Annotated in this window: 50 protein-coding genes and 1 pseudogene; 31 read left to right on the forward strand and 20 right to left on the reverse strand. The window is 63.7% G+C overall.

Features of this window, described 5'->3' with window-relative positions; genetic code table 11:
- Window positions 1-408 precede the first annotated feature (408 nt).
- Window positions 409-2,049, forward strand: a complete 1,641-nt coding sequence (locus tag FJV80_RS28325; protein ID WP_142878014.1) for an ABC transporter substrate-binding protein — start codon at window positions 409-411, stop codon at window positions 2,047-2,049.
- 395 nt (window positions 2,050-2,444) lie between these two features.
- On the opposite strand, the gene FJV80_RS28335 is transcribed toward FJV80_RS28325, so the two are convergent.
- Complete coding sequence (locus tag FJV80_RS28335) at window positions 2,445-2,957, reverse strand: hypothetical protein (protein WP_142878015.1); 513 nt, start codon at window positions 2,955-2,957, stop codon at window positions 2,445-2,447.
- A 542-nt stretch (window positions 2,958-3,499) separates the two neighbouring features.
- Between FJV80_RS28335 and FJV80_RS28340 the strand changes: the two genes are divergently transcribed.
- A complete protein-coding gene (locus FJV80_RS28340; protein ID WP_281408793.1) occupies window positions 3,500-5,671 on the forward strand; it encodes an SIR2 family protein in 2,172 nt (723 codons plus the stop codon).
- Between the two features lie 23 nt (window positions 5,672-5,694).
- On the opposite strand, the gene lepA is transcribed toward FJV80_RS28340, so the two are convergent.
- Complete coding sequence (gene lepA / locus FJV80_RS28345; protein ID WP_142878017.1) at window positions 5,695-7,500, reverse strand: translation elongation factor 4; 1,806 nt, start codon at window positions 7,498-7,500, stop codon at window positions 5,695-5,697.
- A gap of 197 nt (window positions 7,501-7,697) precedes the next feature.
- Here lepA and FJV80_RS28350 point away from each other — a divergent pair, with 197 nt between their 5' ends.
- The 6 genes and pseudogenes from FJV80_RS28350 to msrA all read left to right on the forward strand — a co-directional run bounded on the left by FJV80_RS28350 (window position 7,698) and on the right by msrA (window position 11,977).
- The gene (locus FJV80_RS28350; protein ID WP_185975279.1) at window positions 7,698-8,777 is read left to right on the forward strand and encodes a pilus assembly protein TadG-related protein; all 1,080 of its coding nucleotides are present in this window, start codon (window positions 7,698-7,700) and stop codon (window positions 8,775-8,777) included.
- Window positions 8,778-8,941: 164 nt separating this feature from the next.
- A pseudogene (locus FJV80_RS28355) lies at window positions 8,942-9,252 on the forward strand (endonuclease domain-containing protein).
- A 265-nt stretch (window positions 9,253-9,517) separates the two neighbouring features.
- Window positions 9,518-9,844 carry a hypothetical protein gene (locus tag FJV80_RS28360; RefSeq protein WP_142878018.1) on the forward strand — a complete coding sequence of 109 codons (327 nt, stop codon included), beginning with the start codon at window positions 9,518-9,520 and terminating at the stop codon, window positions 9,842-9,844.
- A 105-nt stretch (window positions 9,845-9,949) separates the two neighbouring features.
- Window positions 9,950-10,648 (forward strand): DUF1223 domain-containing protein, encoded by a 699-nt coding sequence (locus FJV80_RS28365; RefSeq protein ID WP_142878019.1) that lies wholly within the window; start codon window positions 9,950-9,952, stop codon window positions 10,646-10,648.
- Between the two features lie 83 nt (window positions 10,649-10,731).
- Window positions 10,732-11,052 carry a hypothetical protein gene (locus FJV80_RS28370; RefSeq protein WP_019862212.1) on the forward strand — a complete coding sequence of 107 codons (321 nt, stop codon included), beginning with the start codon at window positions 10,732-10,734 and terminating at the stop codon, window positions 11,050-11,052.
- Between the two features lie 196 nt (window positions 11,053-11,248).
- Window positions 11,249-11,977 carry a peptide-methionine (S)-S-oxide reductase MsrA gene (msrA, locus tag FJV80_RS28375; RefSeq protein WP_142878020.1) on the forward strand — a complete coding sequence of 243 codons (729 nt, stop codon included), beginning with the start codon at window positions 11,249-11,251 and terminating at the stop codon, window positions 11,975-11,977.
- A 142-nt stretch (window positions 11,978-12,119) separates the two neighbouring features.
- Here msrA and FJV80_RS28380 read toward each other — a convergent pair whose 3' ends face one another.
- Together FJV80_RS28380 and FJV80_RS28390 are read right to left on the reverse strand one after the other, a co-directional pair.
- On the reverse strand, window positions 12,120-12,620 hold the full coding sequence (locus FJV80_RS28380) for a hypothetical protein (RefSeq protein WP_095775630.1): 501 nt from the start codon (window positions 12,618-12,620) through the stop codon (window positions 12,120-12,122).
- Between the two features lie 342 nt (window positions 12,621-12,962).
- Window positions 12,963-13,235 carry a DUF4242 domain-containing protein gene (locus FJV80_RS28390; protein ID WP_095775628.1) on the reverse strand — a complete coding sequence of 91 codons (273 nt, stop codon included), beginning with the start codon at window positions 13,233-13,235 and terminating at the stop codon, window positions 12,963-12,965.
- A 242-nt stretch (window positions 13,236-13,477) separates the two neighbouring features.
- On the opposite strand from FJV80_RS28390, the gene FJV80_RS28395 reads away from it, so the two are divergent.
- Entirely contained in the window at window positions 13,478-16,066 is a 2,589-nt protein-coding gene (locus tag FJV80_RS28395; RefSeq protein ID WP_142878022.1) for an AAA family ATPase, read from the forward strand.
- A 31-nt stretch (window positions 16,067-16,097) separates the two neighbouring features.
- Here FJV80_RS28395 and FJV80_RS28400 read toward each other — a convergent pair whose 3' ends face one another.
- Both FJV80_RS28400 and FJV80_RS28405 read right to left on the reverse strand, forming a co-directional pair.
- Window positions 16,098-17,102 (reverse strand): cytochrome d ubiquinol oxidase subunit II, encoded by a 1,005-nt coding sequence (locus FJV80_RS28400; RefSeq protein WP_142878023.1) that lies wholly within the window; start codon window positions 17,100-17,102, stop codon window positions 16,098-16,100.
- 5 nt (window positions 17,103-17,107) lie between these two features.
- Window positions 17,108-18,469 carry a cytochrome ubiquinol oxidase subunit I gene (locus FJV80_RS28405; protein ID WP_142878024.1) on the reverse strand — a complete coding sequence of 454 codons (1,362 nt, stop codon included), beginning with the start codon at window positions 18,467-18,469 and terminating at the stop codon, window positions 17,108-17,110.
- Window positions 18,470-18,711: 242 nt separating this feature from the next.
- Between FJV80_RS28405 and FJV80_RS28410 the strand changes: the two genes are divergently transcribed.
- Both FJV80_RS28410 and FJV80_RS28415 read left to right on the forward strand, forming a co-directional pair.
- On the forward strand, window positions 18,712-19,638 hold the full coding sequence (locus tag FJV80_RS28410) for an ABC transporter ATP-binding protein (protein WP_142878025.1): 927 nt from the start codon (window positions 18,712-18,714) through the stop codon (window positions 19,636-19,638).
- A gap of 14 nt (window positions 19,639-19,652) precedes the next feature.
- Window positions 19,653-20,414, forward strand: a complete 762-nt coding sequence (locus tag FJV80_RS28415) for an ABC transporter permease (RefSeq protein ID WP_095775669.1) — start codon at window positions 19,653-19,655, stop codon at window positions 20,412-20,414.
- Between the two features lie 7 nt (window positions 20,415-20,421).
- Here FJV80_RS28415 and FJV80_RS28420 read toward each other — a convergent pair whose 3' ends face one another.
- From FJV80_RS28420 to tauA, 4 genes are all read right to left on the reverse strand, one after another.
- Window positions 20,422-20,604: a hypothetical protein gene (locus FJV80_RS28420; RefSeq protein ID WP_095788691.1), complete on the reverse strand. Its 183-nt coding sequence runs from the start codon at window positions 20,602-20,604 to the stop codon at window positions 20,422-20,424.
- Window positions 20,605-20,630: 26 nt separating this feature from the next.
- Window positions 20,631-21,491: an ABC transporter permease subunit gene (locus tag FJV80_RS28425; RefSeq protein WP_142878026.1), complete on the reverse strand. Its 861-nt coding sequence runs from the start codon at window positions 21,489-21,491 to the stop codon at window positions 20,631-20,633.
- Window positions 21,488-22,255 (reverse strand): taurine ABC transporter ATP-binding protein, encoded by a 768-nt coding sequence (locus tag FJV80_RS28430; protein ID WP_095788668.1) that lies wholly within the window; start codon window positions 22,253-22,255, stop codon window positions 21,488-21,490. The genes FJV80_RS28425 and FJV80_RS28430 overlap by 4 nt, the downstream gene beginning before the upstream one ends.
- Window positions 22,256-22,380: 125 nt before the next feature.
- A complete protein-coding gene (gene tauA, locus FJV80_RS28435) occupies window positions 22,381-23,394 on the reverse strand; it encodes a taurine ABC transporter substrate-binding protein (protein WP_142878027.1) in 1,014 nt (337 codons plus the stop codon).
- Window positions 23,395-23,996: 602 nt separating this feature from the next.
- On the opposite strand from tauA, the gene FJV80_RS35640 reads away from it, so the two are divergent.
- The 3 genes from FJV80_RS35640 (at window position 23,997) to FJV80_RS28445 (ending at window position 26,161) form a co-directional block, all read left to right on the forward strand.
- A complete protein-coding gene (locus tag FJV80_RS35640; protein WP_281408792.1) occupies window positions 23,997-24,131 on the forward strand; it encodes a hypothetical protein in 135 nt (44 codons plus the stop codon).
- A 169-nt stretch (window positions 24,132-24,300) separates the two neighbouring features.
- Window positions 24,301-24,777, forward strand: coding sequence for an Rrf2 family transcriptional regulator (locus tag FJV80_RS28440; RefSeq protein WP_142878028.1), 477 nt, complete (start codon window positions 24,301-24,303; stop codon window positions 24,775-24,777).
- Window positions 24,778-24,802: 25 nt separating this feature from the next.
- Complete coding sequence (locus FJV80_RS28445) at window positions 24,803-26,161, forward strand: FAD/NAD(P)-binding protein (RefSeq protein WP_142878029.1); 1,359 nt, start codon at window positions 24,803-24,805, stop codon at window positions 26,159-26,161.
- A 69-nt stretch (window positions 26,162-26,230) separates the two neighbouring features.
- On the opposite strand, the gene FJV80_RS28450 is transcribed toward FJV80_RS28445, so the two are convergent.
- Window positions 26,231-27,001 carry a type 1 glutamine amidotransferase domain-containing protein gene (locus tag FJV80_RS28450; protein ID WP_095792345.1) on the reverse strand — a complete coding sequence of 257 codons (771 nt, stop codon included), beginning with the start codon at window positions 26,999-27,001 and terminating at the stop codon, window positions 26,231-26,233.
- 111 nt (window positions 27,002-27,112) lie between these two features.
- Between FJV80_RS28450 and FJV80_RS28455 the strand changes: the two genes are divergently transcribed.
- The gene (locus tag FJV80_RS28455) at window positions 27,113-27,466 is read left to right on the forward strand and encodes a helix-turn-helix domain-containing protein (RefSeq protein ID WP_095789054.1); all 354 of its coding nucleotides are present in this window, start codon (window positions 27,113-27,115) and stop codon (window positions 27,464-27,466) included.
- A gap of 13 nt (window positions 27,467-27,479) precedes the next feature.
- Here FJV80_RS28455 and FJV80_RS28460 read toward each other — a convergent pair whose 3' ends face one another.
- Window positions 27,480-28,127 carry a cysteine hydrolase gene (locus FJV80_RS28460; RefSeq protein ID WP_095775618.1) on the reverse strand — a complete coding sequence of 216 codons (648 nt, stop codon included), beginning with the start codon at window positions 28,125-28,127 and terminating at the stop codon, window positions 27,480-27,482.
- Window positions 28,124-28,456 carry a hypothetical protein gene (locus FJV80_RS28465; protein WP_095789034.1) on the reverse strand — a complete coding sequence of 111 codons (333 nt, stop codon included), beginning with the start codon at window positions 28,454-28,456 and terminating at the stop codon, window positions 28,124-28,126. Before FJV80_RS28465 ends, FJV80_RS28460 begins: the two co-directional genes overlap by 4 nt.
- 174 nt (window positions 28,457-28,630) lie before the next feature.
- Between FJV80_RS28465 and FJV80_RS28470 the strand changes: the two genes are divergently transcribed.
- The 7 genes from FJV80_RS28470 to FJV80_RS28505 all read left to right on the forward strand — a co-directional run bounded on the left by FJV80_RS28470 (window position 28,631) and on the right by FJV80_RS28505 (window position 37,409).
- Window positions 28,631-29,032, forward strand: a complete 402-nt coding sequence (locus tag FJV80_RS28470) for a RidA family protein (RefSeq protein ID WP_142878030.1) — start codon at window positions 28,631-28,633, stop codon at window positions 29,030-29,032.
- A 588-nt stretch (window positions 29,033-29,620) separates the two neighbouring features.
- Entirely contained in the window at window positions 29,621-31,060 is a 1,440-nt protein-coding gene (locus FJV80_RS28475) for a pyridoxal-phosphate dependent enzyme (protein WP_142878031.1), read from the forward strand.
- Window positions 31,057-32,241, forward strand: a complete 1,185-nt coding sequence (locus tag FJV80_RS28480; protein ID WP_142878032.1) for a PLP-dependent aspartate aminotransferase family protein — start codon at window positions 31,057-31,059, stop codon at window positions 32,239-32,241. Before FJV80_RS28475 ends, FJV80_RS28480 begins: the two co-directional genes overlap by 4 nt.
- A gap of 46 nt (window positions 32,242-32,287) precedes the next feature.
- A complete protein-coding gene (locus tag FJV80_RS28485) occupies window positions 32,288-33,256 on the forward strand; it encodes a GlxA family transcriptional regulator (RefSeq protein ID WP_142878033.1) in 969 nt (322 codons plus the stop codon).
- Window positions 33,257-34,121: 865 nt separating this feature from the next.
- On the forward strand, window positions 34,122-35,426 hold the full coding sequence (locus FJV80_RS28490) for a Xaa-Pro peptidase family protein (protein ID WP_142878034.1): 1,305 nt from the start codon (window positions 34,122-34,124) through the stop codon (window positions 35,424-35,426).
- A 346-nt stretch (window positions 35,427-35,772) separates the two neighbouring features.
- Window positions 35,773-36,453 carry an isochorismatase family protein gene (locus tag FJV80_RS28500; protein ID WP_142878036.1) on the forward strand — a complete coding sequence of 227 codons (681 nt, stop codon included), beginning with the start codon at window positions 35,773-35,775 and terminating at the stop codon, window positions 36,451-36,453.
- Complete coding sequence (locus FJV80_RS28505) at window positions 36,450-37,409, forward strand: alpha/beta hydrolase (RefSeq protein WP_142878037.1); 960 nt, start codon at window positions 36,450-36,452, stop codon at window positions 37,407-37,409. The genes FJV80_RS28500 and FJV80_RS28505 overlap by 4 nt, the downstream gene beginning before the upstream one ends.
- Before the next feature lie 3 nt (window positions 37,410-37,412).
- On the opposite strand, the gene dnaQ is transcribed toward FJV80_RS28505, so the two are convergent.
- From dnaQ to FJV80_RS28530, 5 genes are all read right to left on the reverse strand, one after another.
- Window positions 37,413-38,135, reverse strand: a complete 723-nt coding sequence (gene dnaQ, locus FJV80_RS28510) for a DNA polymerase III subunit epsilon (RefSeq protein WP_142878038.1) — start codon at window positions 38,133-38,135, stop codon at window positions 37,413-37,415.
- Window positions 38,136-38,232: 97 nt separating this feature from the next.
- Window positions 38,233-38,820 (reverse strand): dephospho-CoA kinase, encoded by a 588-nt coding sequence (gene coaE, locus FJV80_RS28515; RefSeq protein ID WP_142878039.1) that lies wholly within the window; start codon window positions 38,818-38,820, stop codon window positions 38,233-38,235.
- Window positions 38,817-39,659 carry a shikimate dehydrogenase gene (locus FJV80_RS28520; protein ID WP_142878040.1) on the reverse strand — a complete coding sequence of 281 codons (843 nt, stop codon included), beginning with the start codon at window positions 39,657-39,659 and terminating at the stop codon, window positions 38,817-38,819. The genes coaE and FJV80_RS28520 overlap by 4 nt, the downstream gene beginning before the upstream one ends.
- A complete protein-coding gene (locus tag FJV80_RS28525; RefSeq protein WP_142878041.1) occupies window positions 39,652-40,251 on the reverse strand; it encodes a Maf-like protein in 600 nt (199 codons plus the stop codon). Before FJV80_RS28525 ends, FJV80_RS28520 begins: the two co-directional genes overlap by 8 nt.
- A 48-nt stretch (window positions 40,252-40,299) precedes the next feature.
- Window positions 40,300-41,121, reverse strand: a complete 822-nt coding sequence (locus FJV80_RS28530; RefSeq protein WP_095775602.1) for a pyruvate, water dikinase regulatory protein — start codon at window positions 41,119-41,121, stop codon at window positions 40,300-40,302.
- A 403-nt stretch (window positions 41,122-41,524) separates the two neighbouring features.
- Between FJV80_RS28530 and hemE the strand changes: the two genes are divergently transcribed.
- From hemE to rho, 3 genes are all read left to right on the forward strand, one after another.
- Window positions 41,525-42,556, forward strand: coding sequence for a uroporphyrinogen decarboxylase (gene hemE, locus FJV80_RS28535; protein WP_095789022.1), 1,032 nt, complete (start codon window positions 41,525-41,527; stop codon window positions 42,554-42,556).
- A complete protein-coding gene (gene hemJ / locus FJV80_RS28540; RefSeq protein ID WP_095775600.1) occupies window positions 42,556-43,092 on the forward strand; it encodes a protoporphyrinogen oxidase HemJ in 537 nt (178 codons plus the stop codon). The genes hemE and hemJ overlap by 1 nt, the downstream gene beginning before the upstream one ends.
- 163 nt (window positions 43,093-43,255) lie before the next feature.
- Window positions 43,256-44,521, forward strand: coding sequence for a transcription termination factor Rho (rho, locus tag FJV80_RS28545; RefSeq protein WP_095775599.1), 1,266 nt, complete (start codon window positions 43,256-43,258; stop codon window positions 44,519-44,521).
- Between the two features lie 152 nt (window positions 44,522-44,673).
- Here rho and FJV80_RS28550 read toward each other — a convergent pair whose 3' ends face one another.
- Window positions 44,674-46,689 (reverse strand): thioredoxin domain-containing protein, encoded by a 2,016-nt coding sequence (locus FJV80_RS28550; RefSeq protein ID WP_142878042.1) that lies wholly within the window; start codon window positions 46,687-46,689, stop codon window positions 44,674-44,676.
- Window positions 46,690-46,748: 59 nt separating this feature from the next.
- Here FJV80_RS28550 and mnmE point away from each other — a divergent pair, with 59 nt between their 5' ends.
- The 6 genes from mnmE to FJV80_RS28585 all read left to right on the forward strand — a co-directional run bounded on the left by mnmE (window position 46,749) and on the right by FJV80_RS28585 (window position 53,938).
- Window positions 46,749-48,080, forward strand: coding sequence for a tRNA uridine-5-carboxymethylaminomethyl(34) synthesis GTPase MnmE (gene mnmE / locus FJV80_RS28555; RefSeq protein ID WP_142878043.1), 1,332 nt, complete (start codon window positions 46,749-46,751; stop codon window positions 48,078-48,080).
- Between the two features lie 342 nt (window positions 48,081-48,422).
- A complete protein-coding gene (mnmG, locus tag FJV80_RS28560) occupies window positions 48,423-50,330 on the forward strand; it encodes a tRNA uridine-5-carboxymethylaminomethyl(34) synthesis enzyme MnmG (protein WP_142878044.1) in 1,908 nt (635 codons plus the stop codon).
- The gene (gene rsmG / locus FJV80_RS28565; RefSeq protein ID WP_142878045.1) at window positions 50,327-50,959 is read left to right on the forward strand and encodes a 16S rRNA (guanine(527)-N(7))-methyltransferase RsmG; all 633 of its coding nucleotides are present in this window, start codon (window positions 50,327-50,329) and stop codon (window positions 50,957-50,959) included. The genes mnmG and rsmG overlap by 4 nt, the downstream gene beginning before the upstream one ends.
- Before the next feature lie 55 nt (window positions 50,960-51,014).
- Window positions 51,015-51,812, forward strand: coding sequence for a ParA family protein (locus FJV80_RS28570; protein ID WP_019862172.1), 798 nt, complete (start codon window positions 51,015-51,017; stop codon window positions 51,810-51,812).
- An 81-nt stretch (window positions 51,813-51,893) separates the two neighbouring features.
- Entirely contained in the window at window positions 51,894-52,781 is an 888-nt protein-coding gene (locus FJV80_RS28575; RefSeq protein WP_095789017.1) for a ParB/RepB/Spo0J family partition protein, read from the forward strand.
- A gap of 533 nt (window positions 52,782-53,314) precedes the next feature.
- Window positions 53,315-53,938, forward strand: a complete 624-nt coding sequence (locus FJV80_RS28585) for a DUF1326 domain-containing protein (protein WP_142878046.1) — start codon at window positions 53,315-53,317, stop codon at window positions 53,936-53,938.
- 171 nt (window positions 53,939-54,109) lie between these two features.
- On the opposite strand, the gene holA is transcribed toward FJV80_RS28585, so the two are convergent.
- Entirely contained in the window at window positions 54,110-55,153 is a 1,044-nt protein-coding gene (gene holA, locus FJV80_RS28590) for a DNA polymerase III subunit delta (RefSeq protein ID WP_142878047.1), read from the reverse strand.
- Window positions 55,154-55,473 lie beyond the last annotated feature (320 nt).

Consider the following 55,473-nt stretch of genomic DNA (forward strand, 5'->3'; position numbering starts at 1 on the left):
GCCCGACCCACCTCTCCCCCGATCGACGGGAGGAGGAAAGGCGCGCGCTTGGCCAGGCTGGCTCCCTTCCTCTCCCTCCGGAGGGGGGAGAGGTGGCTCGGCAAAGCCGAGACGGAGTGGGGGAAGCCGCTGGTGAAACGCGAAGCCGCGGGCCAGAGGGACGGAACCCGGCGGCCACCAGGGCTGGCTCGCCGCACAGGTCACGGCCTCGCTGCGGAGCAGCGCACAACTCCTGCGGATTCCAGAACACTCCGCAACGTTACCCCGCCCTATCATCGCCGCCTCAGGCAAACCCGGCGGTTGCAGCCGCCCCCGCGTCGGCGCTCCGCCGGGACGAGCCTGCTTCCGTGCATGTGCCAAAACCCCCGCACTTTTGGGCGGCGTGCACCAACGACAAAGGGAACGACGATGAAATTCATGCTGACCGACCGCAAACTGCACCCGCAGGCCAAGCCCGTCGCCGAGGATTTCAAAAAGGGCGGCATCAGCCGCCGCGAATATCTGGCGCTGATGGCCGGTCTCGGCGTCAGCGCCGCCGGCGCGTTTGCCCTGGGCGGCCTCGCGCCGACGCCTGCCCGCGCCGCCGAACCGAAGAAGGGCGGCACCTTGCGCGTCGCCATGAACGTCAAGGGTTTCAAGGACCCGCGCACCTTCGACGGCGTCGAAATGTCCAACGTCGCCCGCCACTGCAACGAATATCTGGTACGCTGGAACACCGATTTTTCCTTCGAGCCCTGGCTGTTGGAAAAATGGGAGATGAGCGACGACGCCAAGACGCTGACCCTGCATGTGCGCAAGGGCATTTCATGGTCGAACGGCGACGCGTTCAACGCCGACGATGTCGTCCACAACCTCACCCGCTGGTGCGAGGCCGGCGTGGCTGGCAATTCGGTCGCCGCGCGCATGGGCGCGCTGGTCAATGCCGACACCAAGAAGGCGGTCGACGGCGGCATCGAGAAGGTCGACGACTACACGATCAAGCTGAACCTGCCCAAGCCCGACATTTCGCTGATCGCCGGCATGGCCGACTATCCGGCGCTGATCATGCACCGTTCCTATGATGGCGACGGCGATCCCCTGAAGGCGCTGGCCATCACCACCGGCCCCTGCGAACTGGTGAAATGGGACGCCGAGACCGGTGCCGAGGTGAAGCGCAAGGACAAGCCGTGGTGGAAGGGCGAATTCTATCTGGATGGCATCCAGTGGATCGACTACGGCTCCGACCCCAACGCCATGCTGTCGGCCTTCGAATCCGGCGAGATCGACACCGACCACGAAACCGCCTCCGACGCCGTCTCGCAGACCGACAAGATGGGACTGAAGAATTCCGAGATCGCCACCGGCTCGACCATCGTCGCCCGCTTCAACATCGGCAATGCGCCCTATGACGACATCAAGGTCCGCCGCGCCGCCCAGCTCGCCGTCGACAATTCGGCCGTGCTGGCGCTCGGCCTCGGCGGCCGAGGCAAGCCCGCCGACAACCACCATGTCGGCCCCATGCATCCCGAATATGCCGATATCGGCCCGGCCAAGCGCGATGTGGAGGAGGCCAAGAAGCTGCTCGCCGCCTCCGGCAAGCCGGACCACGAATATGAGCTCATCTCGGTCGACATCGAATGGCAGAAGACCACCGGCGACGCGATAGCCGCGCAGATGCGCGAGGCCGGCCTCAAGATCAAGCGCACCGTGCTGCCCGCCGCGACCTTCTGGAACGACTGGAGCAAATATCCCTTCTCCTGCACCGAATGGCTGGGACGCCCGCTCGGCGTCCAGGTGCTGGCGCTGGCCTACAAATCCGGCGCCGCCTGGAACGAAAGCGCCTATGCCAGCAAGGAATTCGACGAGCTGCTGGACAAGGCGCTCGCCACCCCCGACGCCAAGACCCGCAAGGAGATCATGGCCGGCATCGAGAAGAACCTGCGCGACAGCGGCATCATCATCCAACCCTACTGGCGCTCGGTCTACCGGACCTACCGCAAGGGGGTCGAAGGCTGCGAGCAGCACCAGGCGCTGGAGCAGCATTTCGAGAAGGTGTGGTTGGAGGGGTGAGACGCGCTATTCCTGGGTTCCTCGCCCGCACGGAAGTGGGGGGTCCGAAGGGCGGGCGAGACCCGTGGCTCGCCCCGGCAAGGTGGCCCGGCGAAGCCGGGACGGAGCGGGGGACGCCCTCGCCGATGTCAAAACCGTGTCAGGATTGAGGATAGAGGCTAGCGCGTACCTATCGCAGGTCGGCGCTGCCCCTCACTGTCCTGCCGGCTCCCCGTAAACGGGGCGAGAGAGGCTGCCGCAACGCCGGCGCCCTTCCTGCAACGTCTGCGATTGGCGAAAGCGGCGACAGCAGCCCCCTTCGCCCCGCTTACGGGGAGAAGATGGCGGCAGCCAGATGAGGGGCAGCGCCGACGCGCGCCTTCCTGTCGCGGATTTTGACGGCGGGCGGACAGCGTCTACCGCCCCTCCCTCAGCAGCGTCCAGATCCACCCAATAAAAGTCAGCACCAGGAACGGATAGCCGGCAGCGGGCAGCGGCGAGGAGGTCGGCAGCAGGGGCGTGCCCCACAGCACCATGCCCACCGAGGCGAAGAACAGCGCGGCGACGACGAATGCGGTGAACCGCATCCACAGCGCGAAAGTCGAGGGCACGCTGACCATGATGAGCGCCGCCGCCCAGAGCGAAATGCCGCCGACATAGGAAGGCACGCTGGCCTCGAGCCCCGCCGCATTGCCTGATAAAAGCAGGCTTTCGCCGGCGAGGAAGGTCAGGAAGCCGGCGGCGACGCAATCATTGCCGAGGCGCTGGTATTTCATGGTGAGCAACGCAGTGGCGACGACGATGCCCACGCCGTCGATCGCCCACAGGGATTCGCGGAGCGGAGCGCTGGCGACGAAGGTGCCGGCAAGGCCGAAGATGCCGCCGATGGCGAGGCCGAGACAGGCGATGGTGTCTGAGGTGGTGCGCATGTGGTGTTTCCCCAAGTCGGGGAGAGGATACGCTGGCGTTACGCGTTCTTAAAGGCTCGGTGAGAGTTGGACCGCGAACCGGCGAAATGGATGATATCGGGCCGGGTTTCGCCATGTCGGACACAGCTACCAGAAAGCTACCCCGCCCGGCAATGTTCGCGCTGAAAGAGGAGCGATCGAGGCGATGGGCACGGGTTGGATATGGAGCAGTGGAATAAAAGAGATCGTGGATGCTGCCCCTTCAACAAATTACGACCCTACTCTTCACATCGCTCAAAACAAGTAGTTAGTATGTACCATTGGGGGGGGAAAACGCTTTGCCAATATCGCTCGACCAACTAGCTTCAGCCTTAGACCCGAAGCATACCGCACTTCTATTCGGCGCAGGAGCAACGGTCCCTTCTGGCGCTCCGACGGGTTCACAGCTCGCAGAATTTCTTTGGCGTGATCTCGCTAAATCCGATCCTAAGAGCACCGACCTAATTGAAACCTCTAGTATATTGGTACGCCATTACAAGCGGCGCGCGGTTATAGATGCTGTTGTGGCGAGGCTTCGGCCCTTGCGACTGGCAGGAGGGCTCCTAGGGATACCCCAATTTCCGTGGCAGGCGATATTTAGTACAAATTATGACTTGCTCATTGAGAACTCATACAAGATAGCTAATATTCCGCTGACTGCAATTCGATCTAACTATGACTTAACTTACCGAGAGGATCGAACAGGTACAACTTTATATAAGATACATGGATGCATAACTCAGGACTCCTCACTCGGCAATAAGGGCTCTATGATTATAACCGAGCAGGATTATGATGACTATAGGCAATACAGGCAGTCCCTCTTTACGACATTTGATAATACCTTGATGACTGGCGATGTATTAATTGTTGGTCAATCTCTACGAGATCAGCATTTGAGCGATCGAATCAAGTTAACGTTAGCGGCGAAGGATCAAGGACTCCCTGGTCAAGTCTATATCCTGATCTATGACGAGGATGACTTGCGGGCTCCTTTATTGGAGGACAGAGGAGCTAAGATTTGCTTCGGAGGCATTGATGAATTTGTCCATGCGCTGGCAAACATCAAAGCCCCCGCCACCGAAATTCCAAGCAATCCCTCGTCCATCCTTCCCTTGGTGATCTTAAGTAGTTCTGTAGATGTCGCAACGAGCCGTCACACCGCCGCAAACGTTACTCGCATGTTTAATGGCGGATCAGCAAGCTTCGCGGATATCCAGTCAAACTCAACCTTTCAGCGAACGTCAAAACCCCGCGTTGTCGATGATCTCATTGCGCGTAGAAAATGTAGCGTAAGCCTTATCGGTCCCGCAGGCGTAGGCAAGACGACATTTGCGCGCCAGTTGCTTATGCATATGAGCGATCTAAATCATCATGCATTTGAGCATCGGTCTGATTTTCCGTTTCAGAGCCGGCCATGGGAAGATGTAGAGTCAAACCTACGAGGCAAAGGTGAGCGTGGATTCTTGCTTCTAGACGAATGTACTAGATTTATGCGACAAACTGGTGCGCTTATCGATTACCTATCTTCTACAGAAAATCCTGCGCTTCAGGTTATTTTAACAGCAAATGCGGCGCAATGGGCACCGCGGATAAAGACGTCAAATATATTCTCAAAAGGAGTGGTCATCGAACTCAGCCGTCTTGACGATGGCGAAATACGATCGTTAATTAATTTGCTTCAGTTCCAACCAAAGATTGCTGCTCTAGTTGATACCGACTTCAAACGCCGCAGCCGTGATTGGCAATTCGAGCGCCTTAGAGAACGTTGCAGTGCTGACATGTTTGTGTGTTTGGCGAATATTTTTTCCAACAACAGCTTAGATATGATTTTGTTGGCTGAGTTTGGGGAGCTCCCTGTGCCCTTGCAGGATATCTATCGGCTGGTGGCGGCTTTGGAGTCATCGGGAACCAGAGTCCATCGGCAGTTGATGATGCGCATGACCGGCATGCGCGCTGACCAAGTCGGATCTGCCTTATCAGGTCTTTCTGGGATCATCGACGAGTATGATATCCGGCCCAATGAGGGTATATTCGGTTGGAGCACACGGCACTTGGTCATTGCTCGTAAGATCGCCGATTACAAATTCTCATCGGTTGCCGACTTAGAACAGTTATTCAACTTAATAATCGATAATATCAATCCTGCCGTTCAAGTTGAACTGCAGAGCGTTAGGGATATCTGCGATAAAGAGTACGGTATCGGCAGGCTCGGTGATAGCACGATGCGCCAAAGGCTTTACCGGCGTCTGATCAAGATAGCTCCAGCTGAGAGGATACCGTGGCATCGCCTTATTAGAGAACTGCTGGACGAAGATCCTATTGGTGATGTGGAATACGTTATTAGGAATGCAATCGAGGCCGTAGGCGCCGATGCGCCACTTGACCGGTACCAAGTGCGCTTGTTGGTGGCCAGATCACGAAAGACGGTTGGGCTTTCGGAAGGAGATAGAATCGCCCTTCTTCGTAAGGCCTATGAGACCGCCGATAGAAATATTTCTCACCACAGATTTGATAGGTATTCCTATTCTACACTCTGCGATGTTGCCGTCGATCTGGTGAAAAAAGGCCAGGCAATTCAACTGCTTGATGAGGCGCTTTTAAAGATGCGATCGGGCGCTCAGATTATATTAGACCCAGAGATGGCAGCGAGCCTTCGATACTTCGAGGATACGCGAAATCGTTTGGATAGGTAGCTCACCTTGACCGTGCAGCCTTCTCAATCCCCCATCTTCAGCGCCTGGATAAACGCCTCCTGCGGGATATCCACCTTGCCAAACTGCCTCATCCGCTTCTTGCCCTCTTTCTGCTTGTCGAGCAGCTTGCGCTTGCGGCTCACGTCGCCGCCGTAGCACTTCGCAGTCACATCCTTGCGCAGGGCGGAGATGGTTTCGCGGGCGATGACCTTGCCGCCGATCGCGGCCTGGATCGGGATCTTGAAGAGGTGGTGCGGGATCAGCTCCTTCAGCTTCTCGCACATCTGCCTTCCGCGCTTTTCCGCCGCCGTGCGGTGCACCAGCATGGACAGCGCGTCGACCGGCTCCTCATTGACCAGGATCGACATCTTGACCAAATCGCCCTCGCGGTAGTCGGTGAGGTGATAGTCGAACGAGGCGTAGCCCTTGGAGATCGATTTCAGCCGGTCATAGAAATCGAAGACGACTTCGTTGAGCGGAAGGTCGTAGGTCAGCATGGCGCGTTTGCCGACATAGGAGAGGTCGGCCTGGATGCCGCGCCGGTCCTGGCAGAGTTTCAGGATGCCGCCGAGATAGTCGTCGGGGGTGAGGATGGTGGCGCGGATCCACGGCTCCTCGATGGCCGAGATCTTCACCACGTCGGGCATGTCGGCCGGATTGTGCAGTTCCTTCACCGAGCCGTCATTGAGCAGCAGCCGGTAGACGACGGAGGGCGCGGTGGCGATCAGGTCGAGGTTGAACTCGCGCTCCAGCCGCTCCTGGATGATTTCCAGATGCAGCAGGCCGAGGAAGCCGCAGCGATAGCCGAAGCCGAGCGCGGCGCTGGTTTCCATTTCATAGGAGAAGGAGGCGTCGTTGAGGCGCAGCTTGCCGACGGCGGCGCGCAGATCCTCGAAATCGGCGGCATCGACCGGGAACAGCCCGCAGAACACCACAGGCTGCGCCGGCTTGAAGCCGGGCAGGGCATGCGCGGTCTGGCGCTTGTCCTCGGTGATGGTGTCGCCGACGCGGGTGTCGGCCACTTCCTTGATCGAGCCGGTGAAGAAGCCGAACTCGCCGGGGCCGAGCTCGTCGACATTGATGCGGGCGGGCGTGAACACGCCGGTGCGCTCGACCAGGTATTTGGCGCCGGTGCCCATCATGCGGATGGTCTGGCCCTTCTTCAGCACGCCGTCGATGATGCGCACCAGCACGATGACGCCGAGATAGGCGTCGTACCAGCTGTCGACCAGCATCGCCTTCAAGGGGGCTGTCGCATCGCCCTCGCGCGGCGGCGGCAATTGGTGGACGATGGCTTCCAGCACGTCGGGAATGCCGAGGCCGGTCTTGGCCGAGATCAGCACGGCGCCGGAAGCGTCGATGCCGATCACCTCCTCGACCTGCTCGCGGATGCGCTCGGGCTCGGCGGCCGGCAGGTCGACCTTGTTCAGCACCACGACGATCTCGTGGTTGTTGTCGATGGCCTGGTAGACATTGGCGAGCGTCTGCGCCTCGACGCCCTGCGAGGCGTCGACCACCAGCAGCGAGCCCTCGCAGGCGGCGAGCGAACGCGACACTTCATAGGCGAAGTCGACATGGCCGGGCGTGTCGATGAGGTTGAGGATATAGTCCTCGCCATTGTTGGCGCGGTATTTCAGCCGCACCGTCTGCGCCTTGATGGTGATGCCGCGCTCGCGCTCGATGTCCATCGAGTCCAGCACCTGCTCCTTCATGTCGCGCAGCTCCAGCCCGCCGGTGGACTGGATCAGGCGGTCGGCGAGCGTGGATTTGCCATGGTCGATATGGGCGACGATGGAGAAATTTCTGATGTGGTCGAGGGGCGTGCTCATGTCGCGCGCTTTAGCAGGGGTGGCTTGCGGCGGCAAGGCTTGCGGCGCAAGGGCGGCGCCTTCGATCACAAAGCGGCAAGCCGCGCCAAATGCCGGCCCCGGCGGCCGTGGATGCTTAAACTTTGATCGATCGCGTTAGACCTTGGTTTGCCGCCGCGTGCTATATGCCCCATCACTAATATCCGCGGGGTAAAAAAATGCTGAAAGTTGCAGGCGGGTTTGCCCGTTCGCGCAGCGGCTCGATGATGCCGCTGTTCTTTCTCACGCTGGTGCCTGTCATAAGCGCCGTCGGCTTCTCGATCGACTATACCAGCGCGATCCAGGTCCGGTCCAACCAGCAGCAGGCCCTGGATGCCGCGCTCCTGTCGATCACCACCATGGACACCACCTCGACGCTGGCGCAGCGCCAGACGGCGCTGCAGGATTCCTTCGCCGCCAACGGTGGCCAGGGCACTGCGACGCTGAACAGTTTTGTGGCTGGTACCACCACCACCGCCGCCACCGGCCAGGCCTCGGCAAGTTTCTCCATGCCGACCACATTCATGCAGATCGCCAGGATCAACACCGTGCCGATTGCCGTCGCGTCGGCGGTCAGCAAGCCGCCGGCGCTCGTCAATGCTAGCTTCAAGATCACCAAGGTGTCGGGCTGGTGGAACAAGACGATGACGCTCTACGGCACGCAATTCGGAGCGACAGCGGCCAAGCCGCTGATGTCCATCGAGTATGTCTATAATGGCTTCGGGGATCCGAAGGGCTACGGCACCACGAACGTGTATACGATCACCAACAATGGTGGCGCCGATATCAAGACGCTCGTCCAGTCGCAAGTTTGCACCACCGCCAGCGTGACCACTTTCACCGGTCTGCCTGCCAATGCGATCCTCCAGACCAGTGGCAACAAGAAATATTCGACAACCTGCGTCGACACCATGTATCCGGCCAACAGCGCCGGCGCGGCTATCGATGTCAGCCAGATGGGTGGCCTCTCTCTGCAGATGTACGTGCCATCGGGCAACCCGCAATACCTCAAGTCGGACGATGCGAGCACCTCCAACCGACTCTTTAGCGGGGTGGACGCGAACGCCCTGACCGAGACCGCGACCGGGACGAGGGTCGACATCTTCTCCATCGTGCCTTGTGGCGTCACCAGCTATCAAGCCTGGGAAGACGGTGGCACAACGGTGCCGACTACGTCCTCAAATGCCGACTTCTTCTACAACGTCACCGGCAAGTGCGACTTCAACAAGCGGCCCTCGGACACAGCGCTGACGCAGTAGGGACAGACGCTGCTCACCTTCTCCCCTTGCGGGAGAAGGTGGATCGCCGCGTAGCGGCGAGACGGATGGTTGGACGGAACGCCGGGTCTGGCTAATCTGGCGCCATGCCGCATCAACCCGTCACCCAAGCCAAGCGTAAATTTGCCCGCTCGCTCCGGCGCGAGATGACGGAAGCGGAAGGCAGGCTCTGGCAGGAGCTGCGCGATCGCAGACTCGACCGGATAAATTCCGGCGCCAGGCGCCTATCGGAAAAAACGTCGCCGATTTCGTTTGCCCTGAAGCTCGGCTGATCATCGAGATCGATGGCAGCCAGCATGCGGGTCCGGATACGGACCAGATCCGCAAGACCGAGCTCGAGGCCAAGGGCTTTCGGGTTCTGCGTTTCTGGAATGACGATGTCCTGAAAGACCTCAACGCCGTCTGCGACACGATCATCGCCTATGTAAGAGACACCAGTCTGCAGCCCTGGCGGTGATGGCGCGCGTCTTCCTTCTCCCCTTGCGGGAGAAGGTGGATCGCCGCGTAGCGGCGAGACGGATGAGGGGTGTTCCAGGGAACGCCAACGCCTCACTCCGCTGGAGCACCCCTCATCCGACCTCGCTTCGCGAGGCCACCTTCTCCCGCAAGGGGAGAAGGGAAGGGCGCGCCCCATGCGCACTCAATCTTGATTGGGCACGGTATTGGCGGCCTGGGTCGGCGTGGCCTAGCCTGGAGCGCGTCAACTCCTGGAGAAGAAGCCGATGCCTGATTCCGTGCTGCGCGTTTCCATCCTGCGCTGCGATGCAGCGAAGTTCGCGTCGTTTCGAGAGATGATGGTGGACGACGAGGCAGAGCTTCGGCCTGGCATAGAGGCAATGCCGGGGCTGCTCGTCTTCTACGCCGGCGCCGACGAGGCGACGTCGTCGCTGATCAACACCAGTGTGTGGGACACGCTGGAGCACGCCAGGCAACTCGATACCTTCCAGCCCATGCTGGATGCGGGAAAGCGATTTGTCGCCGCGGGCGCAAGGCTCGAGCGGCCGATCATGCACTACACCTCGCTGTGGCGTTTCGGGCCACTGGCGTAGAGGTGCCTTCATCACAAACCGGTGAGCGCTGTAACGAAGCGGCGGATGGCGGCGAAGTGGGGGAATGACCGGCGCATCCCAGCGCCGCCCCCACGGAGCCGTCCCATGCCGAGAGCCTCAAAGTTCATTGCCCTGTCCAGCCTCGGTGCGCTGGCGCTCGCCGCCTCGCTCGGTGCCGCCGCCGCGCAGCCGCTCAGCGTGGTCGAACTGTTCACCAGCCAGGGCTGCTCGTCCTGCCCGCCGGCCAATGCCAATCTGATCAAGGTGAAGGACCAGCCCGGCGTGCTGGCGCTGTCGTTCAACGTCACCTACTGGGATTATCTCGGCTGGAAGGACACGTTCGGCAGGCAGGAATTCACCCAGCGCCAGGTCTCCTACGAGCCGCCGCTCGGCCATGACGGGCCGTTCACGCCGCAGGTGGTGGTCAACGGCCACGCCGATGTGGTCGGCGCGGCACCGGGCGAGATCGAGCATCTGATTTCCGCGACCGGCAAGACCGGCGGCCCCTCGCTGTCGCTCGAGGCCGGCAAGGTGGCGATCGGCGCAGGCGCCGCACCGGGCGGCAAGGCCGATGTCTGGCTGGTGCGCTATGCCAAGGGCGTCGTGCAGGTGCCGGTGGCGCGCGGCGAAAACACCGGCCGCACGCTGCCGCATGCCAATGTCGTGCACGCGCTGGAAAAACTCGGCAGCTGGAGCGGTAACGCCACTTCCTATGCGCTGCCCGCCGCCTCGGGCGGCCTGAGCACCGCCGTGCTGGTGCAATCGCCGGGCGGCGGGCCGATCCTGGCCGCCGCCACCAACTGATTTTCTTTCTCTTCGCGCGGGGCCGCATGCAGCGGCAACGCATCACCCGGCCCGCTTGCGCGCCAAAACCCAAGGAGACTTCCATGACCAAGTACCTGACCCTGCCGGCGCTCGCCTTCGCGCTTTCGGCCGCCGTCTTCGTCGCCGGCGCCCGTGCCGACGACGCGACCAACGCCATGAAGCCGGCCAATGCGATGGCCACCGACGCCATGAAACCGGCGACGGATGCGATGAAGCCGGCGGATGCGATGAAGCCCGCGACCGACGCGATGAAGCCCGCCGACCCGATGGCCACCAATGCGATGAAGCCCGCAGCGGACGCCATGAAGCCTGCCGCCGACGCCATGAAACCGGCGGCGGATGCGATGAAGCCGGCCACCGACGCGATGAAGCCAGCGCAGTAAGCAGGTCGGCTGCCCCTCACCGCTTCGCTCGCCTGACCGTTCCGGGGCGAGCGGCGCCAACTTTTCTTCTCCCCCTCGGGGAGAAGGTGGCCCGGAGGGCCGGGGGAATGCCGACGACAGGAGCCGCCGCACGGCAAATTGAGACCTACTGGCGGCTTGCGTCGTATATATTGGAACAACAACAGGAGATCAGAACATGACCGGTATCGAAAAGACACGGCCGTTCTTTACCCGCGGCGCGCTGGCCGTGCTCGGTTTCGCGGCGGTGGCGGCGGCGGCCTTGTGGCAGACGCCGGCGCGCTCGGCCGAGGACGCGGTGGTGATCCCGCCGCCGGCAATGGACGAAAAGGCCGCCCCGGGCAGCGAGACGGCGATCTTCGCCGGCGGCTGCTTCTGGGGCGTGCAGGGCGTGTTCCAGCACGTCAAGGGTGTCAGCAAGGCGGTCTCCGGCTATACCGGCGGCGCCAAGGATGACGCGGTCTACGAGACCGTCGGCACCGGCCGCACCGGCCATGCCGAATCCGTCGAGATCATCTACGATCCGTCGAAGGTGACCTATGGCCAGCTGCTGCAGGTCTATTTCTCGGTCGCCCACAATCCGACGCAGCTGAACTACCAGGGCCCGGATTCCGGCACCCAGTATCGCTCGACGATCTTCGCCGAGAACGACACGCAGAAGAAGATCGCGCAGAGCTACATCGAGCAGCTCGACAAGGCCAAGCTCTATCCGGCACCAATCGTCACCACGATCGAGACCGGCAAGACCTTCTACCCGGCCGAGAACTACCACCAGGATTTTCTGACGCTGAACCCGACCTATCCCTACATCGTCTACAACGACCTGCCCAAGGTGGCGAACCTGAAGCAGCTGTTCCCGGCGCTGTACAGCGACAAGCCGGTGCTGGTGCTGTCGGCGAGCAATTGAGGCTTGGTTATCTCCCCCTCGAGGGGGAGATGGCCGGCAAGCCAGAGGGAGTCGGTCCTACCAGGCCCAACCTCCTGCGACAGAAGGTCAGCGCTCCACACACGGCGAATCTCCCCCACGAAGGGGGAGATTCGCGTCCTGGTTACATGGGCTTCATCGCATCGCACGACACGTCAGGGTTCATGTCGGCGAAGGTGCCTGTCGGGTTCTTCTTCCAGGCCCAGACATGCAGCTCATAGAAGGGCCCCAGGCCATAGCGGTTGGGGGCGCTGTTGAAGTTGAACAGCTGTCCCTCCAGCGAAGCCGGTCCTTTCGAGGTGATATACTCGACCGCCACCAGCTTTTGCGTGCCGTCCGCCATCGGCTCGTACATGACGGCTTCCGGCTTCGTTAGATCGACCGCATCGTCCTTGAGATAGGCAGCGTTGACATAGTGAATGCCCATGGCGCCGCCGGTTATTCCACTGGCGCAAGGGATGGGTGCATAGCCTTCGGCGGTGGCCATCGCCACATTCTCGAAGCGGCTGTCGGCTGCCCGCACCTTCTCCTCCAGCGTGCCGGTGCCATCGGCATTCGCCGCCGTTGCCGCGATCGACAGGATCGACAGGTTGATGAGGTGCCTGGTCCACACGTGAATGTTCATTTTCTCTCCTGATTTGTTGATTGCAAGCGGGAGCGGCCGCCCCCGCCGCGAAAGTCTGGGCTAGGCTGGGCGCATCATCTGTCCGACCGGGTGAAGTCCCAGTATTGCGGCAGCTCCACGAGCTCCGGCAAGCCGATGTCGCGTCTCAGATAGTCGTCCTGCGGTGGCAATCGGCGCCGCCGCGAGCGCAATGGTGCGAACAGCAAGGCGGCAAGCCCGCGCAAAAGCCGGCCCCGTAACGGGCCTCGTGCGACTGGTCTCGAAGCCGCCGACACCTCGCTGGACGCATTGTCAGGCAAGCCGCCATCGCCGCCAAGGGCAGTTGGATGCGCATTGCCGCGATCAACGGTAAAAGTAAGGGTCAAGAACCCGCACCTCCGTGATCTTGTCGACCGGGAGCGCGTTTTTCTGCGCGGTGCTGCGGATCGCTTCCGGCGAGGGCGCATCGTAAATGCAGAAGCTCTGCTTCTTGTCCGGCGAGACGAAGGACTGCACCCAGGTCACGCCCTTCTCGGCGTTGCGCATGATGACGCCGCCAAGCGCATCGGCGCCGGCATCGTTCATCGGCACGCTGAGGCCATCGGGAAATGTGCGTTGAACCACATAGCGAGGCATATTGGTTTTCCTTTTCCATGGTTTCACGCTCGATTTGAGCGCGCCTGGACATTGACCACGCTCGCCACGGCCGCGCATCGGAGCCTTTCCCTATGTTTTGTGGGAAGATTCCCCATAATGGCGACGTTATGTGTGAGGTTGCACCGAAATGTGTGGAGGGTCACATTGTCGGTCATGGTCCCGGACGCTTCTGGCGGACGTCGGGGAACCGCCGAAACATAATCCTTTCTGGGCGAATGATGATGCTTCTGGAACGGCAGACACAGCTGGAGCAGCTGGATGAACTTCTCGCGGAGGCCGCGAATGGACGCGGCCGCGTGGTGGCGCTGTCGGGCGAGGCAGGCGCCGGCAAGTCGGCGCTTGTCGAGGCTTTCGTCGGCAAGGTTGCCGATGGCACGCGCATCTTCCGCAGCGCCTGCGAGGATTTGTCGATCCCCGATCCGCTCGGCCCGCTCTACGATCTTGCCCGCGAGGCGCAATGGGCGATGCCGCGGGCGATCGACGCCCGGCAGGGGCAGAGGTTGCCGCTGTTTTCCGACGCGCTGGAAGTCTTCGAGGCAAGGACGCAGCCGACGCTCCTGATCATCGAGGATCTGCACTGGGCCGACGACGCGACACTGGATTTCGTTCGCTTCCTGGGGCGCCGCATCGCCAACACCCACATCCTGCTCGCCCTGACGGCGCGCACCGACCGCAGTGAAGGGCAGATGCGCGTGCGCCGCGTGCTCGGCGAAATTCCCGCCGGCAACGTCGTGCGCATCGACGTGCCCCTGTTGAGCGAGACGGCGGTGCTGTTGCTTGCCAATGCCGCCGGCCGTGATGGCGATGCCATCTACCGCGCGACGGCGGGCAATGCCTTCTTCGTTACCGAGCTTTTGTGCGCGGACAATGAGATGACGCCGCCTGCCAGCGTGCGCGACGCCGTCGTCGCACGGGCCGGCCGGCTGTCGGCCGGCGCCCGCTCGATGCTCGATGCGGTTTCGGTCTTTCCCAGACGCGCCGACGCGTGGGCACTGCAGGGCCTGTGCGGCGTCGCGGCTGCCGGCCAGCTCGCGGAATGTGTGTCGAACGGCCTGCTCGACGATCTCGGCGACGGCTACGCCTTCCGACACGAGATCGCGCGCCGCGCCATCGAGATGATGCTGACGACGAGTTCCAGGAGACTGTTCAATCAGCGTGCGCTGTCGGCGCTGCTCGAGAATGGTGGTGTCGCCACCGCGCGCCTCGTCCACCATGCGGTCGAGGCGCACAATCTGCAGGCGGTGCGTGAGTTCGCACCGGTCGCGGCGCGGGAGGCCTCGCGTGTCGGCGCCCATCGCGACGCCGCCGGCTACTACGAGGTTGCCCTGCGGCAGGCCGACACCTTGCCTCAAGATGAGCGCGCCGGGCTTTACGAGCAATATGCGTTCGAGTGCCATTTGATCGCGCGCATAGACGAAGCCATCAAGGCGCAGGAACAGGCACGTGTGTTGCAACAGGCGCTGGGCAACAGGCTGAAGGAAGGCGACAGCCTGAGATGGCTGTCGCGCTTCGCCTATCTTCTGGGGGACCGACAGGCAGCCGACATGTTCGGCGCCCAGGCAGTCGCATTGCTGGAAACCGTTCCCGCCAGCGCCGAACTCGCCATGGCCTATTCGAACCTTTCGCAGCTTGCGATGCTGGCCGAAAGGCTGGACGAGACCTTGTCGCTCGGCGCCAGGGCGATCGAACTCGCCGAACGGTTGAACAGGCCGGAAGTCGTTTGCCATGCTCTCAACAATGTCGGCGCCGCCGAGCAGTGGCTGGACCTGAGCAGCAGCAGGCTGCATCTTGCCCGCAGCCTCGAGATCGCGCTGGAGCAGAATTTTCAGGAACATGCCGCGCGCGCCTTCACCAACTGCGCGTGTGGCGAGATGAACCAGTTGGGCTACAGCCAGGCCCAATCCTTCCTTGATCGCGGCATCGACTACTGCGTCGAGAACGATCTAGCGACCTGGCGCGATTACATGCGTGGCGTGCGGGCCCAGTTGTTGGTGCGCAACGGACGCTGGGATGACGCGGCTGCCGAGGCGCTGGATGTGGTTGCCAACGACCGGGCGACGGCGCTGGTGCGCTATCCCGCCCTCGTGGCGCTGTCGCGGCTGAGGGTCCGCCGCGGCGACCCCTCGGCAGAGCCGCTCCTGGCGGAGATGAAGCGGTTTCTGGAGAAGGGCGCCGAACTGCAGCGGCTGTTACCCTACGCGGCTGTGATGGCCGAACGGGCCTGGCTGGGGGAGGCGGAAAAGGACGAGGCGCTGCGGCTGATCGGCCTTGCCGAGAACATGTCGCCGACCCGGGCGGTCTTCGCCGAACTGGCCGCCTGGCGGCAGATGCTGGCACCCGATGCAGATCCGGGCGACACATCGGGCATGGCCGCGCCCTACCGGATGCTGCTGGCCGACGACTGGCGGGGAGCAGCCGCGGCGTGGGCCGAACTCGACGCGCCTTACGAACGCGCCCTGGCGCTGGCGCAGGGCGATGAGGCGGCACAGCGGGCGGCGCTGGAGATCCTCGACGCGCTCGGCGCCCGGCCCGTCGCGAGCCATGTGCGCGACATCATGCGGCGAAACGGCGTCATCGGCATCGCGCGTGGACCGCGCCGCACCACGCGCGCCAACAGCGCCGGCCTGACCCGGCGCCAGATGGAAGTGCTGCAGCTGATCGAGCGGGGTCTCTCCAACAAGCGCATAGCCGAGCATCTCGCCATTTCGCCCAAGACGGTCGATCACCACGTCTCGGCGGTGCTGGGCAAGCTGGATGCCGTCTCGCGCGGCGAGGCCTCCGCGGCCGCGCGCGCCAGCGGGTTGATCTGAAGGCGGCAGGCCGGTTTGAACGGCCGACCCCTCAATCGTAGGTCAGATCCGTCGCCTTGCCGCCGAACACGCGGTAGGCATAGAAGGAATAGAAAATGATGATCGGCAGCACCACCACCGTGCCGACAAGGATGATGGCCAGGCTTTCGGTCGCCGACGCCGCCTGCCATATCGTCAATTTATCGGGCACGACGAACGGGTAGAACGACCAGGCGAGGCCGGCAAAGCCGAGCACGAAGATGGCGGCCAGCGTCAGGAACGGCGTCAGCGCATGGCGGTCGTCGGGCTTCGGCAGATGGAAGGTCTGCCGCCACAGCCACAGGAACATGAGCGCCGACAGGATCGGCAGCGGCGAGAGATAGAGCATCTGCGGCCAGACGAACCATTTGTCGAAGATGCGCGGGCTGGCGAAAGGCGTGGCCAGCGACACCGCCGCCATGCCGAGCGCCGTCAGCACCAGCGCGGTGCGCAGCCAGCGCACCGCTTTCCTCTGCAGCTCGCCCTCGGTCTTGTAGATCACCCAGGCGGCACCCATCGCCGCATAGGCGGCGGCCAGGCACAACGCCACCAGCACGCCGAACGCCGTACCGCCCAGGCCGACATCGAGGCCGAGCACATAGACGCCCAGCATATAGCCCTGCGCCAGCGAGGCGATGACGGAGCCGAGGAAAAAGATGCGGTTCCAGCGATGCTTCTTGCCGCTCGGCACCTTGGCGCGAAAATCGAAGGCGACGCCGCGCAGGATCAGCCCGACCAAGAGCACGAAGACGGGAATGTAGAGCGCGGTGAGGATGACGCCATGCGCCATCGGGAAGGCGACCAGCAGCAGGCCGACGGCCAGCACCAGCCAGGTCTCGTTGGCGTCCCAGAACGGGCCGATCGCCGCGATCATCGTATCCTGCTCTGCGTCCTCGGCCATGGCGAACAGGATGCCGATGCCGAGGTCGAAACCGTCGAGGATGACATAGATCAGGATGGCGAGGCCCATCAGTCCGGCGAAGATCAGCGGGAGAGCGGTTGGCCAGTCCAAGGTCATTTTTCCTACTCCCCAGCCGCCGGCTGCGACATGGCTGCTTTCATGACGCCCGGCAGCGGTGATGAATCACCATCCTTCGCCGCTTTCAGCGCCAGATGCACCAGCACGCCGAGATAGGCGATCAGCAACAGCACGTAGAGGGTGAGGTAAACGGCCAAAGTCAGCGCGACATGGCTGCCCGCCACCGGGCCGACGGCGTCGGCGGTCTTCAGCACGCCGGTGACCAGCCAGGGCTGGCGGCCGATCTCGGTCGTGTACCAGCCGGCCAGCGTCGCCAGCCAGCCCGACAGTGCCATCGGCACCATCAGCATGGCGAGCGGCTTGGGCAGGCTGTGCCGGCGCTTGAGGAAGAAGGCGGCCGACCAGGAGACGGCGAGCATCAGAAGGCCGGTGCCGACCATGATGCGGAAGCTCCAGAAGATTGGGAAGACCGGCGGATGGTTGCCGGGAAAATCGTTCAGCCCCGGCACCACGCCGTCGGTCGAGTGCCGCAGCACCAGGCTTGCGCCGTCGGGGATGGCGACCTCGAATTTGTTTTCCTTGGCCGCCTCGTCGGGCAGCGCGAACAGCACCAGCGGCACGTTGGGGCCGGTGTTCCAGTTGGCCTCCATGGCGGCGATCTTCTGCGGCTGGTGCTCCAGCGTGTTCAGCCCATGCTGGTCGCCGGCAAGGATCTGGATGGGGATCAGGATCGCGGCGGTGAAGACACCGGTGCGCAACGCCTTCCACATCGATTCCGAGCGGTCGCCGTTGAGATGACGCAGCGCCGACAGGCCCGATATCAGGAACGAGACCGTCAGCCCCGAGGCCAGGAGCATATGCACCAGCCGGTAAGGCATCGACGGGTTGAAGACGATGGCCCACCAGTCGACCGCATGCGCCTTGCCGTCAATCATCTCGAAGCCGACCGGCGTCTGCATCCAGGAATTCAGCGCGATGATCCAGAAGGCCGACAGGGTGGTGCCGCCGGCGACCAGCACCGTCGCCAGCGTGTGGACGCGGTTGGAGACGCGGCGGAAGCCGAACAGCATGATGCCGAGGAAGGCCGCTTCGAGGAAGAAGGCGGTGAGGATCTCATAGGCCAGCAGCGGCCCGGCGATGTTGCCGACATGCTCCATATAGCCCGGCCAGTTGGTGCCGAACTGGAAGCTCATGGTAACGCCGGACACCACGCCCATGGCGAAGGACAGCGCGAACACCTTCACCCAGGTGAAATAGGCGCGCATCCAGGCGGAATCGTTGGTCGCGTTGTAGCGCAGCTTGAAGAACAGCAGCACCCAGCCAAGTGCAATGGTGATCGTCGGAAACAGAATATGAAACGAAATATTCGCGCCGAACTGGATGCGCGACAGTATGAGCGGGTCCATGGCGGGCTCCGGCTGCTATTTGCTGGCGGCAGCGTATGCCCGTAACGCGAGTTGGTCAAAGCGGCGTCCTGCCGCGAGGCTGAACGCCACAGGACAATTTTACCGATTCATGCGGGTACATCTCCAGCCGCTGCCGGCACGGGCTGTCCAGAACTGTCAGCAGCGCCACTGACTTGCGGGTTGCACGCGATGACATTCGACCTATATCAGGGGACCTCTTTCAGGCAGCCGTTTTTCAGCCCATGCCCTCCATTCTGTCCATTTCCGGGGTCTCCAAGACCTACGCCACCGGTTTCACCGCGCTCAAGGAAGTCACTCTCGACATCCAGCGCGGCGAGATCTTCGCTTTGCTCGGGCCGAACGGTGCCGGCAAGACGACCCTGATCTCGATCGTCTGCGGCATCGTCAACCGCTCGACCGGCACCGTCACGGTCGACGGTCACGACATCGGCAAGGATTACCGCGCCGCGCGCAGCCTGATCGGCCTGGTGCCGCAGGAACTGACCATCGACGCTTTCGAGAGCGTCTGGGCGACGGTCAACTACAGCCGCGGCCTGTTCGGCAAGCCGGTCAACCACGGCTTCGTCGAGAAGGTGCTGCGCGATCTGTCGCTGTGGGACAAGAAGGACGCCAAGGCGATCACGCTGTCGGGCGGCATGAAGCGCAGGCTGATGATCGCCAAGGCGCTGTCGCATGAGCCGCGCATCCTGTTCCTCGACGAGCCGACCGCCGGCGTCGATGTCGAGCTGCGCCAGGATATGTGGGAGATGGTGCGCCGGCTGCGCGAGGATGGCGTCACCATCATCCTCACCACCCACTATATCGAGGAAGCCGAAGCGATGGCCGACCGCGTCGGCGTCATCAACCGCGGCGAAATCATCCTGGTCGAGAACAAGGCCGAGCTGATGCGCAAGCTCGGCCGCAAGCGGCTGGTGATGGAGCTGCGCAATCCGCTGCCGGCGATCCCGGAAGCCTTCTCGGGCTATGCGCTGGAGCTGTCGCCGGATGGCGGGCAGTTGACCTACACCTATGACAACCAGGCCGAGCGGCCGGGCGTCGCCTCGCTGATCCGCGATCTCGAGGCCGGCGGCATCCAGTTCCGCGACATCGACACGCAAAACAGTTCGCTCGAGGAGATCTTCGTCAATCTGGTGAGGAGAGAGCCATGACCCTGCGCGCAGCCATGAATTTCCGTGCAGTCTGGGCGATCTACCGGGTCGAGATGGCGCGTGCCTTTCGCACCGTGCTGCAGAGCATCATCTCGCCGGTCATCTCAACATCGCTCTACTTCGTCGTCTTCGGCTCGGCCATCGGCTCGCGCATCACCGAGATCGACGGCATCAGCTACGGCGCCTTCATCGTACCCGGGCTGATCATGCTGTCGCTGTTGACGCAGTCAATCTCCAACGCCTCCTTCGCCATCTATTTCCCGAAATTCGTCGGCTCGATCTACGAGCTTCTGTCGGCGCCGGTCTCCTATCTGGAGATCGTCATCGCCTATGTCGGCGGCGCGGCGACCAAGTCGATCATCCTCGGCCTGATCATCCTGGCCACCGCCTCTTTGTTCGTGCCGCTCCACATCGAACATCCGTTCTGGATGATCGCCTTCCTGGTGCTGACGGCGGTGACCTTCAGCCTGTTCGGCTTCATCATCGGCATCTGGGCGAAAAGCTTCGAGCAGCTGCAGCTTGTGCCGCTCTTGATCGTCACGCCGCTCACCTTCCTCGGCGGCAGCTTCTATTCGATCCACATGCTGCCCGGCATCTGGAAGACGATCACGCTGTTCAATCCGGTCGTGTATCTGATCAGCGGCTTCCGCTGGAGTTTTTACGGCAAGGCCGACGTCTCGGTCGGCGTCAGCCTCGGCATGACGCTGGTCTTCCTGGCCGTCTGCATCGCCATCGTCGCCTGGATCTTCAAGACCGGCTACCGGCTGCGGAACTGACCGCCCCTCACTGCGACCAATACTGCCAGGCCCAGTAAAAGCTTTCGTCGCGCGGCGGCAGGCGGTCGCGGCCGGCCTGGAATTGGACCGGCGCCGGCGAGCGCTCCTGCCTCGCCGTCTTGTCGTCGGAGGCAAGGCCGAGCAGCCAGGCGCCGAAATGGGCGAACAGCACGGCGGTGGAATGGGTCATCGTCACTCTCCTGCGCTTGCGGTTGATCATTCCCGTCCCGCCCACGGGACGAGCGCGCGCTCGATCCTGCGGATGGTGAATTCGAGCACGAAGGCGATGGCCGCGATCACCAGAATGCCCATGATCACCACGTCGGTGACCAGGAACTGCGCCGCCGACTGGATCATGAAGCCAAGCCCGCGCGTCGCCGCCACCAGTTCGGCCGCGACCAGCGTCGACCAGCCGGCGCCGAGCGCGATGCGCAGCCCGGTCAGGATCGACGGCAGCGCGCTGGGCAGGATGACGTGGCGGACCACTTGCGCGCGCGTCGCGCCAAGCGATCGCGCCGCGTTGATGCGTTCCTGCGAGACGCTGCGGACGCCCGAAGCGGTCGACAGCGCCACCGGCGCCAGCATGGCGATGGCGATCACCAGGATTTTCGACGGCTCGCCAATGCCGAACCAGATGATCACCAGCGGCAGATAGGCCAGCGGCGGGATCGGCCGCAGGAATTCCAGCAGCGGATCGAAAATGCCGCGACCGACCGTGCTGGTGCCGATGGCAAGACCAACGGGCACGCCGACCAGGATGGCTGCGACCAAGGCGGCGAACACCCGGCCCAGGCTGGCGACAATGTGCTGCAGCAGCGTCGCGTCGACGAAGCCGTCGCCGATCACGACGATGAATTTGTTCCACACCGCGACGGGCGAGGGCAGGAACACCGGCGACACCAGTTGCAGGCGGGCCGACAGCGCCCATGCCGCCAGCACCACCAGGATGGTGACCGCGCTGATCATGCGGGCCGAAACGCCCTTGCGTTTCGGGCTCGGCCGCGACCACGGCACCGACAGGCCGTCGGCCTCTTCAGTCCTGGGGCCGGCGCGCTCGGTGTAAGAGAAGATGGTCATGCCGCTTCTCCCTCGAAGATGGCATCGGTCAGTTCGCCGCGCGCCGTGGCGAAGGCCGGGTCGGCCTTGATCGCGCGGATGGCCTCGCCCGCGGCGTAGCGCCTGGAAAAGTCTGGCTCGAAGGTGCGCACCACACGGCCGGGGCCCGGCGCCAGCACGACGATGCGGGTGGCGAGCACCAGCGCCTCCTCTATGCCGTGCGTCACCATCAGCACGCCGGCATGGCTTGCCGTCCAGAGATCGAGCAGCGTCGTCTGCATGCGCTCGCGCGTCAGCGCGTCGAGCGCGCCGAGCGGCTCGTCGAGCAGCAGGAATTGCGGTTCGGCGGCGAGCGCGCGGGCAAGGCCGACGCGCTGGCGCATGCCGCCGGAAAGCTCCCAGATGTGCTTGTCGCCGGCATCGGCCAGCTTGACCAGCGCCAGAAGCTCGTCGGCGCGCCGCGCCCGCTCGGCCGGCCTGACACCGCGGAGGCGCAGCGCGAAGGCGACGTTTTCGCGCGCGGTCAGCCAGGGAAACAAGGCATCGTTCTGGAACACCACGGCGCGATCCGAACCAGGTGCCGAGATCGGGCGGCCGTTGATCGTGGCCGTGCCGCGTACCGGCGTGACGAGGCCAGCGGCGACATTGAGCAGCGAGGTCTTGCCGCAGCCGGAACGGCCGACAAGGACGACGAAATCATCCCCGGCCACGTCGATCGACGCACGCTCCACGGCGGGGTGGCCGTCATAGTGGATCGAGATCCTGTCGAGCACGAGATGCGGCATGGGGCCTCCCGGGAAGTTTCATTGAAGCTCGCCCGCCCCGAAACCACGCCTCGTCAGCGGTTCCGGGGCAGGCACGCGCGGCGTCAGGGAAGGAGATCCGCGCGCGTTCAGCTGGCGCCAGGCGCTCAGTTCGAGGCCAGCGCCTCGGTGACGTATTTCGACGTCACATATTTCGAATAGTCCGGCAGCACGGCGTCGACCTTGCCCTGCTCCTTGAGGAAGGCGGAGGCGGCCGCGACAGCCTTGACCGTGCCGCCGCCGAGGAATTTGTCGGAGGCCTGCTCCTCCAAGGTCGGGAAGACATAGCCCTTCAACAGCTCCGGCACCTCTTCCAGCTTGGCGCCGGTGAGCTTGGCGATCTTGCCGGCCTGCGGCGAGGACACCGACCAGGCGTCGGGCTTGGCGAGGTACTCGGCATAGGCCGCGCCCGTGACCTTGACGAAATCGCGCACCGCTTCCGGGTTCTTCTGCGCAAAATCGGTGCGCACGATCCAGGCGTCGAAGGTCGGCGCGCCCCAGGCCGCGACCTGCGAGGAATCCAGCACCACCTTGCCCGTCGTCTTGATCTGGCCGAGCGCCGGATCCCAGACATAGGCCGCGTCGATGTCGCCGCGCGCGAAGGCGGCGGCGATTTCGGGCGGCCGCAGATTGAGGATCTGGACCGACTTCGGATCGACATTCTCGTGCTTCAACGCGGCAAGCAGGCTGTAATGCGTGGTCGAGACGAAGGGCACGGCGACCTTCTTGCCGGCGAGGTCGGCGACCTTCTCGATTTCGGCGCCGTTGCGGGCGACCAGCGCCTCGGACGGTCCGATCAGGCCGACGACGAAGATGGTCTGGATCGGCAATTCGCGGCTGGCCGCCGCCGCCAGCGGGCTCGAACCGACATAGCCGATGTCGACCGAGCCGGAAGCGACCGCGGCGATGACATCGGCGCCGGAATCGAATTTACGCCAGTCGATCGCGGCCTTGGTGGCCTTTTCATAGGCGCCATCGGCTTGCGGCACTTTGGAAGGCTCGACCACCGTCTGGTAGCCGATGGTGATCTTCAGATCCTCGGCCAGGGCCGGGCTGAGAAAGGCGGCGCCGGCAAGCGCGGCGGACGACAGAAGGAGAATGCGTCGCGAAATGGTGGACATCAAAGGGCTCCATGAAAACAGAGAAAACCGGATTGCCGCATGATAGTCCGCTAATTCTATCGTTCTTGTAGAGTTAAATCCTTCCAACGAAGGCGGGTTTGTTGGAAAAAATCTGTCGGGGGGCGCTGTGTCGATGCGGAAAGGGCGGCTGCAATTGCCGTCATCGCCCCTCCATATGAACGGGAAAGGTGCCCCGCTAACGCCAGACTTCGTCGTCCTAGGGCGAAGCAAGGAGCGCAGCGACGCGCGCAGACCCCTGGAGCTGCTCCGCAGCCCAAGGGATCTATTCCGTGACTTCGAAGCGTTGCTACGGTTCAGGTTCTGCCCCGCTGCACCCTTTGATCAAGGTCACGGAATGGATCGTCGGGTCTCCGCGACGGAGCTTCGCTCCTGCTCCGCCCGTGGATGACGAAGTCGGGAAGGCTCGGCCAACCGTCGACGCCGTCACCTACGAAACGACAATTTGGCTTTTGCGATTGCCACACAAATCCATGCCTCGAATCGCCAAGGAATTGACAAGCCGTTTCGCGTGTTCGAGGGTAAGTATAGTATCCTTATCGACATGAGTGAATTGGAGGCGACGATGCGGGCACCCCACCACCATGATCGCCCACGGCATGCACCGGCTCCTGGCGCCGCAGGAGTCGGCGGGCGGCACGGCTGGTCTGCGCGAAACAATCTGCGGCCTCGTCGCCGTCGAGATGCATTTTTGTGCTCTTAATGGCACAAAAGCCTGACAAAATGGCTCCAGCGGCTTGAAAACGAAGCAAAATCAACGTTTCTCGGCTTGTATATCATGTCACTAGAATTTATGTGTCATGGATGCTTGGGCGCGGCGGGGAGGCTCGCCAGGCGTTTCGTAACGGATGGCCTCGTGCCATCGCATGACAGAGAAACGTTCGGTCAATGCTCACCAAAAAAGGCAAGTACGGCCTCAAGGCGCTGGTCCACCTGGCGCACCTGCCGACCGGACAGCTGGCTTTCGTCAACGACATCGCGACCGGCAACAACATCCCGAAGAAATTTCTCGATGCCATACTGGGCGAGCTGCGCAATGCCGGTTTCGTCCAGAGCCGCAAGGGCAAGGATGGCGGCTACCGCCTGGCGCGGCCGGCCGACGAGATCAAGGTCGGCCATGTCGTGCGCGTCCTCGACGGGCCGCTGGCGCCAATTCCCTGCGCCAGCCGCACACAATATCAGCGCTGTGAAGACTGCAACGAGGCGACATGCCAAGTCCGACATCTGATGCTCGAGGTCCGGCAGGCGATCGCCGAGGTGCTCGACCAGCGCAGCCTCGCGGAAATGCGCGACATCGGCCTCGACGACCTTACGGTCGCGAGGGAGATCGACGAGCTGCCCGTCACCGTGAAGGTCCAGGCCTGACGCCTCGCATTCCACAGGTGCGCGCATGAGCGGGCGCGCCAGTTCGATCATCCCCAATTCGATCATCATCGTCGGCGGCGGCGCCTCAGGCGTCGTGATGGCCGCGCATCTCCTGAAATCGACCAATCCGGATCTGCGCGTCACGCTGATCGAAAAGCGCCCACATTTCGGCCAGGGCATCGCCTATTCGACGCTGCTGTCGGCGCATGTGCTGAATGTCAGCGCCGCCGGCATGAGCGCCTATGCCGACGATCCCGGCAATTTCTGGCGCTGGCTGCACGGGCGTGGCCTGGTAGACCAGGAGCAGACGCCGCAGACGCCCTTTTACGCGCCGCGCAGCATCTACGCCCGCTATCTCGGCGAGCTGCTCGACGAGCTCGAAGCGCGCGAGCAGCCGACTGGGCGGCTGCGCCTGATCCACGAAGAGAGCCTGTCGATCACGCCGACCGCGTCCGGCGTCGAGGTGGCGCTCGCCAACGGCACCAGCGTCGTCGCCCACATGGCCATACTCGCCACCGGCCATGACGAACAGCCGACGCAAGGCCATGCGATCCGCATGGGCTCGGAGGCCGACACCGCGCTCGACCCGGAAAGCCGCGTCATGGTGCTGGGCACCGGCCTCAGCATGGTCGACGCGTTCCTGGCGCTGGAACAGCGCGGCCACGGGGGCGAGATCGTCGCCGTGTCGCGGCGCGGCCAGCTGCCGGCGCCGCCCCCCCACGGCAATCCGATCAAGCTCGACGTCGCCGACATTCCGCTCGGCACCCAGCTTTCCTATTTCGTCGGCTGGTTCCGCGACCTGATCCGCGAGAACCAGAAGGCCGGCATCGACTGGCGCGACGTGGTCGACGGCCTGCGTCCCTTCAACCAGAAGATCTGGCAGAATTGGCCGGCTTCCGCCAAGCGCCGCTTCGTCGAGCACACCAAGGCCTGGTGGGACATCCACCGCCATCGCATGGCGCCCGAGGTCTACGCCAAGGTGACGCAGGCCGTGCAATCGGGACGCATCCGGCTTGTCGCTGGGCGCGTCGTCGGCATCACGCCAGGCGAGGCCTTCAGCGTCGACGTCCAGTCGCGCCACAGCCAGCTTGTCGAGACGTTCGACGTCGCCCGTATCTATGATTGCTCGGGGATCGTGCGGGACATTTCGACCTCGTCGAACAGCGTGGTGCGCTCGCTGGTCGACCGCGGGCTCGCGCGGCCGGATCCCATGCGCATCGGCCTCGACGTGTCGGCCAATTGCGAGATCATCGCCGGCGACGGCACGGTCTCGCGCAAGATCCTCGCCGTCGGCCCGCTGACGCGCGGCACCTTCTTCGAGATCGATGCCATTCCCGACATCCGCATCCAGTGCGCGCGGCTGAGCAAGCAGTTGCTAGGGTAGGGCGACCCGGACTCTTCGTTTTGACCCAATTCCGGACGGAAAACCGCTCACACTTTTCCTGGAATTGCTCTAGCCGCCCAGCGCCTCGCAGACCAGGCGCGCGGTCTCGGCGCCGGAAAAATTCTGCTGGCCGGTGATCAGATTGCCGTCGCGCACGGCAAAGCCGCGCCACAGCCCGGCTTGCACATAATTGGCACCGATGGCCTTCAACTCGTCCTCGATGCGCCAGGGCATCAGATGCTTGCCGCGCTCGAGCGCGCCCATCTCCCACGTCGCCTTGTCGGCGAAATCCTCCTCGGCATTGGCGAAACCGGTCACCGTCTTGCCGGCGGCGAGCAGCGAGCCGTCGGCACGCCTGGCGTAGCGCAGCAGCGCGGTGCCGTGGCAGAGCGCGGCGGCCACCTTGCCGGCCTCATGGAAGGCGACGAAGGTTCGCTGCAGGTCGGTCGCGCTCTCGTAGCTGAACATCGGCGCCTGGCCGCCTGCGACCACAATCGCGTCAAAGCTGTCGACATCGATCTCAGCTGCCGGCCGCGTGGTCTCGACCAGGGCCGCCAGTTTCGGACTTGACAGGAAGCCGAGCGAGATGAGGTCGGTCTCCGAATAGCCCGATGGGTCACGCGGGTCGCTCAGCGCGTCGGCCTCGCATCTGCCGCCCTGAGGCGAAAAGATTTCCACCGCATAGCCGCGCTCGGTGAAGGCAAACCACGGATGCGTCAGCTCGCTCCACCAGAAGCCGACCGGCCATCCTGTCGTGGTCGATACGGCCGGATTGGCGATGACGATGGCGGCACGCTTTGGCTTGCGTGCATTGACCGGATTGGCATCCCTGACGCTCATCTTGGCTCTCCCTTATGAAACTGTCGCCGACAAAGCCGGGCCCGGCAATCTGGCCATATGGCGGGGCAAATTCCGCTTCCGTCGCCGCAGGGCCTTGCCTACGATGACGGCATGGCACAACGCGGTAGACTCTATGGCTGCCCGGTCGAGTTCGCGCTCGACGCGCTCGGCGGCAAGTGGAAAACGGTGATCATCGCACGCATCAAGCAAGGGCCGCTGCGCTATTCCGAGCTGCGCCGGCTGATCCCCTCGCTCTCCGACAAGATGCTGACGCAGCGCCTGGCCGATCTCGTCGAGATCGGCTTCGTCGTGCTCGAGACGTCGCCCGACGGCAAGGGGCGCTACGCCTTGACCGAGCGCGGCCACGATCTCGCCGCAGCACTCCAGGCGCTCTACGACTGGGGCAGCGTGCATGGCCGCGCCGAGGGCGTGCGCTTCCGCACTGATATCGAGGCGTCGGCCTAGCAACTTTTGTCCCTCAGTGCGCAGCGGCCAGCGCGCCGCAGAAGCCGGCGACATCGGTGATGACGGCCTCGCCGAGGAAACGCAGCGTCGCCATCGAGCGGTCGCGCGCTTCGCGGTTGCCGAAGCCGCAGGCGTCCTCGATCACAACGGCCGTAACGCCATTGTCGGTCGCCTGGCGGACGGTCGGCTCGATGCCGATCTCCGTGGCGATGCCGGCAAGGGCGACGGCGCGCACGCCGCAATCGCCGAGCGCAAAGCCAAGCGCCGTGGAATCGAAGGCCGACATGGTCAGCTTGTCGAACACGGCTTCGTCGGCGCGGGGCGCCAGTTCGGGGACGATCCCGGTCGCTTGGGCGTCGCGCAAAAACCACGGCTCGACCGCGTCGGGGTTGTCGCGCCGCTGCCAGGCCATGGCGGTGCGCAGTTGGGTGGCGCCCATCCATTTGCGTGGCAGAGAGAGATGGCGCGTGAACGCCACCCGCATGCCGGCCGAGCGGGCGGCTTCGAGCACGATGCCGGTGCGCTCGACGATATCGGCCGCGCCGGCGACCTGGCGGCAGATGCCGACCTGCATGTCGTAGACCACCAGCGCCATGCGGCGCGGATCGCACCATTCGACCAGCCTGGCCGGAATCTCGATGCCTTCGCTGGACCGGATCATGCCGCGGTCCGGTCCCAGGGTTGGGCGATGTCGACGCTGGGGTCGAACAGATATTCGAGCGGCAGCGGTGCCGGATCGAAAGCCAGGAAGTGCCATTCGAGCAGCCCAGCCTTCGACAGCGGGAAGTCGTCGGTGTAGCGCCTGGCTTCCTCGACGCTGTCGAGTTCGAAGACGATGATGACGCCGCCGACATCGGCGCGGGCATGGTTTTCGCGCACGATGCCTGCCTTCCACAGCCGCCAGACATTCGAGACCTCGTCGCGCAGATAAGGTTTTAGGTCGTCGAGGGCGACGCCGGGCTTGAAGTTGTCATAGGCGATGATCTTCATCCGGCTGTCTCCTCTTGGCATGTCAGCATCGCGCGGCCCGCTTGCTGTTTGGGGCAGGCGTCGCGTTCGGCTAGCATGTCGAAAATGGCGGCTTCAACGAACGAGATGGTTCGTTGAAACGAACTGCCGGTTGGCCTTTCGTGGCGCGCGGCATCCAGCGGAGAGGGGACGAGAATGGGCATCGAGCGGCTGAACCCAAACGGCATGCACGGCAATCCGGCCTATTCGCAAGGCGTGGCGCTGCCGGCCTCGGCGCGCATCGTGCTGATCGGCGGCCAGAACGGCATCGATGCCGATGGCCGGATCGTCGGCAAGGGCGACATCGCGGCGCAGACCGCGCAGGCGCTCGCCAATCTGGCGATGGTGCTCGAAGCCGGCGGCGCCAGGCCGCAGGATCTCGTCCGCCTGTCGATCTACATTGTCGGCGACGCCGATATCGGGCCGGCCTTCGGCGCCTGGATGGCATTCTGGGGCGATCGCGGGCCGCCGCCGGTGGTGACGGGCATACGCGTGCTCGGCCTAGCCAATCCGGATTTCCTGATCGAGATCGAAGGCCAGGCAGCGGTTGAAGCGTAATCTCCCCCTTGAGGCTACGCCATGCACACATTTTCTGTGATTGGCGTGACGGATCAGCCCGAGGCTTGATTGCCACGTGGTTCCCCCAATCCGTCGCTGCTTCGCAGCGCCACCTTTCCCCCCTCCGGAGGGAAAGGAAGGAGCTTTGCTGGACGAGCGTTGCCGGCAAAAAGCTTGGCGCCTTTCCTCTACCCCGTCGATCGGGGGGTCCGAAGGACGGGCGAGACCCGTGGCTCGCCCCGGCAGTGGCTCGGCGAAGCCGAGACGGAGTGGGGGGCGACTAGCGCCGCATAAGAGAACGCATGCGCCAAGCTGCCCTGCACGCTATCGCCAAAGACCAGCTGCTTGGAAATGTGTGCATCCCGTAGCCCCTTGAGGGGGACATTAAGCGCCGCTTGGAATTTCATTCCTCGTCTGGCCGGCTGATTGGCACGTTCTATCTTCTTTCCCGCGACAAACGGCTGGAAAAGAGGCTACGCTGCCGCTCTGCCGGCTCAATCAAATAAGCAGAGCATGATGTCGTCCGAAAACCGCTTCACACTTTTCGGCATCATGCTCTAGGCGGTCGCTTGATCAGGGAGCTTCGATATGAGCGAGCACGGAAAAGCCGCGCCAGGCAGCGCCGCCTCGGATGGCCAATCCTCACGCCTGCGGCCACCTTATAAATCGGTGCTCGACCTGATCGGCCAGACGCCGGTGGTCGAGCTGACCAAGTTCGACACCGGCAAATGCCGGCTGTTCATCAAGCTCGAAAGCCAGAACCCCGGCGGCTCGATCAAGGACCGCATCGCGCTGTCGATGATCGCGGCGGCGGAGAAAGAGGGCAAGCTCAAGCGGGGCGGCACCATCGTCGAGGCGACCGCCGGCAATACCGGCCTTGGCCTTGCCCAGGTCGGCATCCCCAAGGGCTACCGCATCGTGCTGGTCGTGCCGGACAAGATGTCGCGCGAGAAGATCCAGCATCTGCGCGCTCTTGGCGCCGAGGTGCGCATGACGCGCTCCGACGTCGGCAAGGGCCACCCGGAATATTACCAGGACATGGCCGAGAAGATCGCGGCGGAAGTGCCCGGCGCCTTCTATGCCAACCAGTTCGCCAATCCGGCCAACCCGCTGGCGCATGAGACGACCACCGGCCCGGAGATCTTTTCGCAGCTCGACGGCAATGTCGACGCGGTGGTGGTCGGCGTCGGCTCGGGCGGTACGCTGACCGGGCTTGGCCGCTACTTCGCCAAGGTGTCGCCGAAGACCGAAATGGTGCTGGCCGATCCAGTCGGCTCGGTGCTGGCGCCCTTGATCAAGACCGGCAAGATGGAAGAGGCCGGCAGCTGGACGGTGGAAGGTATAGGCGAGGATTTCGTGCCGCCCAATGCCGATCTGTCGCTGGTCAAGAAGGCCTATTCGATCACGGACAAGCAAAGCATGCTGGCGGTGCGCGATCTCCTGTCGCGCGAAGGCATTCTGGCTGGTTCGTCGTCGGGCACGCTTTTATCGGCCGCCTTGCGCTATTGCCGCGAGCAGACGACAGCGAAACGCGTCGTCACCTTCGTCTGCGACAGCGGCAACAAGTACCTGTCGAAGGTGTTCGACGATTTCTGGCTGGCCGAACAGGGTCTGGCCGAGCACGAGCAGCATGGCGATTTGCGCGACCTGGTCATGCGCACGCACCGCACCGGCGACACGGTCTATGTCGGCCCGGACGAAAGCCTGCTCAACGCCTATGGCCGCATGCGCCGCTCCGATGTCTCGCAGCTGCCGGTGCTGGAAGACGGCAAGCTGATCGGCATCGTCGACGAAAGCGATATCCTGGCCAAGGTCGACGGTCCCTATGACGGGCGCTGGGAGCGCTTCAACGGTCCGGTGCGCACGGCGATGACCTCCAATCTGCACACGCTGCAGGCCAGCCAGACGCTGGATGCGCTGCTGCCGGTGTTCGACCGCAACGAGGTCGCCATCATCTTCGACGGCGACGAGTTCGTCGGCCTGATCACCCGCATCGACCTGATCAACCATTTGAGGCGCGCACGATGACCAGCCACACACCACCACCATCGGGCAAGAATCGCCTGGCCTTCTCGACGCGCACCATCCATGGCGGCCAGAGCCACGATCCGCTGACCGGCGCGGTGATGGTGCCGATCTATGCCACCTCGACCTACGGCCAGCAGTCGCCGGGCGTGCACAAGGGGTTCGAGTACGCCCGCAGCCAGAACCCGACGCGCTTCGCCTTCGAGCGCGCGGTGGCGGACCTCGAAAGCGGCACCGCCGCCTTTGCCTTCGCCTCCGGCCTGGCGGCGATCTCGACCGTGCTGGAGCTGCTCGATGCCGGTGCCCATATCGTCGCCACCGACGACATCTATGGCGGCTCGTTCCGGCTGATGGAGCGGGTGCGCAAGCGCTCGGCGGGCCTGCAGGTCTCTTTCGTCGACTTCACCGACCTTGCCGCGGTGGAAGCCGCGATCCGGCCGGAGACGAAGCTGCTGTGGGTCGAGACGCCGACCAACCCGCTGCTGCGCATCGTCGACCTCGAAGGCGTCGCCGCGCTGGCCAAGCGCAAGGGGATCCTCACCGTCGCCGACAACACGTTCTGCAGCCCCTATATCCAGCGGCCGCTGGAACTCGGCATCGACATCGTCGTGCACTCGACGACAAAGTATCTCAACGGCCATTCCGACATGGTCGGCGGGGTGGCCGTCGTCGGCGACAACAAGGAATTGGCGGCCCAGCTGAAATTCCTGCAGAACGCCATCGGCGCCATATCGGGCCCGTTCGACAGCTTTCTCGCGCTGCGCGGCCTGAAGACGCTGGCGCTGAGGATGGAGCGGCACTCCGACAACGGGCTGAAGATCGCGCAGTGGCTGGAAGCGCGAAAAGATGTGCGCCGCGTGATCTATCCCGGCCTCGCCAGCCATCCGCAGCATTCCATCGCCGTCCAGCAGATGCACGCCTTCGGCGGCATGATCACAGCCGTGCTCGACCGCGATCTCGCGGGAACCAAACGCTTCCTCGAACGCACGCAGCTGTTCACGCTGGCCGAAAGCCTCGGCGGGGTTGAGAGCCTGATCGAGCATCCGGCGCTGATGACGCATGGGTCGATCCCGGCCGAGAAGCGCGACGAGATCGGCATCTCGGATTCGCTGGTGCGGCTGTCGGCGGGGATCGAGGATGGCGATGATCTGATCGCCGATCTGGACCAGGCGCTGGGGGGATAGCGCCAGCGGTTGACGCCAAACCCCATTCGCCCGAGATGTAGCGCCCATGGCCACGCGCGAACCCGAAAAACCCACCGAACCCCTGACCTTCGCGGTGCTGGTGTTCCCCGGCTTTCCGATGATGGCGTTCAGTTCCGTCATCGAGCCGCTGCGCGCCGCCAATGTACTGGCGAAGCGGCAGTGCTATCGCTGGATCATCGTCGGCGGCACGAAAGGCGCGGTCGAGGCGTCGAACGGCGTCGTCATCCAGCCGGGCTTCTATGCCGAGGATGCACCGAAGGTCGACCGCATCGTCGTCTGCTCGGGCGGCGATGCCGACCATCTCGTCGCCGAGGACGCGGCCAGCTGGATCCGCCGCAGCCTGCGGGGTGGCGCCCATATCGGGGCGGTGGCGGATGCGGCCTTCTTCCTGGCGCGCGCCGGCCTGCTCGACGGCCACGCCTGCACCTTGCACTGGACCAGCCAGGCCGCCTTCACCGAGGCGTTTCCTGCAATCGAGCTGCGGCGCGATCTCTATGTCATCGACCGCAAGCGCTTCACCTCGGCCGGCGGCGTCGGCAGCCTCGACATGATGCTGGAGATCATCACCCGGGATTACGGCGCCGAGCTCGCCGCCGGCGTCGCCGAATGGTTCGTGCACAGCCAGCTGCGCTCCAGCGTCGACCGCAAGCTGATGCCGCTCAGGCTGCGCACCGGCGTGCAGAACGAGCTGGTGCTGTCGGCCATCGCCATCATGGAGGACGCGGTCGAGGAGCGGCTCGGCATGGCCGAGCTGACGGCGCGGCTCGGCGTCTCCTCCGACAAGCTCGAGCGCTCCTTTCGCTCCGAGCTCGCCATCTCGCCCAATGGCTACTACCGGCGGCTCAGGCTGAAGCGCGCCGCCGACCTTTTGGCGCATTCGACGCTCGCCGTGCGCGACGTGGCGCTGGCCTGCGGCTTTGCCTCGATGTCGAGCTTTGCCCGGGCTTTTCGGGAAGAGCATGGGCATGCGCCGAAGCTGGCGCGGAGGCATTAGAGACGGAACTCAATTTGCGTTCGCAAACCAAGGCTGAGATGCTGTAGCGAATAGGCGCTCATGCCGTTACGGCAACGATCCCGACCAACCCGGTCCTCGCCCAAAGATTTTACCAGACAACATTAACGTACCTCCAAAGAGCAGGAAGTTCGCAATGCCCATAAGTGCCGAAACTTGGAAACTTACGTAGCTGTACAAATTTGTCTGATCGCTTAGTTTCGGATACATGCCGAAATAGCCAGGACTACCAAAAAGGTAGCTGTATACTTCCAAATAGCTACACAGTAAGACTGCCACCACAAATATAATACTCATAATATTTAATCGCCAATCACTCCAATCCCTACGCAAATATGAAAAAATAACCCAAATTGGTATTGAGATACAATACGTTACTCCATAGCAAGCGCAGAATACGGCGATGTTAACCCACATAACATTATTCGCTAGGCAAAATTCATTTGAGCCACGTTCGATTAAGTTCGAAAATTTCGGAAAAACAACGTCGCAGATTGGTACTATCTCAGCGTACCTGTAAATAACAACAGTAAATATGCCGAAAAACACACAGAAAACAAACGACCAGACGATCAGCTTGCCTACCAATGCGCGCCACGGCAGAAAAGTAAATTCCAGCTGCCCGACCAATCCATTCGTCCCCTACCGTTTCTAGGTACTGGTCGTTTCTTCTACATCCGGAAAGTTACTGAAGACCCAAAGGCCAATGTTACTCCTGCGGGGATCGATTTTTCACGATCAGTTGAGTACGGCGGCATTCCGCACAACAAGCGCGGTTTTCCGCACAATGCCTCCGCCGCTGCTGCGCCATGGTCACGTCTTGCAACCGATCCAAGGCCGAACCCCCATGAGCATCGTCGTATTCGACCCCGACAGCACCGAGGACGTCGACTTCAAGGACCGCATGCGCCACCCGGCGGCGGCCGATCCGGCCGGCGGCATGTGGCTGTCGGACACCGAGCCGTCCTTCATCGATGCCGATGCCTTGCGCAAAGGCCGGCTGGCGAAACTGCGCGGCTGGATGCGCGACGCCGGCTATGGCGGGGTGGTGCTGTTCGACCCGTATAACCAGCGCTACGCCACCGGCTCGCGCAACATGTTCGGCTACTTCCTGCGCAACTCGACCCGTTATTTCTTTATTCCCACCGAAGGGCCGATCGTGCTGTTCGAATATCCGCAGAGCTACCATGTCTCGATGGTGCTCGACACGATCGACGAGGCGCGTCCGTCCAAGCTCGTTTGGTCGTCGGTCTCCGGCCGTGACGACGAAACCGCCGGGCCCTTCGCCGACGAGATCGCCGAGTTCCTGAAGAAGCATGGCGGCGGTTCGATGAAGCTCGGCCTCGACCGCTGCAGCCATCTGCAGGCGCTGGCGCTGGAAAAGCGCGGCTGCGAGGTCAGGGATTGCCAGGGCGAAATCCTGGCGGTGCGCGCGGTGAAGACGCCCGAAGAGGTGAAATGCCTGCAGGTGTCGATGGCCGGCGCCGAGGCCGCGGTCTATGCGGTGCGCGAGGCGATCAAGCCCGGCGTCTCCGAAAACGAGCTGTTCGCCATCATGTATGGCGAGGTCATCCGCCAGGGCGGCGAGTTCATCGAGACGCGGCTGCTCACATCGGGCCAGCGCACCAATCCCTGGTTCAACGAGGCCAGCGGCCGCAAGATCCGGCCCGGCGAGCTGCTCGCGCTCGATACCGACACGATCGGCTGCTACGGCTATTATTCCGATTTCTCCCGCACCTTCCGCTGCGGACCGGGCAAACCGACCGATTACCAGAAATCGCTCTACCGCATGGCGCACGACCAGGTTCAGCACAATATTTCGATCGTCAAGCCCGGCATGGCGTTCCGCGAAATCGCCGAAAAGGCCTGGAAGATCCCCGACCGCTTCGTCGACCAGCGCTATACTTCGGTCATGCATGGCGTCGGCATGCATGGCGAGACGCCGTTCATCGCCCATGCCATGGATTACGAGACCTATGGCCGCGACGGCCATATCGTGCCAGGCATGGTGGTGAGCGTGGAAAGCTATATCGGCGAGAAGGGCGGCCGCGAGGGCGTCAAGCTGGAGGACGAAATCCTGATCACCGAGACGGGCACGGAGCTTCTGTCGCGCTTTCCCTATGAGGACGAGTTTCTGGAGAAGCAGGTTTGATGCCTACTGTCCGCCTCCGTGATGTGACCTTCGCGGCTGGCGCAGCCTCCCATCGCTTCGTCATCCTAGGGCGGAGCAAGGAGCGCAGCGACGCGGCGCAGACCCTAGGAGCTGCTCCGCAGCCCAAGGGATCCATGCCGGGACTCCGAAGCGTTGCTACGGTTCAGGTTCTGCTCCGTCGCATCCTTCGACCGAGGTCACGGCATGGATCCTCGGGTCTCCGCGACGGAGCTTCGCTCCTGCTCCGCCCGTGGATGACGAAGGTGGGGAAGCGCCGGCTATCCACCACCGCTAGCGCCAACCCGCCGAACGGGCGGACGTTCGTCCTGAACCCAGGCGCCTCCACATGAAAAGCCCCATCTCAATCAGCAGAGGCACGGTGGCCGCCGTGTTCATCGACCTGCAGGAAGAGCACCGGCAGGACAAGCGCTATCTCGTCGAGGGCTTCGCCGGCATCCTGGCCAACGTCCAGCGGCTACAAGCAGCGGCGCGCGCCAACCACGCGCCGCTCCAGCATTGGGCCTATATCGTCGATCTCGACAAGCAGGACCGGCCGTTTCATCCGCTCGGTGCCGACGGCAAGTCGGCCTTTTCCGACAAGTCCGATCCGCTGACCGAGATCTGCCACGAAGTGGCGCCGGCCAGGGACGAAGCGCTGCTGATCAAGGCCGAGGCCAGCGCCTTCCGCAGCGGGTCGGCGGCGGATCTGCTCAAGGCGTCAGGCATCGAATGGCTGGTCATCGCCGGCGTCTGGACCGAGGCCTGCATCGACGCGTCAATCAAGGACGCCGTGGCGAAAGGTTTTCGCGTGCTCCTGGTCAAGGATGCCTGCGGCAGCGGCAGCGCGGCCATGCACCAGACCGGCATCCTCAACCTCGCCAACCGGCTCTATGGCGGGGCGGTCACCGACACCGACGGCGCCTGCCGGCTGCTGGCCGGCGAGACGGTCACCGCCTGGCAGGTCGAGGGGTCGGTGCCGCTGCGCTTCACCTTCGACAACGCAGCGGCGCTCTACGCCGATCTATGACGGCAGACCGACACCGCGGCAAATACGAAACACGGCTCGACCCGGCGCTGTGGGCCTACATAGACAATGTCAACGCCTGGTACCCGCCCGAAGTGATCGGCCTGCCGATCGACAAGCAGCGCGCGGTCTATGACAGGATGTGCCGGGCTTTCCACCGGGGCCGGCCCGCCGGGGTCAAGGCCAGCGACGGCCTGGTCACCGCCCCGGGCCACGGCATACCGATCCGCCGCTACCAGCCGACCGGCAAGGCGGCGCGGGCCGTGGTGCTCTATTTCCATGGCGGCGGCTTCATCCTCGGCGGGCTCGACAGCCATGACGACATCTGCGCCGAGATCTGCGCCGGCACCGGCTTCGACGTGGTGTCGGTCGACTACCGGCTGGCACCCGAGCATGTCCATCCCGCCGCCTTCGACGATGCGATGGCCGCCTTCGCATGGGCGGCGGAGACGTCAGGCCTGCCGGTCGTTCTGTGCGGCGAGAGCGCCGGCGGCAATCTGGCCGCCGCCGTGGCGCAGGCGACGCGCCGGCATATCAGGGCCGCGGTCGGCCAGGTGCTGATCTATCCCGGCCTCGGCGGCGACGAGGCCGCCGGCTCCTATGTCGAACATGCCGAGGCGCCGCTGCTGTCCGTCGGCGACATCGCCTTCTACCGCGACGTCCGTTCAGGCAAGCGGCAATCGCCGGACGACCCGACCTTTTCACCGCTGCGCGGCCGCGACTTTTCCGGCCTGCCGCCGACGGTGATCATAACGGCCGAGTGCGACCCGCTATCGTCCGACGGCGAGGTCTACCGCGACCGCATCGTTGCGGCCGGCGGCAAGGCCTGGTGGCATGAAGAGAAGCGCCTGGTTCACAGTTTCCTGCGCGCCCGCACCACGGTGCCGGCCGCGGCGGAGGCGTTTGCGCGCATCATCGCGGCGATTGCATCACTGGGGCGGGACGAGTGGCCGTATTGAGTCCTACGATGCCGCGACGCTCTTTTCGGAGGAACTGGCTTTCAGCCAGAGCGCCTTTTCGCCGAGCGTGGCGACCATGGCGGCATGCGCCGCACGCTCCGCTTCGGTCAGGCGCGGCAGCAGCGGCCTCGGGCGCTCGGCGACGATGATCTCGATGTGGCGGACATTCTCGCCCTGTGCCGGCGCGGTGGCGCTGTCGAGGATAAGCGCCGCCTGCTTGCCGCCGATCAGCTCGATATAGACCTCGGCCAGCAATTCGGAATCGAGCAGCGCGCCGTGCTTGGTGCGCTTCGTGTTGTCGATGCCGTAGCGCCGGCAGAGCGCATCGAGCGAATTGGGCCCCATCGGGTGCTTGCGGCGCGCCAGCGCCAGCGTGTCGACGACACGGCCGGGATCGACGACGGGATGGCCGAGCCGGCCGAATTCGACATTGAGGAAGCCGATGTCGAAAGTGGCGTTGTGGGCGACCAGCCTGGCGCCGTCGGTGAAGGTCAGCCATTCCTCGGCGATTTCGGCGAAGGTCGGCTTTCCGGCGAGATCGGCCGCGCTGATGCCGTGCACCGCCTGCGCCTCCTCATGGATCGCCCGGCCTTGCGGGTTGATATAGTGGTGGAACGTCCTGCCGGTCGGGAAACGGTTGACCAGTTCGACGCCGCCCAGCTCGATCACGCGGTCGTCGCGTGAATCAAGGCCGGTGGTTTCCGTATCGAAGATGATCTCGCGCATCGAATCAGTTTGCTCCCGGGGGCAGAATCACGAGACCGGAACAAAATGGCAATGCCTGTTTTGCCTTCTCCCCTTGCGGGAGAAGGGAAGGAAGCCGTCAGCGACCCCCGGAGAGTTCGGCGATGATGCCGGCGACGGCGGCACGCGCGGCGTCCAGCCCCTGGCCGGTGTCGATGACGAAATCGGCCAGCCTGCGCTTCTCCTCATCCGGCACTTGCTTGGCCAGAATCGCCGCCAGTTTTTCTTCCGTCATGCCCGGCCGGGCCAGCACGCGCTGGCGCTGGATTTCGGCGGGCGCCGTGACGACGACGACCTTGTCGACGCGGCCACGGCCGCCGGTTTCGAAGAGCAGCGGAATGTCGAGCACGGCGATCGATTCGCCCGCGTTACGATGCCTGGCCAGGAAGGCGTCGGCGTCGGCGCGCACCAGCGGATGGATGATGGCTTCCAGCCGCTTCAGCGCGGCGGCATCGCCAAGCACGCGCGCGCCAAGTTTTACGCGGTCGACCACGCCATCGACAGCCGTTCCGGGAAACGCGGCCTCGATCAGAGGTGCCGCCGCGCCGGAATAGAGGCGATGCACCGCCTCGTCGGAATCATGGACCGGCACGCCCGCCTCGGCGAACATTTTGGCCGTGGTCGACTTGCCCATGCCGATCGAGCCGGTGAGACCGAGCACGATCATGGTTTCGGCACCAGATCGGCAACGATGAGCGCGCGCAGCTCAGCCGTGACCTGCGGCCTGACGCCGAACCAATGTTCGAAGCCGGGCACGGCCTGGTTGAGCAGCATGCCGAGGCCGTCGACCGTCTTCAGCCCCCTGGCGCGCGCGGCGGCGAGCAAAGGCGTTTCCAGCGGCACATAGACAAGGTCGGTGACGATGGCGTGGGCCGGCAGCAGGGCCGGGTCGGCGGCGAGACCTTCATTGCCGACCATGCCAAGCGCGGTGGTGTTGACCAGCAGGCCGGCGTCGGCCAGCAATTCGTTGGTCGCCGCCGTGCCATGCGCCGAAACGCCGGCGCCGAAACGGTCGCGCAATTCCTGCGCCCGGGCCAGCGTGCGGTTGACGATGCGGATGTCGGAAAAACCGCGTTGCTTCAGCGCCTGGATGACGGCGCGCGACGCGCCGCCGGCGCCGAGCACGACCGCGGGGCCGGTGTTCGCCCAGCCGGGCGCGTAATCATCGAGGTTGGCGGCAAAGCCGTGACCGTCGGTGTTGCCGCCCCAAAGGAGACCATCCTCGAACCACAGCGTGTTGACGGCGCCGATTTCTTCGGCCGCCTGGTCGCGGCGGTGGACGAGAGCGAAGGCGGCTTCCTTGTGCGGAATGGTGACATTGCCGCCGCGAAACCCGTTTGCCTGCAATGTCGCGATGAATTCGGCAAAATCCTGCGGCGCCACGTCGATCGCCTCGTAGCTGCCGTCGATGCCTTGCTGGACCAGCCAGTGGCCGTGGATCTTCGGTGACCGCGAATGTTTGATCGGGTGGCCGGTGACAAAAGCCTTCTTCCTTGCCTCAACCATCGATGGCTCCGAGCGTGCGCAATTCCGCCAGCAGCGGCAAAAGCGGCAGGCCGACAATGGTGAAATAATCGCCTTCGATCTTTTCGAAGAGCTGGATGCCTTCGCCTTCGATCTGGTAGGCACCGACGCTGGCCAGCGCCTTGGCGCCGACACGGGCGAGATGGCGGCCGATGAAGCCGGGGTCGAGCTTGCGCATGGTCATGCCGGCGACGCCGACATGGCGCCACAGCACCTTGCCGTCACGCACCAGCACGGCGGCGCTGTTGAGCTGATGGGTCCTGCCCGACAGCGCCAGGAGATGGCGCCGCGCGCCTTCCATGTCGGCCGGCTTGTGGAACACCTCGTCACCCAAAGACAAAGTCTGGTCGCAGCCGAGCACCAGCGCGCCGGGCCGGCGTTCGCTGACCTCGGTGGCCTTGGCCTCGGCCAGCACCAGGGCGACATCCTCCGGCGAAACGCCGCTATCCTGCAACGGCGCCTCGAGCCCGCGCTCGTCGACATCGGCCGGCACCGCCTCGATGTCGAGGCCAGCATGGATGAGCATCGCCTTGCGAAATGGACTGCCGGAAGCGAGGATGATTTTTTCGGTCATGGTTGTTCACCAGGGTCGGCGTTCCGTCACGCACGTATCTTGTCTGCCCTAGCGCGACTTCCCCCGCAGGGCAACGATCGCCGCGGCCGTTTCCTCGATCGAGCGGCGGCTGACGTCGATCATCGGCCAGCCATGGCGCGTGCAGATCTGGCGGGCGTAGGCGAGTTCCTCGTTGATGGCGGCGCGGTCGACATAGTCGGTCGGCACGTAGGAGCTGCTGTTGCCTAGGATGCGGTTCTGGCGGACATGCGAAATGCGCTCGGCGGTGGCGATCAGCCCGACGATCAGCGGTGTCTTGGCGGCAACCAGGCTTTCCGGCACCGGCACGCCGAGCACGATCGGGATGTTGGCGGTCTTGATGCCGCGGTTGGCGAGATAGATGCTGGTCGGCGTCTTCGACGTCCGCGAAATGCCGATCAGCACGACATCGGCATCGTCCATATTGGCCGGCAGCTGGCCGTCATCATGGTCCATGGTGAAGTTGAGGGCATCGATGCGGCGGAAATATTCGGCGTCGAGAACGTGCTGGGCGCCGACGCGGCGGCCGGCCGGCGTGCCGAGATAGGACTGGAAGACGGTGAGCACCGGCTCCAGCACCGACACACAGGGCAGGCCCATGGTGGCGCAGCGTTCGTCGATGCCGCGTGCCAGTTTCTGGTCGACGACCGTATAGAGAATGATGCCCGGCTCCTCCTCTATGTCCTCGAACACCTTGGCCACCTGCTTTTCGGTGCGGATGAGGGGATAGATGTGTTCAATCGCCCGCGCGTCCTTGTATTGCGCCGAAGCCGCCCGCCCGGCGGCGAGCAGCGTTTCGCCGGTCGCGTCGGAAATCAGGTGCAGGTGAAAGAAGCTCTGGGGTTTGTTCACAGGGATCACCTGGGGCTGTGGGCGGATGTGGATAAGCCGGGACAGAAAGAGCGGCCGGTCGGGAGCGACTGTATCAGATGGCAGTTTGTCCACAATTCGATGCTCTGTCAGCTTCGCCGGCCGGCTGGGGACAAATCTGGGGACGGTCCCTTTTGCCTTTCGGCCATCCACAGGGCGGGGCTCTTCCTTGGCTTGCTAACGCTTTGACTCCGATGACGGATTCCGGACTATCCCCAGAACCCCGAGGCTGGGAGAGGCGAGCGCGCGACAATATGCTTGCTGGCTTTTTGGCTGACGAAGCGGGACAGGTGACAACCACCACAACCAACAGACTCTTAGAATCAGAAGAATCTTAGATATAAGAATCTTTGATTATAGGAAGGCCGGGAGAGGCGAGCGCTCGATGCCCAAAAGCCGGATCATGCTGGACGTCCTGAAGGGCGAGGCGCACTTTCCGCCTCCGCTCTGGATGATGCGTCAGGCCGGACGTTATCTGCCGGAGTATCGCGAAACGCGCAGGCGTGCCGGTTCGTTCCTCGACCTGTGCTACGATCCCGACCTTGCGGTGGAAGTGACCTTGCAGCCGATCGAGCGCTTCGGCTTCGATGCCTCGATCCTGTTCTCCGACATCCTTGTCGTTCCGCACGCGCTCGGCCGCGACGTGCGCTTCGAGGAAGGGCGAGGACCGCTGCTGACGCCGATCTCGGTGGCCGAGATCATGGCTCTGGAAGGCGATGTGTTTCACGTGAATCTCGAACCGGTCTACGAGACGGTTCGCCGGCTGCGGGCAAAACTGCCTGATGAAACCACGCTGATCGGCTTCTGCGGCGCACCGTGGACGGTGGCGACCTATATGATCGCCGGCCATGGCACGCCAGACCAGGCGCCGGCGCGGCTGTTCGCCTATCGCGAGCCGGCGGCGTTTCAACATCTCCTGAAGGTGCTTGCCGACCATTCGGCGGCCTATCTGATCCGGCAGATCGAAGCCGGGGCGGATGTGGTGCAGATTTTCGATTCCTGGTCCGGCGTGCTCGACGATGCGACGTTCGACCAGTTTTGCGTTTGGCCGGTGGCCGAGATCGTCAGGCAGGTACGGGCCGTCCATCCCGATGTGCCGATCATCGGCTTCCCCAAGGGCGCCGGCGCCCGCTACCGCACCTATCGCCAGAAGACCGGCGTGACGGGGCTGGGGATCGACTGGACGGTGCCGCTGGCGGCGGCGAAGGATTTGCAGCGATCGGGTGCGGTCCAGGGCAATCTCGATCCCTTGCGCCTCGTGGCCGGCGGCAAGGCGCTGTCGGACGGCGTCGAGGCGATCCTGAAAGCGCTGGGAGACGGGCCGCTGATCTTCAATCTCGGCCACGGCATCACGCCGGAGACGCCGATCGCGCATGTCGAGGCGATGGTGAAGCAGGTGAGGAGCGCGACACGCTGATGAATGAGACAAACAACACCAACAGCACCGGACAGGCGATGATGCGCATGATCGTCAGCATCGTTGTGCTGATCGTGCTGACGGCGCTTCTGTTTTTCGTCGCACCCGAAAGTTTCTATCCCTGGGCAAAGGCGATCCATATCCTTGCCGTCATTTCCTGGATGGCCGGCATGCTCTATCTGCCGCGGCTGTTCGTCTATCACGTCGATGCCGAGAAAGGGTCGGTGCAGTCGGAGACCTTCAAGGTGATGGAGCGGCGCCTGCTGCGCGGCATCATCAATCCGGCGATGATCGTTACCTGGGTGTTCGGCTTGTGGCTCGCCTGGAAAATCTTCGGCTTCCAGGGCGGCTGGCTGCACGCCAAGATCGGTCTGGTGCTGTTGTTGTCCGCCGTTCACGGCTATCTGGCCGGCGCGGTGCGGAAATTCGCCGAAGATCGCAACGAAAAACCGGCGAGGCACTGGCGGATCGTCAACGAGATCCCCACATTGCTGATGATCGCCATCGTGATCCTGGTTGTCGTCAAGCCATTCTGAGGCCGATCAGGCCCCTTAAAACGCTGCTTGCTCTTTGATCCGACCGACGATAAAAGACGGGTCTTCCTTCCCGTCATGCGCCGCCCCTCATTATTTCGGCCGCGCCCGGCATTTGTCGCATCCCGCCGATATTTTTCTCCCAAAGCGCACCCAGAGTCCGTCTATGCAAGAAATGAAACTTACCGAATTCAAGAACAAGAAGCCGCCAGAGCTGATCGCTTATGCCGAATCGCTCGAGGTCGAGAACGCCAGCGTCATGCGCAAGCAGGAGCTGATGTTCGCGATCCTGAAGAAGCTGGCCGCACAGGATATCGAGATCATCGGCGACGGTGTGGTCGAAGTCCTGCAGGATGGCTTCGGCTTCCTGCGCTCTGCCAATGCCAACTACCTGCCAGGTCCCGACGACATCTACATCTCGCCGTCGCAGATCCGGCGCTTTTCGCTGAAGACCGGCGATACGGTCGAAGGGCCGATCCGCAGCCCGAAGGAAGGCGAGCGCTATTTCGCGCTGCTCAAGGTCAATACCATCAATTTCGACGACCCCGAAAAGATCCGTCACAAGATCCATTTCGACAATCTGACGCCGCTCTATCCGACCAAGCGGCTGAAGATGGAGATCGACAATTCGACCAGCAAGGACATCTCGGCGCGCGTGATCGACCTGGTCGCGCCGATCGGCAAGGGACAGCGCGCGTTGATCAACGCGCAGCCGCGGACCGGCAAGACGGTTCTCATGCAGAACATTGCCCACTCGATCACCGCCAACCACCCGGAATGCTATCTGATCGTGCTTTTGATCGACGAGCGGCCGGAGGAAGTGACAGACATGCAGCGCTCGGTGAAGGGCGAGGTGATCTCCTCGACCTTCGACGAACCGGCGGTGCGCCACGTCCAGGTTGCCGAGATGGTCATCGAGAAGGCCAAGCGGCTGGTCGAGCATGGCCGTGACGTCGTCATCCTGCTCGATTCCATCACCCGCCTCGGCCGTGCCTACAACACCGTCGTGCCGTCATCCGGCAAGGTGCTGACCGGCGGTGTCGACGCCAACGCGCTGCAGCGGCCGAAGCGCTTCTTCGGCGCCGCCCGCAACATCGAGGAAGGTGGCTCGCTGACCATCATCGCGACCGCGCTGATCGACACCGGCAGCCGCATGGACGAAGTCATCTTCGAGGAGTTCAAGGGCACCGGCAACTGCGAAATCCAGCTCGACCGCAAGGTCGCCGACAAGCGCATCTATCCGGCGATGGACATCTTGAAGTCCGGTACCCGCAAGGAAGACCTGCTGGTGCCGCGCGCGGACTTGCAGAAGATCTTCGTGCTGCGCCGCATCCTGGCGCCGATGGGAACGACCGATGCGATCGAGTTCCTCATCGACAAGCTGAAGCAGACCAAGACCAATGCGGATTTCTTCGATTCTATGAATACGTAAGGGCTTACCCTCCCCCTTGTGGGGAGGGTTCGATCCGCGCACCGGAGCGGGGCGGGGGTCAGCACTGAGGCTGGCGTTACACCCCCCGTCTCCCGATCTACGCTTCGCCACGATCGCGAGCCGACCCTCCCCACAAGGGGGGAGGTGAGGAGCTATCGCCGCAACAGCCGCTCCAGCTCTCCAGCATCCGTCACCACCGGCAAACACACCTGCCCGGTACACAGCCAGGCCCCGGCTTTGTCGGCCGGCGGCAGAATCCCGCCGGGCAGCAAGGGTCGATTCGTTTCCGAACCAATCGCGGCAATGATGTCGACGCGGCGGGGGTCGGGGCACCGATTCGCAACCGGAACGAGCTTTGGGTCCTCTGGACTGTCGACGATGACCAGTTTCAAAGGTTCGATGGCAAGCGCGCAGGCATTGACGATGCCGGCCTGGCCATAGGCCTGGTGCGCGGCGCGGCCGGCCGCATGTTCGGCGATTTTCCAGGCTTTTTCGCCGAGATCGAGATCGCCGGTAACGGAGGCGAGCCGCACAAGTGCCGCGATGATCTGGCTGGTGGCCGAGGAAATGGCCTCGTCGACATCGCCTCTGATGCGGATCGGCACGTCGGTGCTGTCCGAAGCCGTCAGATAATAACCTGTACCGGTGTCGTCGGCATGCCAATGGTCGAGCTGTTCGATGAACTGCCTCGCCTGGTCGATGTAGCTCCAATCGCCGGACGCCTCGAACAGCGAGATCGCCGCATTGGCCATGGCGGCGTAATCGCTCGACAAGGCGGGAAACAGTTTTCTGGCACCAAGCATGGAATGCGGCAAGCGGCCGTCGCGGCTGGCGCCGGAGATGTGGGCAAACGCCTTGGCCGCTGCCTCGATCCAGTCGGGCCGGCCCAGCGAGCGACCGGCCTCGGCGAGTGCCGCGATCATCAGGCCGTTCCAGTCGGTGAGGGTCTTGGCATCGAGGCCTGGCCTGACGCGCTCCTCCCGCACCGCGAGAAGCCTGGCTTTGAGCGGCATGAGTTTTTCGCGGTCGGCCACGCTTTGGGCTTGCTGGCCACGGGTTTGATGGACGACCGGCTTGCCTTCCCAGCCATGCGGGGCAGAGAGCGTGAAGTATTTGAAAAACAAGGCTGAATCGCTACCAAGGACGGCTTCGATCTCTTGCCGGTTCCAGGTGTAGAACAGCCCTTCCTCGCCTTCGCTGTCGGCGTCGAGGCTGGCTGCGAAGGCGCCGCCGGTGACGCGCATTTCGCGCAGCAGCCAGTCGACCGTCTCTTCGATTCGTATCCGGAACAAATGATTGCCGCTTGCCGAAAAGGCCCAGTTGCAGAAGCGGATCAGCTCGGCATTGTCGTAGAGCATCTTCTCGAAATGCGGCACCAGCCATTCCGCATCGGTTGAGTAGCGGCTGAGCCCACCGCCAATGTGATCGTAGATGCCGCCGCCCAGCATCCGTTCCAGGCTGACCAGCACGTCGTCACGATGCGCGGCGTTGCCACCGCGCAGCCAGGACAGCCACAGCGTCAGCATGAATGGCGCGTTGGGGAATTTCGGCGCGCCACGCAGGCCGCCAAGGTCGCGGTCGATCATGCCGTCGATGCGGCCGGCGAGGTCGGTGAGCGTGCCGCGGTCGAGGCTCTGCCTGGCATGCGTGCCGGAGAGCCGCGCCTCGACATGGGAGGTCAACCCATCGGCGCTCTGGTGCAGGCTGTCGCGTTTCTCGCGCCAGGCCTTGTCGACCGCTTCCATGACCTGGATGAAGCCCGGGCGGCCATAGCGCGCCTCGCGCGGAAAATAGGTGCCGCCCCAGAATGGCTTGCCGTCCGGCGTCAGGAACATGGTCAGCGGCCAGCCGCCTTGCTCGCCCATCGAGGAGAGCGCGGCCATATAGATCTGGTCGATGTCGGGTCGCTCCTCGCGGTCGACCTTGATATTGACGAACAGACGGTTCATGACGGCGGCGACGCCGTCATTCTCGAAGCTTTCATGCGCCATGACATGGCACCAGTGGCAGGCGGCATAGCCGACGGAGAGCAGGATCGGGCGATCGAGCGTCCTTGCTTCTTCGAGCGATGCCGGCGACCAGGCCCGCCAATGCACGGGATTGCCGCTGTGCTGCTGCAGATAGGGGCTGGCCTCTTCGGCAAGCAGGTTTTGCGCGGGCAATGTCACGATGGGCAACTCGGGTTGTTTGAAGGCGCGAGGCTAGGGCGGTTCAACTGAGCGGGCAAATGATTTCAGGCGATTCGATCGTTGCGCTGTCGAGCGGCCGGCTTCCGGCCGGCGTCGCCGTGCTGCGCATTTCCGGCCCACGGACTCGATTCGTGGTCGAAACGATCGCCGGTGGCATGGTTAAGGACCGGGCGGCGCTCCTGCGCAGGCTCAAGGCGCCCGATGGAACCATACTGGACAGCGGGTTGGTCATCTTCTTTCCCGGTCCGGCCAGCTTTACCGGGGAGGATGTCGCCGAATTCCATGTCCATGGCGGACGCGCCGTGGTGGCCAGGATGCTGGAGACGATCGCCGGCTTTGAGGGCGTCAGGCACGCCGAACCGGGCGAATTCACCCGCCGGGCCTTCCTCAATGGCAAGTTCGACCTCGTCGAAACCGAAGCACTGGCGGATCTGGTCAGTGCCGAAACGGAGGCGCAGCGACGCTTTGCGGTCCAGAATGCCGAGGGTGTCCAGAGCGAGCTCTATATGAGTTGGCGACGCCGGCTGATCCACGCGCGGGCGATGATCGAGGCGGAGATCGACTTTGCCGATGAGGAGGACGTGCCGGGATCCGTTTCGGATACGGTTTGGTCGGATGTCCGGGCGATGATCGGCGAAATCGATCGCCACATCGCCGGATTTCATGCGGCCGAAATCATCCGCGACGGCTTCGAGGTGGTGATTCTCGGCGCGCCGAATGCCGGCAAGTCGAGTCTGTTCAACGCCTTGGCGCGGCGCGATGCAGCTATTGTAACGGATGAGCCCGGCACGACCCGCGACCTGCTCGAGGTGACGCTGGACCTCGGCGGCCTGCGCGTCAAGCTGACGGATACGGCCGGCTTGCGCGAGGCGCCGGGCAAGGTCGAGGCGATCGGCATCGAGAAGGCGCGAGCCAAGGCCGACCGCGCCGATCTCTTGCTGCTGCTGGAGGACGCTTTGTCACCCAAGGTCGTCGGCCAGGTTCCGACCACGGCGCCTCTGCTGCATGTCGGCACCAAGGTCGACCTGTTGGAGGAACAGGCGGCCGGGGACGCGGCCGGCAGATACGACTTTGTCATTTCGGTCGTGAATGGGACTGGAGTGGAGGCGCTGCTCGCCGAAATCGGCCGTCGCGCGGCGGTCGCGGCGGGTGATGTCGGCGACATTCTGCCGTCGCGGTTGCGCCATGTCGAACTGCTTGGTGAAGCGAATCGGCATCTGCTTCGCGCTGCTGCCGAGGGTGCCGCAGGCCAGGAACTGCGCGCCGAAGAGCTGCGGCTGGCGGCGGACAGCCTTGGCCGAATCGTCGGCGCGATCGATGTCGAGGATATGCTCGATGTTATCTTTTCGCAGTTCTGCATCGGGAAATGACTCACGTGAAACAATTGCTTGGTTGAATAGGCGGGGTTTCTGAGGTGGTGATGCGTTTGCGGAAGTTGGGGACGCTTCGGCAACCCCTTTGCAGTGACTCACGTGAAACACAGCGCCACGGTCCTCCCTCCGTTTGTGGAGGGTTGGACCGTAGGTCCTCGTGGCGGTCTGCGCCGGTTCCCCCACCCGCTGCTGAGCAGCGACCCGCCCCACAAGGGGGAGGGTAAGGCTAAGGGTAAGGCATTACTCTGTTTCACGTGAAACTTGCCGCGAAGTTTTCTTGACAGCTTGTCCTTGCGAGGACATGTGTCCCTCAATCTTTTTGTGAGTCCAGGATTTGAAATGACCGATCACTATGATGTGGTTGTGGTGGGTGGCGGCCATGCGGGGTGCGAGGCGGCCAGCGCTGCCGCGCGCGCCGGCGCTAGAACCGCGCTGGTGACGCTGCGCTTCGATACGATCGGCGTGATGTCGTGCAATCCCGCAATCGGCGGGCTCGGAAAAGGCCATCTGGTCCGCGAAATCGACGCCATGGACGGGCTGATGGGCCGGGTGGCGGATGCGGCCGGAATCCAGTTCCGTTTGCTCAACCGCCGCAAGGGGCCGGCGGTGCGCGGGCCGCGCACGCAGGCCGACAGGAAGCTCTATCGCCTTGCCATGCAGGAAGCGATTCGGCAGCAGAACGATCTCGACGTGGTCGAGGGCGAGGTGCTGGATTTCGAAATCGACGAAGGGCGGATCGCCGCTGTCCTGCTGGCCGACGGCCGCAGGCTTGCGTGCGGCGCCGTGGTCCTGACGACGGGCACCTTCCTGCGCGGCCTCATTCATATTGGCGAGAAGAAGATCGTCGCCGGCCGCATGAACGAGCAGGCGAGCCTTGGTCTGTCGGCGACGATGGACCGTGCCGGCTTCAAGCTCGGCCGGCTGAAGACCGGTACGCCGCCACGGCTCGACGGAAAGACCATCGACTGGGCGTCTCTGGAAAGCCAGGCGGCGGACGAGGATCCCGTGCCGTTCTCGCTGATGACCGACCGTATCACCACAGCGCAGATCGAGTGCGGCATCACCCGCACGACGCCGGCCACGCATGAGCTGATCCGCGCCAATCTCGGTCGCTCGGCTATGTATTCCGGGTCGATCGAAGGCGTCGGGCCGCGTTATTGCCCGTCGATCGAGGACAAGATCGTCAAGTTCGGTGACCGCGACGGCCACCAGATCTTTCTGGAGCCGGAAGGGCTCGACGACGACACCGTCTATCCCAATGGGATCTCGACCTCGCTGCCGCAGGATGTGCAGCTCGACATCCTCAAGACAATTCCCGGGCTCGAGCATGCGACCATGCTGCAGCCGGGCTATGCCATCGAGTATGATCACGTCGATCCGCGCGAGCTGCATCAGACGCTGGAGACGAAACGTGTCGCCGGTCTTTTTCTCGCCGGGCAGATCAATGGCACGACCGGGTATGAGGAGGCCGCCGGGCAGGGCCTGCTCGCTGGCCTCAACGCTGCGCGGCGGGCGTCCGGCGGCGAGCAGATCGTGCTCAGCCGCACCGAAGCCTATATCGGCGTGATGGTCGACGATCTGACCAGCCGCGGCATCAGCGAACCCTACCGCATGTTCACCTCGCGGGCAGAATTCCGGCTGTCATTGCGCGCCGACAATGCCGATGAACGGCTGACGCCTGTCGCCGAGAGACTGGGGATCGCCTCGGCGCATCGCATGCAGCGCTATGGCGATGTCATGCAGCGGCTCGATGCGGCGCGCGAACTGGCCAGATCGGTGGCGATGACCCCCAACGAGGCGGCGCGGCATGGGTTGGAGATCAACCGGGACGGGGTGCGCCGGTCCGGTTATGAGCTGCTGGCCTATCCCGACGTCGATGTCGCCTGGCTGGCCAGGATCGAGCCTCGGTTCGCGGCGATCGACGCCAGGACCGCCGAGCGCCTCGAAACGGAAGCGAAATATTCGGTCTATCTCGACCGGCAGAAGAGTGATGTCGCTCAGATCCGCCACGAAGAGAGGCGGCTGATCCCGGAGACGGTCGATTTCACCGGCGTACCGGGCCTGTCCAATGAGTTGAAGCAGAAGATGCAGGCGCGGCGGCCGCGGTCCATCGCCGACGCGCAGCGCATGGAGGGCATGACGCCGGCGGCGCTGGCGATCATCGTCGCCCATGTCCGCCACCATGAGAGTGCGCAGAGGCTCCAGAGCGAACAAGTGCCCCAGAGCGAACAAAGGGTTGTTGCGTGAGCTCTTTCTCCTGGAAGAGCCTGCAGGACGCGGCCGGCCCGGTTTCACGTGAAACATTTGATCGCCTGGTGGCGTTCGAAGCCATCTTCCAGAAATGGAATCGCAGCATCAATCTGGTCGCGCAGTCGACCGCGGGCGATGTCTGGCAGCGCCACATCCTCGACAGCGCGCAGCTGGCACGCATAGAACCCAATGCCACGCATTGGGTCGATATCGGTTCGGGCGGCGGATTTCCCGGCCTGGTCATGGCTTTCCTGCTCGCCGAGCGCGACGGGGCCAGCATCGATCTGGTGGAGAGCAACCGCAAGAAGGCGTCGTTCCTGCAGACCGTCATCGGCCAGTTCAACCTGCCGGCGCGGGTTGTCGCGCGGCGGATCGAGGACAGCCATGCGCTTGTTTCGCAACCACAAATCGTCACGGCACGGGCTCTGGCCTCGCTTTCGGTCCTGCTCGACCTGTCGGCGCCGTGGCTGACATCAGGCGCGCGCGGCCTGTTCCATAAAGGCCGGGATTATCGCGCCGAAGTGCAAGAAAGCGTTAACCGATGGGCCTTCGATCTGGTAGAACATGCCAGTGTGACGGACCCCCATGGCGTCATCCTGGAATTGTCTAACCTGCGACCTGTCTGATCTTCGACTTGTCGGGCTATTTGGCGACCCAAAAATGAATTTCTGGCATAAACCCATGAAGAACGGCCCCCGAATCATCACCGTAGCCAACCAGAAGGGCGGGGTCGGCAAGACCACCACCGCCATCAATCTGGCCACCGCTCTGGCCGCGATCGGCGAAAAGGTGCTGATCGTCGACCTCGACCCGCAAGGCAATGCCAGTACCGGCCTCGGCATCGATCGCAAGGATCGCACGGTCTCGTCCTACGACGTGCTGACCGGCGAGCTGGAGCTGGAAGCCGCAGCCATTCCTACCGCCGTGCCCGGCCTGTCGATCGTGCCGTCGACGCTCGACCTGCTCGGCATCGAGATGGAGATCGCCTCGGCGCCCGATCGGGTGCTGCGGCTGCGCAACGCGTTGCGTGCCGCTTCGGCGCGGTCGGCCGGCTTCGGCTACGTGCTGATCGACTGCCCACCTTCGCTCAATCTGCTGACGCTCAATTCGATGGCGGCGGCCGATTCGGTGCTGGTGCCGCTGCAATGCGAGTTCTTCGCGCTCGAAGGCTTGAGCCAGTTGCTGGAAACCGTCGAGCAGGTGCGCCGGTCGATCAATCCGGACCTCACCATCCAGGGCATCGTGCTGACCATGTATGACGGCCGCAACAATCTCGCCAACCAGGTGGTGCAGGATGTCCGCCAGCATATGGGCGACAAGGTCTACGAAACCATTATCCCGCGCAATGTGCGGGTGTCGGAGGCGCCATCCTATGGCAAGCCGGCGATCCTTTACGATTTGAAGTGCTCGGGCAGCCAGGCCTATCTGCAGCTGGCCTCGGAAGTGATCCGCCGCGAGCGCAAATTGCGCGCCGCTTGATTGGATCGGATCCAGAATTAGCAGCCGATTCGATACCGAAACGATCTCAAGACATTTATCCTAAATAGACCTGGAATAGACATGAGCGAAGACCTTTCGAGGAAAAGACTGGGCCGTGGCCTGGCGGCACTGATCGGCGAGATCGATCGTCCGGCGGCGCCGGAGAAGCCCGGGATGAGCGCCGACGGCAAGGTGCCGATCGAGTTTCTCAGCCCCAACCCGAAGAATCCGCGCCGGCACTTTGGCGACGCCGAACTGACCGATCTTGCCCAGTCGATCCGCGAACATGGCGTGGTGCAGCCGGTGGTGGCGCGGCCGTCGCCGACGCAGGCGGGCCGCTACGAGATCATCGCCGGCGAGCGGCGCTGGCGGGCGGCGCAGCGTGCCGGGCTGACCGAGATCCCGGTCATCATCCGCGAGGTCAACGACCGCACCGCGCTCGAGCTGGCGATCATCGAGAACGTCCAGCGCACCGACCTCAACGCCGTCGAGGAAGCGCTGGGCTACCAGCAGCTGATCGACGAGCACGGCTACACCCAGGCCGATCTCGGCAATGTCATCGGCAAGAGCCGCAGCCATGTCGCCAACACGCTCCGGCTGCTGAAGCTGCCGGATGTCATCCGCGACATGCTGGTCGACGGCGCGCTGTCGGCCGGCCATGCCCGCACGCTGGTGACGGCGGAAGATCCGGCCGGCCTTGCCAAGCGCATCGTCGAGGAAGGGCTTTCCGTGCGCCAGGCCGAAGCGCTGGCGCAGATGCCGGCCGGCCCCACGCCGGCCAAGCCGAAGCAGCCGCAAGCCGCGCCGGAAAAGGATACCGACACGCTGGCCCTGGAAAAGCTGATGACCGACACGCTCGGCATGATCGTGGCCATCGATCACAAGGGCAAGGGCGGCGAGCTACGGGTGTCCTACCGCTCGCTGGAGCAGCTGGACGAGCTGTGCCGGAGATTGAAGCAGGAGCGGTAGTTAGCCGGCGAATGACATCAAGCGGAAGCTTGATTTAACGCAGAAAAAGGGGGCTGGCTGTTGGGTCAGCCCTTTCGTTTTGCCAGGGCTGGCGACACGAGCTGATGGGGGGCGATGCTGGCGGCGGCGGTAGGCGATTGGCCGATCTCCCCCCTTGTGGGGGAGATGGCTGGCAAGCCAGAGGGGGGCGCTGGCCCGCCGACATCTCAATGGATAGTGATGCAGCTTCAGGTAAGTCTCTCGGCCAGTCGAAGCTGGCCGAGGCAGCGCTCTACGGCGCCCCCCTCTGCCCTACCGGGCATCTCCCCCACGAGGGGGGAGATTGCAGCGTTGCCGATTTCGCCAATCGCCAGCCGTGGCGCCCGCGGCTTGACAGTGCCGGGCAACGGCGTAATTAATATTAGATATGGCTTAAATTAATTGCCCTAGCGTGCCGGTCGCGGCGAGGGCTATTCGCCATTCCAGCAATAGTCGTGAAATGGCATCGCCTCGCCAAATGATATGCCGACGCGCCTGACGCATGGGAGGTGCAAATGGCAGTCCGTTGGCAATTGTCCGGAAGTTACTTCGAAAATTGCAGCTGCGATGTCGTGTGTCCTTGCCTGCTGTCCACCAAGGCGCAGCTGACATCGAGGCCGACGAAAGGCGTTTGCGACGTCGGCCTGGTCTTTCACATCGATACGGGCAATTACGGCGACGTTCGATTGGACGGGCTCAGTGTCGCATTGGTCGCTCACACGCCGGGTCCGATGGCAGACGGCAATTGGACGGCCGCCGCCTATATCGACGAACGGGCCGATGACGGGCAGACAGAGGCGCTGGGGGCCATCTTCACTGGCGGCGCGGGTGGCCCGATGGCGGTGTTGGCACCCTTGATCGGCACGAACCTCGGCGCCAAGAAGGTGCCGATAGACTACCGGATAGACGGCAAGAAGCGGTCGGCGGCGATTGCCGGCGTCATGCAGATGGCGGTCGAACCGCTGCCGACGATGCGCGAGGACGGGCAGATGTGGGCGGCCACCGGCCATCCCGTCAATCCCGACTGGCTCGGCATGGCGATGGGGGCGCAAGGCAGCACGTTCAGCGATCATGGCATGAGCTGGGACAATTCCGGCCAAAACGGACATTACGCCCCGATCAATTGGTCCGGTCAGTAGCCGTTGGCGCCGCCGACCTTCCAACCCCTGGGCGCCATGACAATGGATTGACTTATGGGCAGCGCCCGGCGCCGAAAAGGCGAAGATCGACTCTTTGTTTTGACGCAATTGCCAAGGGAAGGTGCTGCGCGCTTCCCCGGGAAAACCGCTCACACTCTTCCTGGAATTGCTCTAACGCTGCCCCAGCCTGGCGCTTTCCACGGCAATGCCGAGCAGCGCCTGGCGCGCCAGTGCCTCGGACAGATCGGGCCGTTTGCGGGTCTGCAGCACCGCGGTCTGCAACCGGGTCAGCGCGCGGCTCAGCGCATCGCTGCTCCAGCGCTCCAGCGCCTTCTCCACCAGCTTGCGCCGCGAAAAGAAAACCGGCGGGCGCGCGCCGGCGACGACCGATGCGGCATTGCGTCCGCCAGAGTCCATCTGGCCACGCATAATTTGAATCTGCTGGAACTGGCGCATCGCCGAGGACAGCACCAGGAAGGGCGGGCCGCCCGACTGGCAGTGGCGGGTGAAGGCGGTGTCGAAGTCGCCGATCTTGCCTTCGAGCAGCGCGTTGACGGCGTCGTCGAACGAGGCGCCTGACACGTCGCCCGACATCGCCCTGATATCCTCCAGGCCGATCTCCTTCTGGCCGTGGGCGTAGAGGATGAGCTTTTCGATCTCGCCGCGCGAAGCGAGCCTGTCGCCGCCGAGATTGCGGCGCAGCGCCTGTCTCGCCTCCAGCGTCATCGACATGCCGGCCTTGCGCAATTCATCGTCGATGACCGTGTCGATGTCGCGCGCCTCATCGGCGTAGCAAGGCAGCGCCATGGCGTTGTCCGCAGCTTCGACCACGGCCCGCAGGCCGACGCCTTTCTTGAGATCGCCGGCCTCGATGAGGATGATGGCATCGCGCGCGGGCTCCGCCGTCAGCGCCTTGACGTCCTCGGCTAGCGCCTTCTGGCCGGTGGCATTGCGCACCCAAAGCAGCCGGCGGTCGGAAAACATCGGCACGGTGCGGGCCTCGTCGAGCAGCCGGCCCTCATCGCGGTCGACCTCCGAACCCTCGAGCCGGACCACGGAAAACGGATCGTCGAGCGGCAGGCCGGTCTTTTCGGCAAAGGCCTTTGCGCGCTCGGAGACGAGGCCGCGATCGGGGCCGTAGAGCAGGACGATGGACATGCGCGCGTCAGGCTGCGCGAGCCAGGAATCGACCTCGAAAGCTTTCTTCTGTGCCATGGGGGGTGGTTAGCATGGCACGAGGGCGAGGTGAACGACTTCGATAGACGGGAGGGGAGAAACGCGGATTTGGAAGCAAAGATCGACCCCCACTCCGTCTCGGCTTCGCCGAACCAGGCGCGGTTTCGTCGAGCTCGACGCCCTTCCTCTCCCTCCGGAGGGGAGAGGTGGCGCTGCGAAGCAGCGACGGGGTGGGGGAAGGCGGTCCTCAAATGCGCCGCCGCTGACAACTCATCACAGGGCCTCGATAAGGGCGGAGGGCATTGTCCGGCTTGAAGTAACGACGGGCGAGTCAGGTCGACCCCCACTCCGTCGAGCTT

The organism is Mesorhizobium sp. WSM4310, from assembly GCF_007003935.1.
Taxonomy (GTDB): Bacteria; Pseudomonadota; Alphaproteobacteria; order Rhizobiales; family Rhizobiaceae; genus Mesorhizobium.

Coding starts and splice junctions, on each gene's coding strand:
- FJV80_RS28325 (WP_142878014.1), top strand. CDS start 409: ATGAAATTCATGCTGACCGACCGCAAACTGCACCCGCAGGCCAAGCCC.
- FJV80_RS28335 (WP_142878015.1), bottom strand. CDS start 2,957: ATGCGCACCACCTCAGACACCATCGCCTGTCTCGGCCTCGCCATCGGC.
- lepA (WP_142878017.1), bottom strand. CDS start 7,500: ATGAGCACGCCCCTCGACCACATCAGAAATTTCTCCATCGTCGCCCAT.
- FJV80_RS28350 (WP_185975279.1), top strand. CDS start 7,698: ATGCTGAAAGTTGCAGGCGGGTTTGCCCGTTCGCGCAGCGGCTCGATG.
- FJV80_RS28360 (WP_142878018.1), top strand. CDS start 9,518: ATGCCTGATTCCGTGCTGCGCGTTTCCATCCTGCGCTGCGATGCAGCG.
- FJV80_RS28365 (WP_142878019.1), top strand. CDS start 9,950: ATGCCGAGAGCCTCAAAGTTCATTGCCCTGTCCAGCCTCGGTGCGCTG.
- FJV80_RS28370 (WP_019862212.1), top strand. CDS start 10,732: ATGACCAAGTACCTGACCCTGCCGGCGCTCGCCTTCGCGCTTTCGGCC.
- msrA (WP_142878020.1), top strand. CDS start 11,249: ATGACCGGTATCGAAAAGACACGGCCGTTCTTTACCCGCGGCGCGCTG.
- FJV80_RS28380 (WP_095775630.1), bottom strand. CDS start 12,620: ATGAACATTCACGTGTGGACCAGGCACCTCATCAACCTGTCGATCCTG.
- FJV80_RS28390 (WP_095775628.1), bottom strand. CDS start 13,235: ATGCCTCGCTATGTGGTTCAACGCACATTTCCCGATGGCCTCAGCGTG.
- FJV80_RS28395 (WP_142878022.1), top strand. CDS start 13,478: ATGCTTCTGGAACGGCAGACACAGCTGGAGCAGCTGGATGAACTTCTC.
- FJV80_RS28400 (WP_142878023.1), bottom strand. CDS start 17,102: ATGACCTTGGACTGGCCAACCGCTCTCCCGCTGATCTTCGCCGGACTG.
- FJV80_RS28405 (WP_142878024.1), bottom strand. CDS start 18,469: ATGGACCCGCTCATACTGTCGCGCATCCAGTTCGGCGCGAATATTTCG.
- FJV80_RS28410 (WP_142878025.1), top strand. CDS start 18,712: ATGCCCTCCATTCTGTCCATTTCCGGGGTCTCCAAGACCTACGCCACC.
- FJV80_RS28415 (WP_095775669.1), top strand. CDS start 19,653: ATGAATTTCCGTGCAGTCTGGGCGATCTACCGGGTCGAGATGGCGCGT.
- FJV80_RS28420 (WP_095788691.1), bottom strand. CDS start 20,604: ATGACCCATTCCACCGCCGTGCTGTTCGCCCATTTCGGCGCCTGGCTG.
- FJV80_RS28425 (WP_142878026.1), bottom strand. CDS start 21,491: ATGACCATCTTCTCTTACACCGAGCGCGCCGGCCCCAGGACTGAAGAG.
- FJV80_RS28430 (WP_095788668.1), bottom strand. CDS start 22,255: ATGCCGCATCTCGTGCTCGACAGGATCTCGATCCACTATGACGGCCAC.
- tauA (WP_142878027.1), bottom strand. CDS start 23,394: ATGTCCACCATTTCGCGACGCATTCTCCTTCTGTCGTCCGCCGCGCTT.
- FJV80_RS35640 (WP_281408792.1), top strand. CDS start 23,997: ATGATCGCCCACGGCATGCACCGGCTCCTGGCGCCGCAGGAGTCGGCG.
- FJV80_RS28440 (WP_142878028.1), top strand. CDS start 24,301: ATGCTCACCAAAAAAGGCAAGTACGGCCTCAAGGCGCTGGTCCACCTG.
- FJV80_RS28445 (WP_142878029.1), top strand. CDS start 24,803: ATGAGCGGGCGCGCCAGTTCGATCATCCCCAATTCGATCATCATCGTC.
- FJV80_RS28450 (WP_095792345.1), bottom strand. CDS start 27,001: ATGAGCGTCAGGGATGCCAATCCGGTCAATGCACGCAAGCCAAAGCGT.
- FJV80_RS28455 (WP_095789054.1), top strand. CDS start 27,113: ATGGCACAACGCGGTAGACTCTATGGCTGCCCGGTCGAGTTCGCGCTC.
- FJV80_RS28460 (WP_095775618.1), bottom strand. CDS start 28,127: ATGATCCGGTCCAGCGAAGGCATCGAGATTCCGGCCAGGCTGGTCGAA.
- FJV80_RS28465 (WP_095789034.1), bottom strand. CDS start 28,456: ATGAAGATCATCGCCTATGACAACTTCAAGCCCGGCGTCGCCCTCGAC.
- FJV80_RS28470 (WP_142878030.1), top strand. CDS start 28,631: ATGGGCATCGAGCGGCTGAACCCAAACGGCATGCACGGCAATCCGGCC.
- FJV80_RS28475 (WP_142878031.1), top strand. CDS start 29,621: ATGAGCGAGCACGGAAAAGCCGCGCCAGGCAGCGCCGCCTCGGATGGC.
- FJV80_RS28480 (WP_142878032.1), top strand. CDS start 31,057: ATGACCAGCCACACACCACCACCATCGGGCAAGAATCGCCTGGCCTTC.
- FJV80_RS28485 (WP_142878033.1), top strand. CDS start 32,288: ATGGCCACGCGCGAACCCGAAAAACCCACCGAACCCCTGACCTTCGCG.
- FJV80_RS28490 (WP_142878034.1), top strand. CDS start 34,122: ATGAGCATCGTCGTATTCGACCCCGACAGCACCGAGGACGTCGACTTC.
- FJV80_RS28500 (WP_142878036.1), top strand. CDS start 35,773: ATGAAAAGCCCCATCTCAATCAGCAGAGGCACGGTGGCCGCCGTGTTC.
- FJV80_RS28505 (WP_142878037.1), top strand. CDS start 36,450: ATGACGGCAGACCGACACCGCGGCAAATACGAAACACGGCTCGACCCG.
- dnaQ (WP_142878038.1), bottom strand. CDS start 38,135: ATGCGCGAGATCATCTTCGATACGGAAACCACCGGCCTTGATTCACGC.
- coaE (WP_142878039.1), bottom strand. CDS start 38,820: ATGATCGTGCTCGGTCTCACCGGCTCGATCGGCATGGGCAAGTCGACC.
- FJV80_RS28520 (WP_142878040.1), bottom strand. CDS start 39,659: ATGGTTGAGGCAAGGAAGAAGGCTTTTGTCACCGGCCACCCGATCAAA.
- FJV80_RS28525 (WP_142878041.1), bottom strand. CDS start 40,251: ATGACCGAAAAAATCATCCTCGCTTCCGGCAGTCCATTTCGCAAGGCG.
- hemE (WP_095789022.1), top strand. CDS start 41,525: ATGCCCAAAAGCCGGATCATGCTGGACGTCCTGAAGGGCGAGGCGCAC.
- hemJ (WP_095775600.1), top strand. CDS start 42,556: ATGAATGAGACAAACAACACCAACAGCACCGGACAGGCGATGATGCGC.
- rho (WP_095775599.1), top strand. CDS start 43,256: ATGCAAGAAATGAAACTTACCGAATTCAAGAACAAGAAGCCGCCAGAG.
- mnmE (WP_142878043.1), top strand. CDS start 46,749: ATGATTTCAGGCGATTCGATCGTTGCGCTGTCGAGCGGCCGGCTTCCG.
- mnmG (WP_142878044.1), top strand. CDS start 48,423: ATGACCGATCACTATGATGTGGTTGTGGTGGGTGGCGGCCATGCGGGG.
- FJV80_RS28570 (WP_019862172.1), top strand. CDS start 51,015: ATGAAGAACGGCCCCCGAATCATCACCGTAGCCAACCAGAAGGGCGGG.
- FJV80_RS28575 (WP_095789017.1), top strand. CDS start 51,894: ATGAGCGAAGACCTTTCGAGGAAAAGACTGGGCCGTGGCCTGGCGGCA.
- FJV80_RS28585 (WP_142878046.1), top strand. CDS start 53,315: ATGGCAGTCCGTTGGCAATTGTCCGGAAGTTACTTCGAAAATTGCAGC.
- holA (WP_142878047.1), bottom strand. CDS start 55,153: ATGGCACAGAAGAAAGCTTTCGAGGTCGATTCCTGGCTCGCGCAGCCT.